50 protein-coding genes (2 of these 50 only partly in view) are annotated in these 56,087 nt (G+C 60.0%); 28 read left to right on the top strand and 22 right to left on the bottom strand.

Translation table 11 applies throughout. The annotated features are described in order from the left end of the window. The 5 genes from GO988_RS04130 to GO988_RS04110 all read left to right on the top strand — a co-directional run. Positions 1–493, top strand: the 3' portion of a protein-coding gene (locus tag GO988_RS04130) for a peroxiredoxin (protein WP_157562238.1). It extends 86 nt beyond the left edge of the window; only the last 493 of its 579 coding nucleotides appear in the window; its start codon lies off the left edge, out of view; its stop codon occupies positions 491–493. 70 nt (positions 494–563) lie between these two features. Then, positions 564–1,808, top strand: a complete 1,245-nt coding sequence (locus tag GO988_RS04125) for a 3-deoxy-D-manno-octulosonic acid transferase (RefSeq protein WP_157562237.1) — start codon at positions 564–566, stop codon at positions 1,806–1,808. A 53-nt stretch (positions 1,809–1,861) separates the two neighbouring features. After that, positions 1,862–2,785 (top strand): ribosome small subunit-dependent GTPase A, encoded by a 924-nt coding sequence (gene rsgA, locus GO988_RS04120; protein ID WP_157562825.1) that lies wholly within the window; start codon positions 1,862–1,864, stop codon positions 2,783–2,785. Positions 2,786–2,969: 184 nt separating this feature from the next. Continuing rightward, positions 2,970–4,487 carry a hypothetical protein gene (locus GO988_RS04115; RefSeq protein ID WP_157562236.1) on the top strand — a complete coding sequence of 506 codons (1,518 nt, stop codon included), beginning with the start codon at positions 2,970–2,972 and terminating at the stop codon, positions 4,485–4,487. Between the two features lie 40 nt (positions 4,488–4,527). After that, a complete protein-coding gene (locus tag GO988_RS04110) occupies positions 4,528–5,412 on the top strand; it encodes an NAD(P)-dependent oxidoreductase (protein ID WP_157562235.1) in 885 nt (294 codons plus the stop codon). A 136-nt stretch (positions 5,413–5,548) separates the two neighbouring features. On the opposite strand, the gene GO988_RS04105 is transcribed toward GO988_RS04110, so the two are convergent. Beyond that, positions 5,549–6,190 (bottom strand): fasciclin domain-containing protein, encoded by a 642-nt coding sequence (locus GO988_RS04105; RefSeq protein ID WP_157562234.1) that lies wholly within the window; start codon positions 6,188–6,190, stop codon positions 5,549–5,551. Between the two features lie 164 nt (positions 6,191–6,354). On the opposite strand from GO988_RS04105, the gene GO988_RS04100 reads away from it, so the two are divergent. Continuing rightward, positions 6,355–6,822, top strand: a complete 468-nt coding sequence (locus GO988_RS04100; protein WP_157562233.1) for a peptidylprolyl isomerase — start codon at positions 6,355–6,357, stop codon at positions 6,820–6,822. 75 nt (positions 6,823–6,897) lie between these two features. Here the strand turns inward: GO988_RS04100 and GO988_RS04095 are convergent, their stop codons facing one another. After that, positions 6,898–8,418 carry a sigma 54-interacting transcriptional regulator gene (locus GO988_RS04095; protein ID WP_157562232.1) on the bottom strand — a complete coding sequence of 507 codons (1,521 nt, stop codon included), beginning with the start codon at positions 8,416–8,418 and terminating at the stop codon, positions 6,898–6,900. 122 nt (positions 8,419–8,540) lie between these two features. Between GO988_RS04095 and GO988_RS04090 the strand changes: the two genes are divergently transcribed. Continuing rightward, positions 8,541–9,515, top strand: coding sequence for a c-type cytochrome (locus tag GO988_RS04090; protein ID WP_157562231.1), 975 nt, complete (start codon positions 8,541–8,543; stop codon positions 9,513–9,515). Between the two features lie 96 nt (positions 9,516–9,611). On the opposite strand, the gene GO988_RS04085 is transcribed toward GO988_RS04090, so the two are convergent. Continuing rightward, complete coding sequence (locus GO988_RS04085) at positions 9,612–10,721, bottom strand: vWA domain-containing protein (protein WP_157562230.1); 1,110 nt, start codon at positions 10,719–10,721, stop codon at positions 9,612–9,614. Between the two features lie 61 nt (positions 10,722–10,782). Between GO988_RS04085 and GO988_RS04080 the strand changes: the two genes are divergently transcribed. Next, positions 10,783–11,064 (top strand): DUF427 domain-containing protein, encoded by a 282-nt coding sequence (locus GO988_RS04080; RefSeq protein ID WP_157562229.1) that lies wholly within the window; start codon positions 10,783–10,785, stop codon positions 11,062–11,064. Positions 11,065–11,144: 80 nt separating this feature from the next. Here the strand turns inward: GO988_RS04080 and GO988_RS04075 are convergent, their stop codons facing one another. Further along, the gene (locus GO988_RS04075) at positions 11,145–12,101 is read right to left on the bottom strand and encodes an NADP-dependent oxidoreductase (RefSeq protein WP_157562228.1); all 957 of its coding nucleotides are present in this window, start codon (positions 12,099–12,101) and stop codon (positions 11,145–11,147) included. 149 nt (positions 12,102–12,250) lie between these two features. Continuing rightward, positions 12,251–13,237, bottom strand: coding sequence for an acyl-ACP desaturase (locus tag GO988_RS04070; RefSeq protein ID WP_157562227.1), 987 nt, complete (start codon positions 13,235–13,237; stop codon positions 12,251–12,253). A gap of 189 nt (positions 13,238–13,426) precedes the next feature. On the opposite strand from GO988_RS04070, the gene GO988_RS04065 reads away from it, so the two are divergent. Further along, the gene (locus tag GO988_RS04065) at positions 13,427–14,992 is read left to right on the top strand and encodes a glycoside hydrolase family 32 protein (protein WP_157562226.1); all 1,566 of its coding nucleotides are present in this window, start codon (positions 13,427–13,429) and stop codon (positions 14,990–14,992) included. A 2-nt stretch (positions 14,993–14,994) separates the two neighbouring features. On the opposite strand, the gene GO988_RS04060 is transcribed toward GO988_RS04065, so the two are convergent. The 3 genes from GO988_RS04060 to GO988_RS04050 all read right to left on the bottom strand — a co-directional run bounded on the left by GO988_RS04060 (position 14,995) and on the right by GO988_RS04050 (position 18,707). Then, entirely contained in the window at positions 14,995–16,065 is a 1,071-nt protein-coding gene (locus tag GO988_RS04060) for a nucleotidyltransferase domain-containing protein (protein WP_157562225.1), read from the bottom strand. A 93-nt stretch (positions 16,066–16,158) separates the two neighbouring features. Then, positions 16,159–16,965 (bottom strand): nucleotidyltransferase domain-containing protein, encoded by an 807-nt coding sequence (locus tag GO988_RS04055; protein ID WP_157562224.1) that lies wholly within the window; start codon positions 16,963–16,965, stop codon positions 16,159–16,161. Further along, positions 16,932–18,707, bottom strand: coding sequence for a hypothetical protein (locus GO988_RS04050; RefSeq protein ID WP_157562223.1), 1,776 nt, complete (start codon positions 18,705–18,707; stop codon positions 16,932–16,934). The genes GO988_RS04055 and GO988_RS04050 overlap by 34 nt, the downstream gene beginning before the upstream one ends. A gap of 118 nt (positions 18,708–18,825) precedes the next feature. Between GO988_RS04050 and GO988_RS04045 the strand changes: the two genes are divergently transcribed. From GO988_RS04045 to GO988_RS04015, 7 genes are all read left to right on the top strand, one after another. Then, complete coding sequence (locus GO988_RS04045) at positions 18,826–20,505, top strand: catalase (protein ID WP_157562222.1); 1,680 nt, start codon at positions 18,826–18,828, stop codon at positions 20,503–20,505. Between the two features lie 255 nt (positions 20,506–20,760). Beyond that, on the top strand, positions 20,761–21,351 hold the full coding sequence (locus tag GO988_RS04040; RefSeq protein WP_157562221.1) for a TMEM175 family protein: 591 nt from the start codon (positions 20,761–20,763) through the stop codon (positions 21,349–21,351). Between the two features lie 333 nt (positions 21,352–21,684). Further along, on the top strand, positions 21,685–22,596 hold the full coding sequence (locus GO988_RS04035; protein WP_157562220.1) for a LysR substrate-binding domain-containing protein: 912 nt from the start codon (positions 21,685–21,687) through the stop codon (positions 22,594–22,596). A 292-nt stretch (positions 22,597–22,888) separates the two neighbouring features. Then, positions 22,889–23,938 (top strand): YeiH family protein, encoded by a 1,050-nt coding sequence (locus tag GO988_RS04030; protein WP_198172494.1) that lies wholly within the window; start codon positions 22,889–22,891, stop codon positions 23,936–23,938. A gap of 195 nt (positions 23,939–24,133) precedes the next feature. After that, complete coding sequence (locus GO988_RS04025; RefSeq protein WP_157562219.1) at positions 24,134–25,864, top strand: M28 family metallopeptidase; 1,731 nt, start codon at positions 24,134–24,136, stop codon at positions 25,862–25,864. Between the two features lie 12 nt (positions 25,865–25,876). Then, entirely contained in the window at positions 25,877–26,431 is a 555-nt protein-coding gene (locus GO988_RS04020; RefSeq protein ID WP_157562218.1) for a GNAT family N-acetyltransferase, read from the top strand. Continuing rightward, positions 26,424–27,863: a glycoside hydrolase 5 family protein gene (locus tag GO988_RS04015; protein WP_232341356.1), complete on the top strand. Its 1,440-nt coding sequence runs from the start codon at positions 26,424–26,426 to the stop codon at positions 27,861–27,863. The genes GO988_RS04020 and GO988_RS04015 overlap by 8 nt, the downstream gene beginning before the upstream one ends. Before the next feature lie 15 nt (positions 27,864–27,878). Here the strand turns inward: GO988_RS04015 and GO988_RS04010 are convergent, their stop codons facing one another. Beyond that, positions 27,879–28,814 (bottom strand): sugar phosphate isomerase/epimerase family protein, encoded by a 936-nt coding sequence (locus GO988_RS04010; protein ID WP_157562217.1) that lies wholly within the window; start codon positions 28,812–28,814, stop codon positions 27,879–27,881. 216 nt (positions 28,815–29,030) lie between these two features. Between GO988_RS04010 and GO988_RS04005 the strand changes: the two genes are divergently transcribed. Beyond that, the gene (locus tag GO988_RS04005; RefSeq protein WP_157562216.1) at positions 29,031–29,486 is read left to right on the top strand and encodes a VOC family protein; all 456 of its coding nucleotides are present in this window, start codon (positions 29,031–29,033) and stop codon (positions 29,484–29,486) included. Positions 29,487–29,502: 16 nt separating this feature from the next. Here the strand turns inward: GO988_RS04005 and GO988_RS04000 are convergent, their stop codons facing one another. The 3 genes from GO988_RS04000 to GO988_RS03990 form a co-directional block, all read right to left on the bottom strand. Beyond that, complete coding sequence (locus GO988_RS04000) at positions 29,503–30,288, bottom strand: NIPSNAP family protein (RefSeq protein WP_157562215.1); 786 nt, start codon at positions 30,286–30,288, stop codon at positions 29,503–29,505. A 168-nt stretch (positions 30,289–30,456) separates the two neighbouring features. Further along, a complete protein-coding gene (locus GO988_RS03995) occupies positions 30,457–31,302 on the bottom strand; it encodes a DUF4249 family protein (protein WP_157562214.1) in 846 nt (281 codons plus the stop codon). Between the two features lie 3 nt (positions 31,303–31,305). Beyond that, positions 31,306–33,654 carry a TonB-dependent receptor gene (locus GO988_RS03990; RefSeq protein ID WP_157562213.1) on the bottom strand — a complete coding sequence of 783 codons (2,349 nt, stop codon included), beginning with the start codon at positions 33,652–33,654 and terminating at the stop codon, positions 31,306–31,308. Between the two features lie 258 nt (positions 33,655–33,912). Between GO988_RS03990 and GO988_RS03985 the strand changes: the two genes are divergently transcribed. Continuing rightward, on the top strand, positions 33,913–34,533 hold the full coding sequence (locus GO988_RS03985) for a hypothetical protein (RefSeq protein WP_157562212.1): 621 nt from the start codon (positions 33,913–33,915) through the stop codon (positions 34,531–34,533). On the opposite strand, the gene GO988_RS03980 is transcribed toward GO988_RS03985, so the two are convergent. The 4 genes from GO988_RS03980 to GO988_RS03965 form a co-directional block, all read right to left on the bottom strand. Continuing rightward, a complete protein-coding gene (locus tag GO988_RS03980; protein WP_157562211.1) occupies positions 34,530–36,005 on the bottom strand; it encodes a GH1 family beta-glucosidase in 1,476 nt (491 codons plus the stop codon). The genes GO988_RS03985 and GO988_RS03980 overlap by 4 nt on opposite strands. Before the next feature lie 141 nt (positions 36,006–36,146). Beyond that, on the bottom strand, positions 36,147–37,187 hold the full coding sequence (locus tag GO988_RS03975; protein ID WP_157562210.1) for a glycosyltransferase family protein: 1,041 nt from the start codon (positions 37,185–37,187) through the stop codon (positions 36,147–36,149). Positions 37,188–37,263: 76 nt separating this feature from the next. After that, on the bottom strand, positions 37,264–38,163 hold the full coding sequence (locus tag GO988_RS03970) for a UDP-2,3-diacylglucosamine diphosphatase (RefSeq protein ID WP_157562209.1): 900 nt from the start codon (positions 38,161–38,163) through the stop codon (positions 37,264–37,266). Continuing rightward, positions 38,160–38,405, bottom strand: a complete 246-nt coding sequence (locus tag GO988_RS03965) for a hypothetical protein (protein WP_157562208.1) — start codon at positions 38,403–38,405, stop codon at positions 38,160–38,162. The genes GO988_RS03970 and GO988_RS03965 overlap by 4 nt, the downstream gene beginning before the upstream one ends. 176 nt (positions 38,406–38,581) lie before the next feature. Between GO988_RS03965 and GO988_RS03960 the strand changes: the two genes are divergently transcribed. Beyond that, the gene (locus tag GO988_RS03960) at positions 38,582–39,163 is read left to right on the top strand and encodes a hypothetical protein (protein WP_157562207.1); all 582 of its coding nucleotides are present in this window, start codon (positions 38,582–38,584) and stop codon (positions 39,161–39,163) included. Positions 39,164–39,316: 153 nt separating this feature from the next. Here GO988_RS03960 and GO988_RS03955 read toward each other — a convergent pair whose 3' ends face one another. After that, positions 39,317–39,841, bottom strand: coding sequence for an NUDIX domain-containing protein (locus GO988_RS03955; protein ID WP_157562206.1), 525 nt, complete (start codon positions 39,839–39,841; stop codon positions 39,317–39,319). Between the two features lie 210 nt (positions 39,842–40,051). Between GO988_RS03955 and GO988_RS03950 the strand changes: the two genes are divergently transcribed. After that, on the top strand, positions 40,052–41,497 hold the full coding sequence (locus tag GO988_RS03950) for a DEAD/DEAH box helicase (protein WP_157562205.1): 1,446 nt from the start codon (positions 40,052–40,054) through the stop codon (positions 41,495–41,497). Positions 41,498–41,742: 245 nt separating this feature from the next. Next, positions 41,743–42,222 carry a hypothetical protein gene (locus tag GO988_RS03945; RefSeq protein WP_157562204.1) on the top strand — a complete coding sequence of 160 codons (480 nt, stop codon included), beginning with the start codon at positions 41,743–41,745 and terminating at the stop codon, positions 42,220–42,222. Positions 42,223–42,343: 121 nt separating this feature from the next. Here GO988_RS03945 and GO988_RS03940 read toward each other — a convergent pair whose 3' ends face one another. The 3 genes from GO988_RS03940 to GO988_RS03930 form a co-directional block, all read right to left on the bottom strand. Then, positions 42,344–42,520 carry a hypothetical protein gene (locus tag GO988_RS03940; protein ID WP_157562203.1) on the bottom strand — a complete coding sequence of 59 codons (177 nt, stop codon included), beginning with the start codon at positions 42,518–42,520 and terminating at the stop codon, positions 42,344–42,346. A gap of 926 nt (positions 42,521–43,446) precedes the next feature. Beyond that, positions 43,447–44,184, bottom strand: a complete 738-nt coding sequence (locus GO988_RS03935) for a helix-turn-helix domain-containing protein (protein WP_157562202.1) — start codon at positions 44,182–44,184, stop codon at positions 43,447–43,449. Positions 44,185–44,492: 308 nt separating this feature from the next. Further along, the gene (locus GO988_RS03930) at positions 44,493–46,253 is read right to left on the bottom strand and encodes a L,D-transpeptidase family protein (RefSeq protein WP_157562201.1); all 1,761 of its coding nucleotides are present in this window, start codon (positions 46,251–46,253) and stop codon (positions 44,493–44,495) included. A 258-nt stretch (positions 46,254–46,511) separates the two neighbouring features. Here GO988_RS03930 and GO988_RS03925 point away from each other — a divergent pair, with 258 nt between their 5' ends. Then, the gene (locus GO988_RS03925; protein ID WP_157562200.1) at positions 46,512–48,338 is read left to right on the top strand and encodes a M1 family metallopeptidase; all 1,827 of its coding nucleotides are present in this window, start codon (positions 46,512–46,514) and stop codon (positions 48,336–48,338) included. A 59-nt stretch (positions 48,339–48,397) separates the two neighbouring features. Next, positions 48,398–49,282 (top strand): cyanophycinase, encoded by an 885-nt coding sequence (locus GO988_RS03920; protein ID WP_157562199.1) that lies wholly within the window; start codon positions 48,398–48,400, stop codon positions 49,280–49,282. 92 nt (positions 49,283–49,374) lie between these two features. Here GO988_RS03920 and GO988_RS03915 read toward each other — a convergent pair whose 3' ends face one another. Continuing rightward, the gene (locus GO988_RS03915; RefSeq protein ID WP_157562198.1) at positions 49,375–50,310 is read right to left on the bottom strand and encodes an isoaspartyl peptidase/L-asparaginase family protein; all 936 of its coding nucleotides are present in this window, start codon (positions 50,308–50,310) and stop codon (positions 49,375–49,377) included. A 276-nt stretch (positions 50,311–50,586) separates the two neighbouring features. Here GO988_RS03915 and GO988_RS03910 point away from each other — a divergent pair, with 276 nt between their 5' ends. Both GO988_RS03910 and GO988_RS03905 read left to right on the top strand, forming a co-directional pair. Further along, positions 50,587–51,012 (top strand): DUF3127 domain-containing protein, encoded by a 426-nt coding sequence (locus GO988_RS03910; protein WP_157562197.1) that lies wholly within the window; start codon positions 50,587–50,589, stop codon positions 51,010–51,012. Between the two features lie 98 nt (positions 51,013–51,110). Next, positions 51,111–51,737, top strand: a complete 627-nt coding sequence (locus tag GO988_RS03905; protein ID WP_157562196.1) for an AlbA family DNA-binding domain-containing protein — start codon at positions 51,111–51,113, stop codon at positions 51,735–51,737. Positions 51,738–52,085: 348 nt separating this feature from the next. Here GO988_RS03905 and GO988_RS24050 read toward each other — a convergent pair whose 3' ends face one another. Further along, positions 52,086–53,648 (bottom strand): alpha/beta hydrolase-fold protein, encoded by a 1,563-nt coding sequence (locus GO988_RS24050; protein ID WP_232341355.1) that lies wholly within the window; start codon positions 53,646–53,648, stop codon positions 52,086–52,088. 161 nt (positions 53,649–53,809) lie between these two features. On the opposite strand from GO988_RS24050, the gene GO988_RS03890 reads away from it, so the two are divergent. The 3 genes from GO988_RS03890 to GO988_RS03880 all read left to right on the top strand — a co-directional run. Beyond that, positions 53,810–54,469: an alpha/beta fold hydrolase gene (locus tag GO988_RS03890; protein WP_198172526.1), complete on the top strand. Its 660-nt coding sequence runs from the start codon at positions 53,810–53,812 to the stop codon at positions 54,467–54,469. A gap of 81 nt (positions 54,470–54,550) precedes the next feature. Next, positions 54,551–55,741: an ATP-grasp domain-containing protein gene (locus tag GO988_RS03885; protein WP_232341354.1), complete on the top strand. Its 1,191-nt coding sequence runs from the start codon at positions 54,551–54,553 to the stop codon at positions 55,739–55,741. Between the two features lie 134 nt (positions 55,742–55,875). Further along, a protein-coding gene (locus GO988_RS03880; RefSeq protein WP_157562194.1) for a carboxylate-amine ligase crosses the window boundary here: on the top strand, positions 55,876–56,087 show its 5' end (the start). It continues 892 nt past the right edge of the window; the window shows 212 of its 1,104 coding nt (coding positions 1–212); its start codon is at positions 55,876–55,878; its stop codon lies beyond the right edge, outside the window.

The raw sequence follows: 56,087 nt of genomic DNA, 5'->3' as shown, positions 1-56,087 counted from the left end.
CCGCTACCTGGGCAAGCGCTACGTGTTGTTTTTCTTTTACCCAGCCGATTTTTCGGGCCTCTGCCCTACCGAGCTGCTGGCTTTTCAGGAGCTGCTGCCCGAGTTTGAGCGCCGCGGCGTGGCCGTAGTGGGCTGTAGCACCGACTCGCACCAGACGCACGCAGCCTGGCTGCGCACCCCGCTCGATGAAGGCGGTATTGGGGGCGTGACTTACCCCCTGGTGGCCGACGCAAGCAAGACTATCTCGGCTAACTACGACGTGCTGGCCGGCCACTACGACTACAGCGAAACTGGTGAAATGGTATTTGTGGGCACGCCCCAGGCATATCGCGGTCTGTTTTTGATTGACCGCGACGGCATTGTGCGCCACCAGCTGGTGAACGACCGGCCGCTGGGCCGCCGCATTTCCGACTCGCTGCGCATGGTGGATGCCCTGCAACACTTTGAGGAACACGGCGAAACCTGCCCCGCCAACTGGGAAGCCGACAAGTAGCAGCTAAGCGCTACGACGGGTTGTAAATTTGCAGCCGCGCCCGGCCTGATGCCGGGCGCGGCTTTGCTGTTTGCGCTTTCTATATTCTTTTGGCCTGACCATCTACGCGCTGCTGCTGCGGCTGGTGGCCCCCTTCAACCCCAAAGCTGCCGCCTGGGTCGCCGGCCGGCAAGGGCTACTGCCCCGCATCGAGCAGGCGCTGGCCGCCGACGCGGCCCCGCGCCTGTGGGTGCACTGCGCCTCGCTGGGCGAGTTTGAGCAGGGTAGGCCCCTCATTGAGGGGCTGCGGCGGCAGTACCCCACCCATAAAATCGTGCTCACGTTCTTCTCGCCCTCGGGCTACGAAGTGCGCCAAAACTGGCCGGGAGCCGACTACGTTTTTTACCTACCCCTCGATGCGGCGGTGAGCGCCCAGCGCTTTGTGGCAGCCGTGCGGCCGCAGCTGGCGGTATTTGTAAAGTACGAATTTTGGTATTTCTTCCTTCGTGAGCTGCGGGCGCACCAGATTCCGGCGGTGGTAGTGGCGGCTAATTTTCGGCCTTCACAAATCTTTTTTAAGCCCTGGGGAGGCTTCTTCCGCCAAATTTTGGGGCAATTAAGCCACCTTTTCACCCAGAACGAGGCCTCGGCCGACTTGCTGCGCGGCATTGGGCTCACCCGCGTAAGCGTGGCGGGCGATACCCGCTTCGATACCGTGGTGGCCACGGCCGCCGCTCCGCCGCGTTCCCTACCCCTGGTAGAAGCCTTCGTGGCCGACGGCGCGCCCGTGCTAGTGGCTGGCAGCATCTGGCCCGAAGACCTGCCCGCGCTAGCCCCGCTGCTGCGCAAGCACGCACGCAGCATGCGCTTTATCGTGGCGCCGCACGAGGTATCGGAGGCGCATTTGCAGGAAGTGGAAGCAGCCATGCCGGGCCTCACGGTGCGCTACTCGCAGGCTACCCCCGCCACCGCGACCGAGGCGCGGCTGCTACTCATCGACAACGTGGGAATGCTGAGCCAGCTCTACCGCTTCGGGCGGTTTGCCTACGTGGGTGGGGCGTTTGGGGCCGGCCTGCACAACACGCTGGAGGCCGCGGCCTTTGGGCTGCCGGTGTTTTTTGGGCCGCGCTACGAGAAATTTCAGGAGGCGGTGGAACTGGTGGAATTGGGATGCGCTTTCTCTATTTCTTCGGCCTACGAGCTGGAATCGGCCTTCGACAAGCGCTACTATAACGAGGAGGCCCGGCTTAAAGTACAGGATATCAGCCTCGACTACATTCACCAGCACGCCGGGGCTACCGAGCGCATTTTGCGGCAATTACAGGGTTTGGCTTAAACCAGCTGTTTCTCTTCGCCATGCCAGTTAGTACCCCCTCGCCTACCCCCTCCATGAACGGCATCATCATAAAATCTACCGGCTCGTGGTATATCGTGCGGGGCCAAACCGGGCTGCTTTACCGCTGCCGGCTGCGGGGCAAATTCAAGAATAAAGGCCTGAAGGTGAGCAACCCGCTGGCCGTGGGCGACGTGGTAGACTTCGACCTGCCTGAGCAGTCGGAGGGTGCGGGCGTGATTCATACCATCGCGCCGCGCCGCAACTACATCATCCGGCGCTCGGTGCACAAGAGCGAGCACGCCCACATTGTGGCCGCCAACCTCGACCAGGCGCTGCTGGTGGTTACATTGGTGTCGCCGGCTACGTCGTTTGGCTTTATCGACCGGTTTTTGGTAACGGCGGAAGCCTACCATATTCCGGCCATGCTCATTTTCAACAAGTCGGACCTGTACGACGAGGATACCCTGGACTACCAGCGCCAGATTGCCGGCATGTACGCCAGCGTGGGCTACCCCAGCGTGCTGTGCGCTGCCGAATCGGGCGACAACGTGGCGGCCGTGGAGGCGCTGCTGCCCGGCAAAACGTCGCTGCTGTCGGGCCATTCGGGCGTGGGCAAAAGCACGCTCATCAATGCCCTAGTGCCCGATTTGGACTTGAAAACGGCCGAAATCAGTTCCTTTTCGGATAAGGGCAAGCACACCACTACTTTCGCCGAAATGCTGGAGGTGGCGCCCGGCACCTACCTCATCGACACGCCTGGCATCAAGGAGCTGGGACTCGTGGATGTGCCCGCGGCCGAGCTGGCCGGCTATTTCCCCGAGATGCGCGCCCTCCTCAACCAGTGCCGCTACCACAACTGCCGCCACGTGCACGAGCCCGGCTGCGCCGTTATCGAAGCAGTTGATAAAGGCAAACTGGCCGTGCCCCGCTACGAGAGCTACCTCAGTATGCTCGCCGACGAGGACAACCGACACTAGCAGCCGGTAGAGCGGATTAAGTGTTCACAAATTAGTCTTTCAGGGTGCGGCTCGCTGGCACAACTTGCTAGGGGTAGGCAACAGGTCTTGAGGCCTGCCCTCCGCTTGTGGCAACACAGCTCGAAGAGTGAACTTTCAGCTGACTTCCGCTTTTATAATCTTTAACGCCTAATTTTTACCTTACATGCTGGTTAGCCTCCTTCCGGTACCCTTCGCGGATGCGGCCCGGCAGCGGCAATACGAGGCAGTGCAGGCCGCGCTATACGCCGACAGCGGGGCGCTCACTACTGTGCTTTTGGGCAACCTGGCCGCGTTTACATCCATTGAGGCGGACGCCCTAATTGTGCAGCCCGCCGGCCTAGCGCTCGTGGTGCTGACGCCCCACCACGGGCACCTGACAATACCAACGCTCGCCTACGGCACCTGGCAGCTCGACGGGCGGCCCTTGCCCGGCCGCGACGGTGCCGATAACCCCTTTGCCCACTACCGCCAGCAGCAGCCGGCCGCGCTGGCTTGGCTGGGCGAGCAGCTGAGCCTAACGCCGGCGGCCCTACCCCCTTGCGCCGGGCTGGCCCTGTTTGAGGCGCCGCTTACGTTTGGGCCCGCCGTGGAAGCGCAGTTGCACCAGCATGCGGCCGCGCACGATTTTCAGCTAGTGGCCACCGCAGAGCAGTTGCCAGCGCGGCTGCACCAGTTAGCCAGCGCCGCCGAAAACGTTCTATCTGAACAATACTTGCTGACTTGGGCCGACCAGCTGACGGCCGAATTGGCGGAGAATGACCTTTCTTCGGAGCCAGCCGACGACTTTGACGAGGCACCACAGAATTTTCTAGAACAAAAGCTGCGGCAGCTGTGGCGCTGGCTTGGGGCCGAAGATATTCCGGCCGACCCGCCCTACGGCGGCCAGCCCCTACCCCCCACCTACCTGCGTGACCAGCAGGAGCAGGCACGCCTCCAGCAACTGCGCCAAGAGCTGCAAGCCGAGCTGCACCAGCAGCGGCGCGAAGCGGCTGCCCGCGAAGCCGCTCGCGAGCAAGACCTCGCCCTGCTGCGGCAGCAGCTGGCCCAGGCCGGGCAGTCGGCCGCCGAGCGCCAGGCCGAGCAGCAAGCCAAAGCCGCGCTGGAGGAATCGCTGCGCACCACGCGTGCCGAGCTAGCCGCCCGCAACCACGAGCTGGACACTCGTATTCGGCAGCTAGGGCAGCTCATCGGGCAATTGCAGCCCGCCGCTGGGCCGCTCGCGCCTACCCCCTCTTTACCCATGCAGGCCCCGCCCGCGGCCCCGGCGGCAGGGCGCAACCCTGCCATTCGGCGGCTGCGGCAGGCCGAGCGCTGGGGGCTGGTGGCCGTTGCTTTGGTGGGGGCTGGGGCAGGCGTGTGGGGGCTGGTGCGCGTCGTGCATCCGCCTACCCCCCGCCCCGTTACTACGGCCCAGCACCGCCTTAAAAACGACCCGGAGCCCACCGAAACGGCAGACGAGCCTGCCGAGGAGCTAGATACCGTTGGGGCGGCCGCCGCCGGCCGGGCGGATACCAGCACTGCGCAACCTACTGAGGCAACTACTTCGCTGCCTGAAACAAAAGTGGACAACCCGCCGCTCTTGAAGCAGCCCCCGGCGGATAGCCTAGCAGCGGCCCCTACCCCGGCCCCGGCAGCCAGCGTGCCCGACTCGGCCGCTCCGGCACCCAGCCCTACCCCCTAATTTTTGCGTACACGCAGCCATTCCCGTTTTTCTACTTTTTATGGCTGATAAAATTGCCTTTTTGGGCCTGGGCAGCATGGGCGCCGCCATGGCTGCCAACCTGCTTCAAGCTGGGTTCCCCCTTACTGTTTATAACCGCACAGCGGCCAAGGCCGAGCACTTGCGCGCGCAAGGCGCCACTGTGGCGGCTACGCCCGCCGAAGCCGTGCGCGAGGCCGATATCGTGTTCACGATGCTGACTGATGACCAGGCGCTCACGGACATCACTACTGGCCCCGATGGTATTTTGAGCACCTTGCGCCCCGGCGCTATTCACGCTTCGTGTAGCACCGTGGCCCCCGATACCAACCGCCGCCTGGCCGAAGCCCACGCCGCCCACGGCTCGGTGCTCGTGGCTTCGCCCGTATTTGGCAAGCCCGATGTGGCCGCCGCGGGCAAGCTGTGGGTCGGCTCGTCGGGCGCGGCCGAAGGCCGCGAGCGCCTCAAGGCCGCCCAAGCCGCCATTGGCCAGGGCACCCACGACTTTGGCGATGACCCCGGCGCAGCAAGCGTGGCCAAGCTCTGCGGCAATTTTCTGCTCGGCACCGTTATCGAGGGCCTGGCCGAAGCCCTGACGTTGGCCGAAAAGTGTGGCCTCGACCGCGTGGGCTTCTACGAGATGCTCACAAGCACGCTCTTTAATAATCCTATTTACAAGAGCTACGGCAAGCTCATTGCCGAGCAGCACTACCAGCCCGTGGGTGCGCCGCCCGCCATCATCCGCAAGGATATGAACCTGGTGGTGCAGGAGGCTTACAAGCAGGCTGTGCCGATGCCATTTGCTAACCTCATCCGCGACCGCCTCACGGCCACTGTGGCCTTGGGTGAGCCCGATGTAGACTGGGCTAGCTTCGCCAAGCGTGTGTCGGAAGACGCGGGACTGTAGAGCCGGCAGACAACAAAAGAACGTCCTGCTGAACAAAGTAAAGCATCTCGCGCACGCCGTTGGACTAGTGACCAATGTAACGCGACCGAGATGCTTCGCTTTGCTCAGCAGGACGTTCTTTTAGCTTGTTCCCAACTTATTTTGCCAATGGCAGCAGCACGCCGTCGATAACGTGGGTAACGCCGTTTTTCGAAATAACGTCGGCAATGGCTACGGCAGCAGGAGCATCTTTACCATTGCTAACCATTACTTTACCATCTTTCACCGAGATGTGCAGCTTTTCGCCGTTCACGGTAGTTAGCTCCTGGCCATCTTTGAGGTCAGCGGCTAGCAGGCGGCCGGCAATCACGTGGTAGGTCAACACGCCTTTCAGTTTAGCGGCGTTGGCGGGGGCCTTGAGGGTAGCGATAGCCGCTTTGGGCAGCTTGTCAAACGCGGCATTGGTAGGGGCAAACACGGTGAAGGGGCCCGCGCCTTTCAACGTTTCTACCAAGCCTGCCTGCTTTACCAACGACACGAGCGTGCTCACGCTTTTGGCGCCCATCGCGTTGTCTACGATGTCTTTATCAGCCGTCATGGCCACGCCATCTACCATCACGCCGCCAGGCTTGGCCATGCGGGCCGAGTCGCCGGCCATTGCCGCTACCGAATCGGCGGGGTTGGTGTTGCTGGCGTCGGTGGTTGTAGTGGTGGTTTCAGCGGTTTTGTCGCTGCCGCAGCTAGCAAGGCCCAACGAAAGGGCAAGGGTAGCCGCGGCGGGGAAGAAAAGCTTCTTCATGGAAAAAAGAAAGAGGAATTACGGTAAATTACTAGCCCTCCTTACGTATAAACTGCTTGCTTCGGTTTACGCAAACCCCGGCCACGGTGGGCTGTTTTACCTTCGTGCCGCTCTTACCCAGTAGCCTGAGTAGTTTCTTACCCCTTACCCCTAGCGTTAGTTAAATGAAAACCGCTGAAATCCACACGCCTAAGGGCGTTATGAAAGTTGAGTTTTACGAGCAAGATGCTCCGAACACCGTTAAGAATTTCACCGACCTGGCCAGCAAAGGCTTCTACGACGGCACCAAGTTTCACCGCGTTATCCCGAATTTCATGATTCAGGGCGGCGACCCCAACACCAAGCCGGGCGCCAAAGGCCAGCCCGGCACCGGCGGCCCCGGCTACAAAATCGACTGCGAAACCAGCGGCGGCCACCAGTACCACGAGCGCGGCGTGCTTAGCATGGCCCACGCCGGCAAAAACACGGGCGGCTCGCAGTTCTTCATCGTTCACGACCGTCAGAATACTGCTCACCTCGACCGGGTGCACACGGTATTCGGCAAAGTTGTCGAGGGCGTAGAAGTGATTGACCAGATTCGCGGCAACGACGAGATTACCAAGATTGTAGTACTCGACGACGAGCAAGCGTAGCCTGACACGATGCACAGAAAAAAGCCCCGTTGCCTACTGAGGCAACGGGGCTTTTTTGTTGGTTAGCTAAGCACCTTAGCGGCGGCGGCGGGGCTTCTCGTCCTCGTCGTCATCGTCGTCATCCCCAAAGCTGGGCATGGTAAACATCGACGACAGCAAGTCCTTGAACTGGGCACCGGCCGTGAGGCGATTGCGCGAAATCAGCGAGTGCTCGGCCAAGCCGTGCAGCAAGAACTCCATCAGGAAATACGTGGTTTCGACGTCCTCCTTGGGGTGCAGTTCCGTCACGATGTCGCGCAGGCCGGGCACTTTGTCGAGGGCAGCGCGGTAGTCGGCGGTGCTGGCATCGTGCAGAATGTCCAGCGTATTGCCAGTGCCAAACCACTCCTGCACCGTTTTGTAAGGAGAGGGGCGGTTCTTGAGTTTCTTCGACTTATCGGGGTCGGGAAAGTAGGTCAGGAACAGGGTACGGATAGCCTTACCCATCAACTTTTCGGCCACAATGCCGGCGCCTTCCTGCTCGCCTTCGTACACCAGTTCTACCTTGCCCGTGATGGCGGGCACGGCCGAAATGAAGTCAGCCACGCGCACGTAGGTGCTGGTTTCGCCGTTAATGAGCGCGCGGCGCTCGGCCCCGGCAATTACCTGCTCGTAGGCCGAGATGGTGAGGCGAGCCGACACGCCCGACTTAGCATCTACAAACTCGGAGCCGCGAGCCTCCACGGCTACTTGCTCCACCAGGTCGTGCATGATTTCGTTGCTGGTTACCAGGCCTTTCTGCTCCTCTTTGATGCGGGCTTCCTGCTTGGTAATGCGCTTGCCGATTTCAATGGTCTTCGGATAGTGCGTGATAATCTGCGCGTCAATCCGGTCTTTGAGCGGCGTCACGATGCTGCCGCGGTTGGTATAGTCCTCGGGGTTGGCCGTGAATACGAACTGAATATCGAGGGGTAGGCGCACCTTAAACCCGCGAATTTGAATGTCGCCTTCCTGCAAAATATTGAACAACGACACTTGAATACGCGCCTGCAAGTCGGGCAATTCGTTAATCACGAAAATGCCGCGGTGCGCCCGCGGAATCAAGCCGAAGTGAATCACGCGCTCGTCGCTATACGGCAGCTTGAGAGTAGCAGCTTTAATGGGGTCGGCATCGCCGATGAGGTCGGCTACCGACACATCGGGGGTAGCTAGTTTTTCGGTGTAGCGGTCGGCGCGGGCCAGCCAGCTCACGGGCGTGTCGTCGCCCTGCTCGGCAATCAGGTTTTTGGCGAAAACTGAGAGCGGCTGCAACGGGTCGTCGTTCAGCTCCGAACCCGCTACCATCGGCACGTACTCATCGAGCAAGTTGATGAGTAGGCGCGCAATGCGCGTTTTAGCCTGGCCACGCAAGCCCAACAGGTTGATGTGGTGCCCAGCCAAAATGGCGCGCTGCAACTCTGGGATAACGGTTTCTTCGTAGCCGAAAATACCCGGAAATACTTCCTCTTTGTTTTTGAGTTTTAGAATGAGATTCTCCCGCAACTCTTGTTTCACAGTGCGGGGCTGGTAACCACTGGCGCGGAGCTGGCCCAGGGTGCGGATAGTTTCGTGCTTCATTAGCCCTTAAACCCACTAACTGGCCCTGAGGTTCAGGCTAATTGCCGGGAGTTTTGGAGGGGGGTAGGCGGCGTGTTAGCTTTTATGCTTATACTTGCCGCAACACCTTACTGCTCACCACTATGAAACAAATTTTCCGCATCCTGGGCGGCTTGCTGACGCTGGCTGTTGTGGTCGTGGTTGTTTTCGCGCTCTACGTGCAGGCGCGCGGCATTCCACGCTATACGGTGCCGCAGGTGGCTGCCGCCGCCGTAGCCCCCGGCGCCCCGGCGCAGCTAGCCCTTGGCGAAAAGCTGGTGCAGGCCAGCTGCGCCGACTGCCACCTCAACCAGCAAACCGGCCGGCTTTCGGGCCACCAACTGCTCGATACGCCCAAAGAATTCGGGGCTGTTTACGCGGCCAATATTACCCAAGACCCTGCCCACGGTATTGGGGCCTGGACGGATGCCGAAATCGTGGCCTTGCTGCGCACCGGCATTGGGCGCGACCAGCGCTACCGCCTCATTATGCCGCACTTCGTGTATATGTCGGACGAAGACGTGCAGGCGGTGCTGGCCTTCCTGCACTCGGGCCACCCCTGGGTGAAGGCAGACCCTACCCCCTCGCACGAGCAGGAGCCTTCCTTCTTGCTGAAAGCCCTGGCCAACACCGTGATGAAGCCCACGCCCTTGGTGCCCGGCCCCCACGTGGCCCCGGCCCCCACCGATACGGTGGCCTACGGCCACTACCTAGTGGTGGGCCGCTACCAGTGCTACGAATGCCATTCCCACGATTTTAAAACTAACAACGCCCTGCACCCCGAGCAGTCGGCGGGCTACCTCGGGGGGGGCAACGCGCTCGTTGATGCCCAAGGCCAGCCCGTTCTCTCGCGCAACATTACCGGCGACCGCGCCACCGGCATCGGCACCTGGACGCCGGCGCAACTAGCTGCCGCCTTGCGCGTTGGCCAGTCGCCGCACGGCCCGCTGCGCGCGCCCATGCCCAAGTACACTACCATGACGGACGCGGAGACCGCCGCCCTCTACGCTTACCTCCAATCGGTGCCGAAGCTAACCAATAATGTTCCGTTGAGCAGCCCCGCTGTAGCCACCCGCTAAGCCAGCCTGGCACAACCTAGTGCCAGCCCACAAAAAAGGGAGGGGTAGGACACTATGCCCTACCCCTCCCTTTTAGCCCAGCCTAAAAAAATTTATTTACAGCGACTTACGCCGGTTCTTTTTGTAGTCTTCAAACACCAGGTGGCCTAGGCCTTTCAGCCCCGAATAGTAAGCTTTGCCCTGGTTCACCTCCGTAAATTCCTCCACGAATTTCTGCAAATACGGGTCGGAGGTAATCATGAACGTGGTAATCGGAATCTTGATACGGCGGGCGGCGGCGGCCAGGTTCAGCGTTTTGTTCACCACCTTGCGGTCGAGGCCAAACGAGTTTTTATAGTAGCCGCCGGGCTCTTTGAGGCAGGTAGGCTTGCCATCCGTAATCATGAAAATCTGCTTGTTAGGCGTTTTGCGCTTGCGCAGCAAGTCCATGGCTAGCTCTAGGCCCGCCACCGTATTGGTGTGGTAGGGGCCAACTTGCAGGTAAGGCAAATCCTTCACCTCAATCTGCCAGGCGTCGTTGCCAAACACAATCACGTCGAGCGTATCCTTGGGGTATTTCTGCTTCACGAGTTCGGCCAAGGCCATGGCCACCTTCTTGGCCGGCGTAATGCGGTCCTCGCCATACAAAATCATCGAGTGCGAGATGTCAATCATCAACACCGTGCTGGTCTGTGATTTGTGCTCGTTTTCGCGCACTTCGAGGTCGCCTTCCGTGAGCATAAAGCTGTCGCCTTCCATGCCGTGGTTAAGCTGCGCATTGCGGATAGATTCGGTCATCTGAATCTGCTCCAGCGAATCGCCGAACCGAAACTCGCGCAGGTCGGTGCTCTGCTCGTCGCCCTGCCCGGTGTGGGGCGTGTGGTGGTTGCCGGTGCTGCCTTTCTTGAGCTTGCCAAAGATTTCTTCGAGCGCCGACTTTCGGATTTTTTGCTCGGTCTTGGGCGTGATTTTCAGCTCGCCCCGCTCCTGCTCATTCTCATCAATGTAACCTTTCTTTTTGAGGTCATCAATGAAGTTGCCCATACCGTAGTCGTTGTCGGTCAGGCCATACTGCTTGTCTAGCTCATTGAGCCACTGTAAGGCCTCGCCCACATCGCCACTGGTAATGGTGATGAGCTGCATAAACAGCTTAAATAGCTGCTCAAACCCCTTATCGCCCGAGTTTTCATCGGGCACAAAATCACGAAAGCGAACACCAATAGCCATAGAATCTACGTAACGGTAGTGCAGCAAAAACAACGCCTGCCGCGTCAATGTTCATTATCCTATGAAAGCCATCTGGAACAACACCGTCGTGGCCGAGAGCGACGACACTATCGTGGTGGAAAACAACCACTACTTCCCCAAGGACTCGCTCAAAAAAGAATTTTTTGAGGACAGCATCGCCCACACTTCCTGCCCCTGGAAGGGCCGCGCCAGCTACTATTCCCTGCGCGTGAACGGCGAGTTGAATAAGGATGCCGCCTGGTTTTACCCCGAAACCAGCCACGCCGCTGCTAATATTAAAGACATGGTCGCCTTCTGGAAAGGCGTAAAAATCGAAAAGTAATTCGCCCTATCTTACCACCACAGTTCCCAGCAAACGTCTTGCTACCAAAGGCAGTAGGACGTTTGCTGGCAGCGTGTTACCTACGGCACAATGACTACTTTACCCGTCGTGTGCTTTGTTTCAATCTGCTCGAAGGCCTTCTGCGCATCGGCCAATGAGAATGTACCGGCGATGGGTACTTGCAGCTGGCCCGCATCAGCCAGCTCGCGCAGGTGGTCGAGGTCGGGCACGCTGGGTTGGGCCATCACGTGGGTGAAGTAAATCCCAGCCGGCAGGTGCAAGCTTTTGCCATCGTTGAGCACCGAAATGAGGCGGCCGTTGGGCTTGAGCGCCGCTAAGCTTTGCGTGAGCGTGTCGCCACTAACGGCATCGAACAGTAAATCAACGCCTTCGGGCGCTACCTTTTTCACCGCTTCGGCCACCGGGCCGGCTTTGTAGTCGATGGTGAAGTCGGCACCCAGCTCTTTCATGTGGTCGGCATTTTGAGCGCTGGCCACGGCAATTACCGTGGCGCCCACGCTTTTAGCCAGCTGAATGGCCGTGCCCCCTACCCCTCCCGAAGCGCCGAGGATAAGCACGGTTTCGCCGCCTCTCAACTTCCCTGCTTTGATAACCGATTGATAGGCCGTGAGACCCGCCAGCGGCAGGCCACCGGCTGCCTCCCACGTCAGCTTTTCGGGCCGCAGGGCCAAGTAGCATTCGGGCACCACCACGTGCTCGGCGAAGGTGCCGTGCTGCACCACGGGGCGGCGCACGTAGCCGTACACTTCGGCGCCTTCGGCAAACCGCGAGGCGCCGTGGCCGCGCTTTTCCACGATGCCGGCCACGTCCCAACCCGGTACGGCCGGGAAGACATTGGACACTACTTGCTGAAAGTGGCCTTCGCGCACCACGTAATCAACGGGGTTGACGCCGGCCGCTTTCACGCGCAGCAGCACGTCGCCTTCGCCCACTTCGGGCAGGTCGAGCAAGCCAATTTTAATTTTATCAATGCCGCCAAACTCGGTGTAGTAGGCGGCCTGCGTTTGCTGAGCCATGGGATAGAGGAGGTTATTGGTGCCCTCTCATACCCCGCCCGCCACCTAATAGTTACGGGATAGTTACTGCCAAGCCTACCCCCCTAAAAAAGCCCCGACCGCTTGGGCAGTCGGGGCTTTTTTAGGGGGGTAGGCTTGGCAGCAGCCTGCTAGCTAATCCACTTAAACTTGTATTCTAGCTTGGGCACTGGCATGCGGTCGCTCACGCGGCGCAGGCGGGCGGGCAGGGCCATTACGTAGTCGCGCGCTTTCTCGGCGGGGCCGGTGAGGCCGGTGCGGTCGGCAATTTTCCACTCGCTGATGAGCGTGTCGAGAATGTCGGTATAGTCGGCGCTGGTGTATACGCCAATGCGCTGGGCGGCATCGGTGAAGTGGCCGAACGTCTTGCCCATTTCCACGCCAAACTCGCGCATGTAGTGGGCCGGCATCACGATTTTCTTGCGCATCATGTCTTCAAAAGCCAGCATCATCTCGCTCGGGTCGAGCTCGAAAATCTTGTCTACGAAGGTTTTGTAGGCGCGGGCGTGGCGATTTTCGTCGCCGGCAATCATGCCGCAAATTTTGGAAAGCTGGTCGTCGCCGGCCTGGCGGGCCAATTGGCCCACGCGGCGGTGCGATACGTTGGTGGCCATTTCCTGGTAGCTCGTGTACACAAACGAGCGGTACGGGTCGTTGGCCGTGCCCAGGTCGAAGCCGTCGTTGATGAGGTGCTGGGTCGAAAACTCAAACTCGCGCATGTTCACGCGGCCGCTGAGGTAGAGGTAGCGGTTGAGCAAGTCGCCGTGGCGGTTTTCCTCGGCCGTCCAGCCCCGAATCCACTGCGCCCAGCCGTTGTCGCGGTCGCGGTTCAGGTTGTCAAGCTCGTGAAACCAGGCCTCGTAATTGGGCAAAGCCTCCTCGGTGATGGTATCGCCGATGAGCACGGCCAGCAGGTCGTAGCTGAGACCGGTAGCTCTTTCGCGCAACTCCTTTACTTCGTCGAAGAAGGTATCGCGGCGCGAATCGGGCAGGTAGTCGGCGGGCTGCCAACTGTCTTCTACCTTCTTCAGAAAGGAGTAAATATTATCTTTCAGATAACCTTCGAGCTGCTGAAGAACTTCGCCGCGCGAAATGAGAAGGTCATTAGAGAGTATCATAACGGAGGTATACCGCCAATGAGCGGCTAGTGAATAAACGTACGAAGGTCCATTTTTAGTTGGGCATAAAGAGTACATTATTAGGGCATTTCCAAACGAGGAAGAGGAGGTAGCCGGGCCCAATTTAGCGGGTGGCTGCTACCTTGCTTTTTGTCAGCCACTAACGCACTTCTTTTCTACCCACCCCGCATGCCAAAAAAGTACTTGGTACTAGCTCTGGCGGCACTGGCAAGCTGCCAGTCATCGCCCTCCCAATCCGACAAAGACACGCAGACGGCTAGCGCCGCACCGCGGCCCTACCACGAAGCATACCGGCCGCAATTCCACTTTTCGCCCAAGGAGAACTGGATGAATGACCCCAACGGCTTGGTGTATGAGAACGGTACCTACCACCTTTTTTTTCAGCAAAACCCTACGGCGCCGGTGGCGGGCAATATCCATTGGGGCCACGCTACCAGCCCCGATTTAGTGCACTGGCAGCAGCAGCCTACGGCCCTCGCGCCGGATAGCCTGGGACTGATTTTTTCGGGTAGCGCCGTGCTCGACGCCCAAAATACCAGCGGCCTGGGCAAGCCCGGCCAGCCGCCGCTCGTGGCATTGTACACCAGCCACAGCGAAAAGCGCGAAAAAGCCGGCCGCCCCGACGTCGAAAATCAGAGCCTGGCCTACAGCCTCGACCACGGTCAAACCTGGCAGAAATACGCCCAGAACCCGGTGGTTAAGAACCAGGGTAGCCGCGATTTTCGCGACCCCAAGGTGAGCTGGTACGCCCCGGGCAACAAGTGGCTGATGGCGCTGTCGGCCCACGACCACGTGGAATTTTATTCGTCGAAAAACCTGCTCGCCTGGACCAAGGAAAGTGACTTTGGCCGCGCGCTGGGCGCGCACGGCGGCGTGTGGGAGTGCCCCGATTTGCTGCAAGTAGCCGACGAGCAGGGCCAGCCGCACTACGTGCTGATTGTGAACATGAACCCCGGCGGCCCCAACAGCGGCTCGGCTACCCAGTACTTTGTGGGCGAGTTCGATGGCCACGCGTTTCGCCCTACCCTGCCCGGCACCCACTGGCTCGACTATGGCCCCGACAACTACGCCGGCGTGACGTGGGTAAACTTACCCACCGGCAGCTCGCCGACCCTCATTGGCTGGATGAGCAACTGGAACTACGGCCAGCAGGTGCCCACCAGCCCCTGGCGCAGCGCCATGACGGTGCCACGCACCCTGCACCTGCGTTCGGCGCAGGGCCAGCTGTTGCTGGCGTCGCAGCCCATTGCGGGGCTAAGCAAACTGACTGATAACCCCATAACCCTCAACAACGTGGCCGTAGATGGCCGCTACGACCTGGGCAAGCACCTCACCAATCCTACTGGCCGCTTCCAGCTAAAACTCACCGTGCCGGAGGCCAAAACGTGGGCCCTTGTGCTGCAAAATAAGGCCGGCGACGAAGTGACCATCGGCTACAACCAGGAGCGCAAGGCTTATTATTTCGACCGCAGCAAATCGGGCAATGTGGGGTTTGCGCCGGCTGAAAAAGGCTTTGCGCAAGTGGCGTATGCGCCGCGCCTGAGCACTGGCTCGACCCAAGAAGTTACGCTGCTGGTGGATGCGGCCTCCGCCGAGCTATTTGCCGACGGCGGGCTGACGTGCATGACGGGCATTTTCTTTCCTAGCCAGCCGCTTACCCAGCTTACGCTGCAGGCCAGCCGCCTCACCCTACCCCGCGTGGAGTTGGCCGGGGTGCGCACTATTTGGAAGTAGCCCTACTCCTGGTAAAAGGCCCGGCGCACCCGCCGCAACGTGTCTTCGGCGTTGGTTTTATCGGGGGCGGCGGGCAAGGTAGCAGCGGCAAAAGCGGCTTCTACGTGCGCCACTAGCCGCTCGGCTTCGGCAACTAGCTCGGCGTAGTCGAACTCGCCGCGCCGGATTTGCAGCAGGAATTCGCGGTTGGGGCGGCGCACCTGGATTTCGCCAGTCAGGGCAATTTCCTCGGCCATTTGCAGCAGCCGAAAAACGTGCAGCATGTTTTTGGCGTCGTAGTTTTTGCCGTGCTGCACGGTGTTTTCGTAGCGCTCGGTGTTGCGCTTGGCTACCCACTCCCAGTACTCGCGAAACACGCGGCAGTAGGTGCTGTAGCCGTTGCGGTTGAACGATAAGTATGCCACCGGCGCCTCGCCTTTGGGCACAGCCGAGAGCAGCACATCTTGCGACGTTTCGGGGTCGCGGACAAGGCCGCGGTAGCCAAGGTGGCGCTCGGGCGTGTGGTCTACAAAAAGGGCGTATAAGTCGCTTAGGTGCGGCACCTTGGCTAGGCCGCACTGGTCGGCGCGGAGGCCCTGGCGGGTCAGCCAAGTGTCGGCTGGCTGGGCGCCCGCGCCCACCGTAACGTAGCAAAAATCCAGCACCGACTTGCGGGCCGGCGGCTCGGGATGGTTGATTTTCTTATTCAACCCCTTGGCCTTGCGAATCTGGGCCACGGCGTAGTCGGCGAAGCTTTGGTGGCAAAGCTTGGAAAGAAAATCGCGGGCCTTAAACTGCTCGAACAGCGGGTGTTGGTACACTACGCAGTCGGCGGGTGTGCCGAGCAGCTCAAGCACGGTTGGGTTATTTTTCAGCAGCAGTTCCACGAAGCGGCGCAGCTCGTAAAACACCTCGTCGTTGGTTTCATTGGCCACTTGCGGAATGTAATCGAGGCCTAAAAACTGGCTTTCGGGCAGCACAAACACGCCTTTCAAATCCGTGTCTGAATGCGGCAAATTGGTGCCGTAGGCGCGGCTACCGCTGATGGCTTCGAACAGAATGAGGTGCTGCTGGCGCAGGTCGACAATAGTCATATCAGGGGGGTAGGGCCGCGAAGGCGCCACAAGGCTTCTGCTAATCAGATTATAAACAGACGCTTACGAGGTTATACGAGAACAATTTTCTCCTTATAGAACTGGCAGCAGTAGTTGCTGAAATAGCGCATCCAGCGCTTCGTGCAGGCTTGCTTTTCGCGCCATAGCTAGCCCGCCGTCGCGCGCGGCTTGCCCAGCCGCAAACTCCGCCGTTAAAAAGGTCACCAACGCGGCGGGCCGAGGCACTACCGTTTTCTCGTTCGACGCAGCTTTCTGAGCTAGCAAATCATTGGCTACATCTTGTAAGTCAGCGGGTAATAATTCGCGCAGCGGGGCAAATTCCATCGGTGGCAGAGTTTGCCGCTCGCGTATCCAGCGGGCGACCAGGGCCGAGCGTAGGGCATAGAAGAGGCGTTTGAGGCGCACTTCCTCGCCCAGCAATTCTTCCTCCACGCCCCGCCGCAGCTGGCCCAGGTAGTGGTGCAGGCCGGCCTTGAGGTTGAAAGCGGGGGGTAGCAGCGGCGCCAACTGTGCCCGAACCCCCGGCGCCTCGTGGTAAACGATGGGCGATTGTAGCCACTCAAACAGCGCCGCGTTGGAGCTACGCAGCAGGCGCAGAGTTTTACGCAGCTCCCAGCCAGCGAGGTCCAGCTCGTCGTCTACGGGGAAGTTGAGAGTGTCGGGGCCCTCATCGAGGCGCAGGTACCAGGCAGTCGGGTGGCAGTAAATAAAGCGCACGTCGTAGTCCGAATCGGGCGACGGAAAGCCCCAGGCGCGGCTACCCGACTCGCAGGCGTAAAGAATGCGGATGCCTTGTTCGGCTTCGAGGGCCAGCAGCGCCGCCGCAATGCGGGCCGGCATGGGAGCTACGGGGCGGGGGGTAGGGCGGGTAATTTCCACACGTAAATGTAGGCATCGGTGTAGGCGGGCGCTTGCGCCGCCAAGGCAGGCGGGGGCACCGTGCCACGGCCGCGGCAAAACACGGCGTATTCGTTCGCACCAGCCTGGGTAGCGTGGGTGGGCAACGTTTTGGCTACTACCAGCGGCATGGGCACTTGCTGCACCACACCTAGGTGGTACCAATAGATGCCCTGGTAAGGCCGGCTCAACGAGTCGAGCCACACGCGGGCGGGGCCCTGCGCCCGCAGCCACCCCAGCTGCTGGCGCAAGTGCGCGTGCTGCGTGGCAATGGCTCGCATACCCACGGCTTCGTGGCTAAGGCGGTAAATACCGTAGCCACTGATAGTTACTAGTAGCAGCCCCAGGGTACCCGCTTGCCAATACCGCGGCCAGCGGGCGCGCAGCCGCGCGGCCAACGGGCCAAGCATTTCTTGCCCCAGCAGCGCTAGCAAAACGAAGGAAAACAATACGCTGGGCAGCAGGGCGCGCGCTGGCACATACACGCGCTGCGCCGCCAGCAGCAGCAGCGGCAAAAACACCAGCGCGTAGCTCAGCCAACCCAGGTGGCGAGCGGGGCCGCGCCAGCGGCTCAGGGCCAGGGCCCCTACCCCCGCCAATACTGCCAAGCCCAGCAGGCTGGCGCGCCCCTGCCCCCACAGTTGGCTGGCCATGCCTAGCAGGTATGGGTCGTAGAGCCCCCGCCCAAATGCTGCCCAGCTCAGCGACTGCACATAGGGATTGTGCAGCAAAGCCGGCCAGCCCAAAACGGCCCCCACTGGGGCGTAGAGCACGGCCGTAGTCGTGCCAATGGCAAAAGTGGCGAGTCCCAATTGCCCGATATTCAGCTGGCGCTGCCGGCCGGCTTGCCGCCCAAATCCCACCAGCAGCGCCAGCCCCAGCGCCACTAGGGCATAGAGGTGCGTGGGCACGGCGTAGAGCCCCACCACGCCGCTTACCACAAATACCACCCACGGCTCGCGCCGCCTACCTCCCGCTAGCAGGGCCAGCGTTGCAAAGAAACCAGCTACCACGGCCGCCAGTTGCAAGCCGTAGCCACGCCCGGCAATGCTGTAAAAGGCCGCCATCGGCGTAAAGGTGAATAAGCCCAGCGCCAGCGTAGCGGCCCCAAACCGCAAGTAGCGCAGCAATAACAAGTAGCTGATTGGCAACAACATAACGCCAATCAGTACGGCCGGCAGCCGCTGCTGCCAGTCGGGGGGTAGGGCGCCTGTCGGCAGGCTACCCACCAGCAGGTTATACAGGATGTGGTTGTTGGGCAGCGAATAGTTGCTGGCCGTCACGGCCCCGCCCAACCGCACGTAGTAGTCGAACGAGGTGAGTTCGTCGGTCGTGATGGGTTGCTGCACGAGCAGCCAAGCGCGGACGCCCAACGCGGCCAAGCCCAGGCCCGCAACCAGCACGCGTTGGGGTGTGGCAAGCTCCTGCCAAGACTGTCCTATTTTATTTTGAGGGCGCCGGCGGGCCCGCCGCCCTACCCCCCTTTTTAAGCGCAGCACTAGCAGGCCAGCTGCCCCTACCCCCGCCACCAGCTGCAGGCCCAGCTGCAACGCCTCATAGCGGGCGGGCGTGAGCACGGGCAAACGGCCTTCATATTCAGCCGCATAATTGGGCTGGGCCAGGGCTGCTACTAATTCATTATAGGAAGTAGCGTGCAGTAGCAAGCTGAGCCCCAACCCAGCTACAAGCCATAAAATAAACGTTAAAACGAGTAGCTGGCGCATCGGGCAAAGGTAGGAGCACTGCCTTACTACCCCTTTTTTCGTGCACTTTGCCCAATGTCTCCAAACAAATCTTACTACTTTTGGTATCACTTTCAATTAACCTTAACCTTTCAACTTTATGGCCACCCCAGAAAATTCTTCGGGTCAGAACGGGCACGACTCGTCCGCTAATGGCACCGGCACCGCCGTCAACGGTGTGGGCTCGTCGCAAGACCAGCGCACCACCAGCGGCGAAAATGCTCAAACCCTGACTACCCGCCAGGGCCACCCCGTTTCGAACAACCAGAACTTGCGCACCGTGGGCAGCCGCGGGCCGGCCACGCTGGAGAACTACCAGTTCATCGAAAAAATCAGCCACTTCGACCGCGAGCGCATCCCGGAGCGCGTGGTGCACGCCCGCGGTGCCGGCGCCCACGGTATTTTTGAAGCGTACGGCACCGTAGGCGGCGAGCCGATTGAGAAATACACCCGCGCTAAGCTGTTCAATACCAAGGGCAAAGAAACCCCGACGTTTGTTCGCTTCTCGACGGTAGGCCACGGCGGCCACTCGCCCGAAACCCTGCGCGACCCGCGTGGCTTCGCGGTAAAATTCTATACTGAAGATGGCAACTGGGACTTGGTAGGTAATAACCTGAAGGTGTTCTTTATCCGCGACGCCATCAAGTTTCCCGACCTGATTCACTCGCAGAAGCCTGACCCGGTTTTCAACCGCCAGACTGGCCAGCGCATCTTCGACTTTATCGCTAACACGCCGGAAGCCATGCACATGGTGAGCTTCCTGTTCTCACCCTGGGGCATTCCGGCCAACTACCGCCAGATGCAGGGCTCGGGCGTGAACACCTACAAGTGGGTGAACGCGCAGGGTGAAGCCGTACTGGTGAAATACCACTGGGAGCCGCAGCAGGGCATTAAAAACCTGACCGCGGGCGAAGCTGAAGCCATTCAGGCCAAAAACTTCAACCACGCTACCCAGGACCTGTTCGACAACATCAAGAAGGGCAACTTCCCGAAATGGGAGCTGTGCGTGCAGATTATGTCGGACGATGAGCACCCGGAGTTGGACTTCGACCCGCTCGACGACACCAAAATCTGGCCCGAAGACAAGTTCCCCTTCCTGCCCGTGGGCATGATGACGCTGAACCGCAATCCCGAGAACTACTTCGCCGAGGTAGAGCAAGTGGCGTTTGGCACGGGCGTACTCGTGGACGGCCTCGATTTCTCGGACGACAAGATGCTGCAAGGCCGTACCTTCTCGTACTCCGATACCCAGCGCTACCGCGTGGGCCCCAACTACTTGCAGCTGCCCATCAACGCGCCCAAGAAGCACGTGGCTACCAACCAGCGCGACGGCCAGATGACGTTCCACGTAGACGCGGCCCCCGGCCAGAACCTGCACGTCAACTACGAGCCCAGCAGCCTGAACGGCTTGAAAGAGTCGCCCTCGCAGGGCCCTGACCACACGCCGAGCTACAACGCCCGCTTGGTGCGCCAGACCATCGACCGCACCAACAACTTTGGGCAGGCCGGCGACCGCTACCGCCAGCACGAAGATTGGGAGCGCGACGACCTCGTGAATAACATGATTGGCGCGCTGGCCGATGCCGAGAAAGTGATTCAGGACAAGATGATTGAACTGTGCACTAACTGCGACGCGGACTGGGGTAAGCGCCTGGCCGACGGCATCAAGGCTGCCAACGCCACTGCGGATGCCGAAGGCGGCAACCAGTACAACGAGCGCCAGGCTACCGCAGCCGTGGGGCAAGCCGAGGAAATGGCGCACGACGCCAAGCCTTACTAAGCACCCACAGCGCCAGTAATGGCGGCACCTGTTCTAAAAACGCTATCCTGGCAACGGGATAGCGTTTTTTTTGTGCGCTGGGCTTAGCTTAGCGCCGCCAGGAGCGTGGCAATCGTGCCCAGCTATTGGGCACGAGGTAGGGCTGCGCCGGTTATTTAGCCGCTGCCCGCGCTGTTTTAGCCGCACTTGCTCCACCCAGCGCACCCGTGGCCGCTCCGCTCCAGGTGGCACCCTCATTAGCACTTCCCTACCCCCATGCAAAAAGGCCGCCTCGAAGCGTTTAGCGATGGTGTACTCGCCATCATCCTCACGATTATGGTGCTAGAGCTCAAGGTGCCCCACGGCAGCAACTTCGCCGCAATGCGGCCGCTGCTGCCAATATTTCTGAGCTACGTGCTGAGTTTTATATACGTGGGTATTTACTGGAATAATCACCACCATTTGCTCAGCAGCTCCCGCCAGGTTAATGGCGGCGTGCTATGGGCCAATTTGCACTTGTTGTTCTGGCTCTCGCTCACCCCTTTTGCTACCGGCTGGATGGGCGAAAATCACTTTGCACCGGCCACGCTGGCCGTGTACGGTGGCGTACTGCTGGGCTCAGCCGTGGCCTACTTCCTCCTGCAAAATCGCCTGATAGCCGTCAATGGTGGCCCCGACTCGCCATTGGCCCACGCGGTGGGGCACGACTGGAAGGGTAAGCTTTCGCCGGTACTTTACCTAGTGGGCATTGTCAGCAGCTTTTGGCTACCCTGGCTGGCGGGCACGACCTACGTAGCGGTGGCCCTTATATGGCTGGTGCCCGACCCGCGCATCGAGCGCACGCTGCATGCTTCGCCGAAGCAGTAGGCATAGCGGCTATCTATGTGCTGAAGCCGGGCCGGCATTACCGAGCAGTGGTCCAACTTATTGATTATGAAATGATAACATATGTAGTGGGCCAGGAATAGAAGCAGCAGGCAGCCTTTTTGCGCCAAGGCACGGGCTTGGTAGCAGGCGATGGCCACCCGGTGGCGCGTGGAGATAAAATGCTATTTCAGCCGCCGCACACTTTGCCGACACTTTGCCGTTAAACTCGAAAAACGTGCTGGTGCCCGTGGCTTGCCCGCAGCGGGGCCGCTAGTAAGTAACACCTCCAAAGCGAGCGACTGGTGCGCAAAGCAACCCGTACTTTGCGGGCCTATGTCCGATTTTCGCCTGCGTGTATTTGCTGCCGTGGCCCGGCACCTGAGCTTTACCAAGGCCGGGCAAGAACTATTTATCAGCCAGCCGGCCGTTACCAAGCACATTCGGGAGCTTGAGGCGCAGTACAACCAGCGCCTGCTGGCGCGGCGCGGCAACCGCGTAGCGCTTACCGAAGCCGGCCGCTTGCTGCTCGGCCATGCCGAAGCCGTCGCGGCATCGGCTCAACTGCTCGACGACCAGCTCGCCGGCCTGCGCGACCCCGAAGAAGCCGCCGGCCGCCTGCGCTTGGGAGCCAGCACCACCCTCAGCCAATACGTGTTGCCGGCTTGGCTGCCCGGCTTTCAGGCCCGCTACCCGCAGGTGCAGCTAACGCTGCTCAACGTGAATACCGAGCGCATTGGCGAAGCGCTATTGCGCGGCGAGCTCGACCTGGGCTTTGTGGAAGGCCGCACCAAAAGCCGCGACCTGCACTACGAGTTGCTGCTGCCCGACGAGCTAGTGGCTGTGCGCCGGGCCACACCGGCTGGCCCACCCCCTACCCCCCTTCCACTGGCCGAGGCCCTAGCCCGCTCCCTCGTGCTGCGCGAGCGCGGCTCGGGCACGCTCGAAGTACTAGAAATGGCGCTGCGTGAGGTTAAAATCAAGCTCAGCGACCTGCATGTGGCTGTTTACTTAGATAATACCGAAGCTATTAAGGGCTACCTGGCAGCGGCACCGACGGCGCTGGGCTTCGTTTCGCGCCGGGCGCTAACCCGCGAACTGGCGGCCGGAGTGCTTGAGATTGTTCCCCTGAAGGGCCTGCGTCTGCTTCGCCAATTTGAAGCTGTGTGGGTGCAGGGGCAACCGCTACTGCGCCCAGCGCAACGGTTTTTGAGCTTTGCGCAAGGGCAGGTACAAATCAGCGCTTAACCCCAAACGCGTTTACCCACGCAAGCCTGGGTAGGGAAGTAGCAGTCCGCTTATTCGTCTTAAATAGGTTCATATGCACATTGCTCGTGCTAAGGCTGTGTACGGCCACCCCTACCCCCCGTAGCGGTAGCTACTGCTAGCTAAGAAGCGCATAGGGCAGCAATATTCTCAGTTGTTTCTATACTAAAAAGCAAAGCTTTCATAACTTCAGGTTATAGTGGATAACTATTTCTGATAACTCATCGAGCGTATAAGCGGGTAATTTTGCTTTCCAAATACCCTCCTACGTCTCATGCTAGTTGCCCACTCTACCCTACCCCCACCCGCTGCAGAACCCCTTTTAGCTGAGAAAATACAGCCGATTAAAAACACGGGCTTTCTGCGGCTTATGCAGGTGCCGCACGCGTTGGTTGGGCAGGTTTTTACCTGGCAGCAGGTGGTATTTGGGCTGTTTTTCGTGTTTTGTCTCACGCCATGGGCCTCGCCTCCCATTGCCCTAGCGCTGGGGTTGGTACTGGCTCAAACAGTAGGCAACCCGTTTCCTACCCACACCAAGCAACTCACCCATAAGCTGTTGCAATTCTCGGTCATCGGGCTGGGGTTTGGCATGAACGCCCACGCTGCCGTGCAGGCCGGAAAGCAAGGAATAGCGTTCACGGTGGTTTCCATCTTTGGCACGTTAGGGCTGGGCTTTTTGGTGGGTAAGTGGCTAGGGCTAGGCCGCCGCGTAGTGCACCTTATTTCGTGCGGCACCGCTATTTGCGGGGGTAGTGCTATTGCGGCCATCGGCCCGGTGCTGGGCGCCAAAGACGAAGAAATATCGGTGGGCCTGGGCACCGTTTTTGTGCTAAACGCGCTGGCCCTTTTCGCGTTTCCGCCCATCGGCCACGCGCTGCACCTGAGCCAAAACCAGTTTGGGCTGTGGTGCGCCATTGCTATCCACGATACCTCGTCGGTGGTAGGCGCCGCCGCTACCTACGGCAACCAGGCGCTGGAAGTAGCCACCACGGTCAAGCTAGCCCGTGCCCTCTGGATTATTCCGGTGGCTATTGGTACGGCCCTGGCCTTCAAGCAGCCGGGCGCTAAAATCAAGATTCCTTATTTCATTTTTGGCTTCGTTGGGGCAATGCTCCTCAACACTTTTGTGCCCGCCGCTAAGCCGCTGGGGCCGCCGCTGGTTGGGCTAGCCAAAATTGGCCTCACGGTTACGCTGTTTTTTATTGGCGCCGGGTTATCGGCAAAGGTGGTGCTAGGGGCTGGCATAAAGCCTTATATACTAGGCATTTTGCTGTGGCTGGTGATTTCGACTGGCTCGCTCCTCGTTATTTTGCACACTGCTTAGCGGGTCTGCCACCCGCATAGCTAGCAGTTGCCCGTAGCGGCTGGTAGCGCGTGCTAATGGCTCGGCCTAGCACGCGGCCATTACCTAAACTGCTTACTCGGCGCCCACACAAACCGAGCTTGGTTATGTGCTTAGCGAGTACCTTGAGCCAGTAAATGGTTACGAATGGGGTTCTTTCCCGCTAGCTCAATGCGTATGTCTTCCGGTTCTTTTTTACCTGCTGTTGCTGCTTGGCGGTTGCCAGTAGGGTTGTTGGCACTGGCTTTCGCCAGCTGCCAATCGACTAAACCAACGGCTACTACGGCGGCCGCCGTTGCAGCCACGGCACCCACCGCGGCCCCTACCCCCGCCGCGCCGCCCGACGCCATTACGGCGGCCGACATTAGCGGCTACCTACAGGCCGTATCGTCGGATGAGATGCTGGGCCGCAAGCCATTTACGGCGGGTGAGGAGCGCATTACGACGTATTTGGCTACGCAGTTTAAAGCGTTGGGCTTGCAGCCGGTGGGGGCCGATGGCAGCTACTTTCAACCGGTGCCAATGGTTGAAATCAGCGTAGCGCCCGCCCCTACCCTCCAGATTACGGGCAAAGGCCAAAAGCTGAGCTTGCAGTACAAAACTGACTACGTGGTGTTTAGCCAGCGCGAGCAGCCTACGGTGACCGTCGCCAACTCGGCGCTGGTATTTGCAGGCTACGGCGTGGTAGCGCCCGAGTACGGCTGGGACGATTACGCTGGCCTCGACGTGAAAGGCAAAACCGTGGTGGTGCTCGTGAACGACCCCGGCAATGCGGGCCTGGACTCGACCCTCTTTAAGGGCCGAGCCATGACGTACTACGGCCGCTGGACCTATAAATACGAGGAGGCCGCCCGCCACGGCGCCGCGGGCCTGCTCATCGTGCACGACACGCAGCCCGCCGCCTACCCCTGGTCGGTGGTGCTGAGCGGGGCGCTCGGCCCCAAGCTGCGCCCCCAAACCCCCGACCACGGCGCCAGCAAGTGCGCCCTCGAAGGCTGGCTAACGCTCGACGCGGCCAAACGCCTCTTCACTGCCGCCGGCCAGAACTACGACGCGCTGTACACCGCCACCAATAAGCCCGGTTTCCGCGCCCGCCCGCTGGGCCTCACGCTCAGTACCAGCCTCCAAAACAAGCTGCGCCGCCAGACTTCTAAAAACGTGCTGGCCGTGTTGCCCGGCACGACCAACGCTGGCGAATACGTGATTTACTCGGCGCATTGGGACCACTTTGGCGTGGGTAAAGCTATTGCCGGCGATTCCATCTACAACGGCGCCGTGGACGATGGCACGGGCTTGGCCGCCCTGCTGAGCATCGCTAAAGCCTTTAAAAATGCGCCCACCAAGCCCGCCCGCAGCATCGTATTCCTGGCCGTGACGGGCGAGGAGCAGGGCCTGCTGGGCTCGGCTTACTATGCGCAGCACCCGGCTTTCCCGCTGGCCAAAACCGTGGCCGACCTCAACATGGATATGCTTTGGCCCTACGGCCGCATGAAGGACCTGACCGTTATCGGCTCGGGGCAGTCGGAACTGGAGGACTACGCCCGCATCGCCGCCAAAGAGCAAGACCGCTACCTGCTGCCCGACCAGACGCCCGAAACGGGCATGTTCTACCGCTCCGACCACTTTAGCTTTGCGCACGTGGGTGTGCCTTCGCTCTACGCCAGCGGCGGGTTTGAGAGCCGCACGCAGGGCAAGGCCTACATCGCCCAGAAGCGCCAGGAGTACACCACCAGCATGTACCACAAGCCCGCCGACCAGGTTGACCCGGCCTGGGACCTCAGCGGCGTGGCCCAAGATGCCGAGCTTTATTTCCACGTCGGCCAGCGGCTGGCCCGCGAAACCACGTTTCCGCAGTGGCGCGCGGGCTCGGAGTTTAAGAACGCGCGGAAGCAGGGGGTAGGGCAGTAACCTGATTTTTTTATGCCCGACTTTGCGCTGCGAGTGGCCCAGGCCGCCGATGCCCCCGCGTTGGCCGACTTAGCCAACCAGTATACTTACCAGCAATTGAGCGAAACCGAGCGGCAAGGCGGCTTTTTGACGGGCTCGTTCGCCGCGCCCGCCCTGCAAGCCATGCTGGCGTCGGTGCCGGGCCAGGTAGCATATAATGGCCAAGAGTTGGTGGGCTTCCTTATTAACTCTAAGCTGCCCGCCGAGCGCTACCCGCCCTTGGTGCAGGAAATCAGCCAGTTACTACCCCGGCTATTTTACCGGGAGCGGCCGCTAGCGCAGTATCGGTGGTTTTTCTATGGGCCGGTAGTCGTGAAGCAGGAATACCGAGGGCAAGGATTGCTTCAGCAATTGTTTCAGGCCAGTAAGCGGGAGTTGGCTGGCCGTTTCGATTTAGGCATTGCCTTTATCGCCGAGGAAAACACCGCCTCGTTGCGCCTGCATACCCAAAAGCTCGGGCTGGAAGTAGTAGGCAAGTTGACTTTTGAGGGCACCGCATACGTCCTCCTCGTGTTTTCCGTTGGCTGATTCTCCGCTATTCCCTACCCCTGCTTCGCCGGCCTACCCCTGGATTGAGCTGGCCCCTGCGGCGCCGTACTTCGTCACCGAAACCGGGCAGAATTGGACGCCCATCGGGCAGAACGACGCCCTTACCTGGCCCGACCTAGCGGGGCTGTTTTGCCGCCGCAACGTGGCGGCCGTAGAAGGGCATTTGGCTTGGCTGGCTGCGCACGGCGTTACGTGCCTGCGCCTGATGCTGGAATATTGCCAAACCGAGCACCGCTACTTGGAGCGGCCCGTCGGCCGGTTTCAGCCGAATATGGTGCGCTTCTGGGACGACCTGTTTGCCTTGTGCGCGCGCTACGGCTTGCGGGTGCTCCTTACCCCCTACGATACGTTTTGGATGGCGCGCCGCTGGCGCTACCACCCCTACAGCCGGGCCCAGGGTGGGCCCGGCACCCGCCGGTCGCAGTGGCTGAGCTGCCCCCGCATGCGGCAGGCCATCAAAGACCGGCTGAGCTTTGCGGCCGAGCGCTGGGGCAGCAGCGGGGCGCTGTTTGCCTGGGACTTATGGAATGAAATCGACCCCGCCCACGCCGGCAAGCGCCCCGAGGCGTTAACCGAATTTATCAGCGACCTCAGCGCGCACGTGCGGGCCGTGGAGCTGCGCTGCTTTGGCCGCACCCACCTGCAAACGGTGTCGGTTTTCGGGCCGGTGCTGGGGCACTACCCCACCGTGGCGGAGGTCGTCTTCCAGCACCCGCAGCTGGATTTTGCCACGACGCATTTTTACGAGGCCGCTACCATCAACAATCCGAAGGACACGCTGGGCCCGGCGCGGGCCACCGGGGCGCTGGTGCGCGAAGCCTTGGCGCAGTTGCCGGCGGCCCGGCCGTTTTTCGACAGTGAGCACGGGCCTATTTACACGTTTAATAACCGGCACCGCACGCTGCCCGAAGCGTTTGACGACGAATATTTTCGCCACATGCAGTGGGCCCACCTCGCCTCGGGCGGAGCGGGCGGCGGGCTGCGCTGGCCCTATCGCCAGCCGCACGTCCTTACCCACGGCATGCGCGCCGCGCAGCGCAGCCTGGCAGCTTTTACTGAACTGCTTGACTGGAAGCATTTTCAGCGCCGCAATCTTAGCCACGAAGTGGCAATTTCTTCCCCGGCTTTCGCCGCGTTTGCCTGCGGCGATACCCGGCAGGCCGTCGTGTGGCTTCTGCGGCAGGACCGCCCCACGACGCGCAATAGTACCCGGCGCCGCGCCCTACCCCCCCGAGCCATCCAGCTCACGCTGCCGGGGCTGGCCCCCGGCGCCTACCGCGTGCACCTCTGGAACACGGTGGCGGGCACTGCGGGTGGGCACTTACTGGTGCAAGCCGGGGCCGAGCCGTTGCGCATCGACTTGCCAGCCGTGGGGGCCGACCTGGCGCTGGCGATTGTGGCCGAGGGGTAGGGAACGGCCTAGGCTTTACCCGCGCGCCACCTTCTCCAGCAGGGCTTTGGTTTTGCGGATGCCGTCTTCTTCGCTCAGCTTTTCGCCCTCGTACTCGATGCCGACGAAGCCCTTGAAGCCCGAAGCCTTGATGATGGCGAACATCCGGGGGTAGTCGGTTTCGACGCAGTTGCCGGCCGCGTCGAAGTCGAACGTTTTAGCGCTCACGCCCTTGGCTACGGGCATCCACTCTTTGACGGCCACGTACTTATCGTATTCTTCGAGGCACTTGCCTTGGTAAAGTTCGCCGGTATCGCGGCGGACGCAGAAGTTGCCAAAATCGGGCAGAATCCCCACGTTGGGCCGGGCCACCTGCCGAATGGTGCCCAGCAGCCACTTGCCATCGGAAGTATAGCTGCCGTGGTTTTCGACTATCACGTTGAGGTTAGCTTTTTGGGCATATTCGCTGAGCCGGCTTAGGCCCTCGGCGGCCGCTTTTTGCACCTCCTGGGCCGTGCCTTTGCCAAAGGCATTGACCCGGATAGTGGTGCAGCCCAGGTAGTGCGCGGCATCGACCCATTTGTAGTGGTTTTCGATGGCTTTTTGCCGGTCGGCAGCGTCGGGCGTGCCGAGGTCGCCTTCCCCATCAACCATGATGAGGTGGTTGCGCACGCCGTTGTCGTGGCAGCGCAACAGCAGCTCATTTAGGTATTTTTTATCTTCTGCTTTGTCCTTAAAGAACTGGTTGACATACTCTACCACACTGATACCAAATTCTTTCTTTGCCCGAACCGGGAAATCCAGGTTGGTCATTTTATTCCCGAATAAGGCTTTGTGCAGCGACCATTCGGCCAGGGAAATTTCGAAGAACGGCTTTTCGGCCAAGGCCTGCGCCACCAGTTGTGGCGCCAGGGCGGCGGTAGCGGCCAAGGCAGCCGTATTCTTCAGGAAAAGGCGACGCGAAACTGACATGTGGGTGGGAATAAAGGGCAGGTAAGTTATTGCCACTCACCATGAATGGCGCGCCGAAAGTAGCACCGCCCGCCGCAGATTTTTTGGGCGGCGCCTCCGGCAGGCCTAGGTGCAGGAGCACGAAAGCAGCTTAGGAGCACTACCAGCCGTTGGGCGCACGGAGATTACGCTTAGCTTTGGGCCACCTAATTCCCACCTTTTCCTACCCCTCGCTTTATGCGCAAGCTTCTCTCCTGCTGCCTGCTAGCAATTTTATTAGCGTTGATACCTGCCAGGCAGGCTTTGGCGCAAGGCCCCACGGCCCTCAACCACATTGCTTTGTATGTAGTTGACTTGCAAAAGAGTAGCGATTTCTACAAAAATGTGCTGCTGCTGGCCGAGGTTCCGGAGCCTTTCCACGATGGCCGGCACGTGTGGCTGCGCATTGGGCCACACAGCCAACTACATATCATTCAGGGCAATAAGGCGCAGGAGCACGACATCAACACCCACATAGCCTTCAGCGTGCCGGACCTGGCCAAGTTCATGGCGCACCTCGACAAGCTCAACGTGCGCTACGGCAACTGGATAAGTGAGGCGCGGAAGACCACTCCCCGCCCCGACGGGGTGAAGCAGATTTACTTGCAGGACCCGGATGGCTTCTGGCTTGAAGTCAACGACGACAAGTTTTAAGGGCTGGCCCTACCCCCTACAGGTCGGAGTAGGGGGTAGGGCACAGGAAGGTGATGTCGATATGCGACACGTTGTGCTGGTGTTCGGGCCGGGCCGACAGGGCCTTCCACTCGGGGTCGCTGCCGAACGTTTTCCAGTGGGCATCGCGCGCCACCATGTTCTCGAACGACGTCATATACATCAGGTTAGGCGTTTTGGAGCCGAACAAGACCTCGCCGTAGAAAATACCGTTGAACCCAAGGCGGTCGAACAGTTTGATTTCGCCGCCAGCGTTGAACATCTGCACCTTGTTGCGAAATATTTTCTCGCTGGCGCCTTCGTAGCTGCGCAGTTCATACACCCGTTCGCTTTTGGGGGTCGTCAGCTTGGGGGCGGCCAGCCCAGTCATCGCCTCAAACGCCTTGAGAAAAATGGCCTCCTTGCGGCCGTAGGCGGGGGTAGTGTAGGCAGCATCTACGTACGCGCCGCCGCTGGCCAGCAGCTTGGTCGTGGTTTCTTTTTCCACCTTTTCCCATTGCTTGAGGGACGTGAAGGGGACAAAGACGTAGACTCGGCGGTCGGCCGTGGTGTCGTTGCCAAGCGGCTTGAAAACGCCGATGGTAGGCAGGCCCGCGGCGTGCAGCGCCGGCAGGTATTGCCGCTGCAAGAAGCTGTCGATGAGGGCTTCCTGCCGAGCCGTTTTCAGGTGGTACACCTTTAGCTCAAAATACGTGGGCCGCTCGGCGGCCGGGCTGGCGGCGCGCCCGCTGAGGAAGCCGAAGCCCAAGGAGGTTACGAGCAGCAGAATAAGAAGTTTTTTCATAGGGAGGTGGGAAAAGAGTAACCAGCCAACGGTAAAAATTGCCGGGCCGCTAGCTGCTATAGGAGCTAGCCAGCGCTAAAAGTAAGCGCGGTTGGCCGTGCCGCCACTGGTAGCCATTCGCCCGGCTGGCCGCCGCCGCGAGCCTGACTTTCCGCCTGCCCTACCCCCCTACGGCACCTTTATGGTGCGCACGCGGCGCGAGTGGGCGTTGAAATAGCCCAGCGCCCCGCCCGAAAAATTCGATTTGGGGTTAGCGGGCGTGGTGCTGGGGGCCGCGTTGGTAGTTAAAATCAGGCTCAGGGTGCGGAAATATTCGTAGGCGCCGGGGTCCACGTTCTGCATCTCCACCCGCAGGCTGTCGCCCGATACGAGCTTGTTCAGGTCGTTGGGGTCGTCGCTACCCCCACCGCGGGTGCGCAGGGTTAGGCTGACGTGGTTACCGTCGGTGAACTGGTCGTTTTGCGGAAAAATGGTGTTGTTGAGGCGGCCGTTGCGGTACTGCCGAAACACGTAGCTATTGCCCAGCCCGGCCGGGTCAGTGTAGTCTACCACCGCCTGAATATTTTTGGTGCCCAGCACGCTAAGCTGGGTGCTCAGTTTCTCGAAGGGCACCACGGGGGCGGGCAGCGTCGAAACGGCTACGTAGGCCGTGCCGCCGGTTTCGACCCGCAGCGTGTAGGCATGGCCCGATACGCCCCTGATAGTGGCTCCTACGTACTGGCCGGGGGTAGCCGTTTCGCGCAGCGTTTCGAGGCCGCCCGCGTTGTCGGCAAGGGTGATAACGGCGCCACTTACGGGCGCAAACGCATTGGTATCGGTGTAGTTAGTCGACATGCTCAGGCTCACCTGGCAGGGTAGGCCATCGTCCACCAAGTTGGCTTCGATGACGAGCTGCGCGGTGGAAGTCTTGAGGTCGAGGTTGACTACTTTTTCGCAGCCGGTGCCGGCTAGCAGCAGGGCCACGGCAGCCGGAGCCAGCAGCTTGGTAGAGAGCTTATGGAGTAATTGCCGCATGGCTTAAAAGCTGAAATTATAAGTAGCCGACGGAATGGTGCGGAACAGCGCCGTTTGCACCGCCTGGGTACGCGTCGCGTCGTTGGGGTCGGCCTGGAAGCGGATGCTATAAGGGTTTTCGCGGCCCAGCGCGTTGTAGACCGAAAACGACCAGCTGCTGTGGAAGCGGTGGCCCTCCTGGTGGGGCTTCTCGTAGGTGGCGCCCAAGTCGAGGCGGCGGTAGCCGGGTAGGCGGTCGGCGTTGCGCTGGCCGTAGAGGCTAACCACCTGGCCCGCTACCATATACTTACCCACCGGGTACGTCACGGCGTTGCCAGTACTTGCCAGGAAAGTGCCCGAGAAGCTCCACTTTGAGTTGAGCTGGTAAATAGCCACAATGGAAAGGTCGTTGGGCCGGTCCTGGCGGGCATTAAACCAGGTTCCGCCGTTAATCTCGGCAAACTGCCGCTCCGATTTGCTCAGCGTGTAGCCCAGCCAACCCGTAAAGCGGCCCACGTCTTTGCGCACCAAAAACTCGATGCCGTAGGCCCGGCCGATGCCGTAGAGCAGGCTAGCTTCCACGTCGAAATTGCCGCGCAGCTGGGTACCGTCGCGGTAGTCAATCTGGTTGTTCAGCGCCTTGTAATAGGTTTCGACTGTCAGCGAGTACGTCTTGTCCTGGCCCAGCGTGCGGTAGTAGCCCGCCGACACCTGGTCGGAGGTTTCGGGCTTCACGTTGAACGTAGTGGGCACGTAGAGGTCGGTGGGCAGCGAGGTGCTGCTGTTGCTGAGCAGGTGCAGGTTTTGCACATTGCGGGCGTAGCCGGCCTTGAGCGAACTGGCCTCGTTGAGCTGGAAGCTGGCAGCGAAGCGCGGCTCCAGGCGCACGTAGGTTTTCAAAAATTCGCCCTTGCCGTAGGTGGTGCCGGCCAGCACGGTGCCATCGGTGGCGTAGGTAGAGTAAGTGCCGGGGCCCAGCAAGCTAAAGCCCGATAGCCGCAAACCAGTAGTGAAGTTGAGGCGCGGCGCGGCCTGCCACTCGTGCGAAACGTAGGCCGCCGTTTCGAGCGAATAATTGGTTTTATCGGCCGTGCCATTCACCGACGAGCCGGCGTCGGCCGTGACGTAGCCCGGCGTGATGGTGTGGTAAATGGCCTGCGCCCCAAAGCGCAGCGTCTGGGTAGCGCTGGGTGTAAACTCAAAATCCTGCTTCAGGTTCAGGTCCTGAATTTTAGACTTGATAACGAAGTTTTGGGCGTTCGACGTGATGTCAATCTCGTAATCGTACTTGCTGAAAATGAGCGAAGTATTCGAAAACACCCGGTCGCTGAACAAGTGGTTGAGGCGCAACGTGGCCGTTTTGTTGCCGTAGTACTGGCCGAAGGTATTGGCCAGCCCCAGGGCATCGCGCCCCAAGTAGGCACTGAAATAGAGCCGGTTGCGGTCGCTCAGCACGTAGTTGGCCTTGGCGTTTACGTCGTAGAAATACAGGCTGGAATTCTTGGTCGTTTCGTTTTTGGACAGCTTGAGAAACAAGTCGGCGTAGGTGCGCCGGGCCGTCACCAGAAACGAGCCTTTGTCCTTGGTAATGGGGCCTTCCAGGGCCAGGCGCGAGGCAATGAGGCCGATGCCGCCGCTGCCGTGCAGCTGCTGGTTGTTGCCGTCTTTCATCTTAATATCGACCACCGACGACAGCCGGCCGCCGTACTGCGCCGGCATGCCGCCCTTAAACACGGTCAGGTCCTTGATGGCGTCGGAGTTGAAAGTCGAGAAAAAACCCAGCAAGTGCGAGGCGTTGTATACGGGCGCCTCATCGAGCAAAATCAGGTTCTGGTCTACGGCCCCGCCGCGCACCGAAAAGCCGCTGCTACCCTCCCCCGCCGACTTGATGCCCGGCAGCAAGGTCAGCGTTTTTATCACGTCTTTTTCGCCGAAAAGCACCGGCACTTTGGCTATTTGCCGCAGGTCCAGGGTCTCGACGCCCATCTGGGCTTTGCTGAGGGTGGCGTCGGTGCTGCGGCCCGTCACCACCACTTCGTTCAGCTCGCTACCCCCCGGTTTTAGCCGGAAGTCGAGGCGCTGGCTGGCGCTCGCCGTCAGCGCCCGCGTTTGGGTGGCGTAGCCTACAAAGCTGGCTTCCAGCGTGTAAGTACCGGCCGGCACTGTAAGCGTGTAGAAGCCGTAGGCATTGGCGCCCGTGCCCACGCCGGGCAGCTCGCGCACCCGCACGGTAGCGCCAGTAAGGTTTTCGCCCGAGGTCGCGTCTTGCACGGTGCCACTGAGCGTGATGCGCGTTTGGGCGAGCGCCGGCTGCTGGGCTAGCCAGAGCAGCACCAGCAGCCAGAGCCCAAACGGGTACACGTGTTTTTGCATAATAAGGTCAACGAAATACGATAGGGTAGTACTTGGGAAGGCTAAAGGTACTGCCGGCCCTCCCCGCCCGCCGAGCTTTTCGCCCGTGGCCTTCTGTGCACGGCTTGCCCTTGGGTTAGCTGCGCTGGGCAAAAAGCGCGTTCTACCCAGTCTGGATTAGCGCGGGTTAGGCTAATTTTTTGGGTGCGCGCAGGGCGCGGGCAGCGGAGCGCGGAGTTTTGCCGAAATTTGCGCAGTCATTTTGCTTCGTGCCTGCTCATGCTCACCCCTTCCGCGCCTTCGCTGGCCGATTTTGCCAGCTTCTACCTCTACGGCCTCACCAACAACCCCTACCAGCAATCGACGGACCTCAAAAAATTTGGGCAGCTCTATAACCTCGTGGTGGGCGAGCACGGCGGCGTGGGTCTCAGCAGCTCGTTTCATCCCTACCAGCTCGTCAATCAAGCAGGCATCACGGTGTGGTACACGGCCTATGCGCAGCTGTATGCGCAGCCCAACCGCGCGGCCTTATTTGAGGCGATGACCGACGAACAGGCGCGGTTCGTGGTGGCGCCGCCGGCCTCGTTCAGCGAGTTTCACGTGTGGCCCGACACGCGCCTGACCAGCGTAGAAAACCCGGTTTTCAGCCACTACATCCCGTTTGTGCTGCCCTTTTTGGTGCGCAAAGGCCCGGCCGCCCTGCGCTGGGACGCCGAGTTTGCGGTGGCCGACGGCGACCCGGCTCGCCTCCAGCCCTACCTTGAAGCCGTGACCGAGGCCATCCGATTTGTGCAGCCCGCGCCGGCCTTTGTGCTAGGCTTTGGAGAGTTTGACGAGCAAAAACCCGAGCACCTCATCGAGCAGTTTATGCGCGTGCGGCCCACGCTGCTGACCCACTAACTGCCTTGGGCAGGGGTAGCACTCGCCACCCGCTGCGCCGCGGCCTCTACCACCGCGCCGCCCAAAAACTCGCCGTACCAGCGGCCCGAGTCCTTGATAATGCGCTCCTGGGTTTCGTAATTGACGTGCACTAGGCCAAAGCGCGGCCGGTAGCCCTCGGCCCACTCAAAGTTGTCGGTGAAGCTCCAGGGGAAGTAGCCACTCACGGGCACGCCGGCGCGGCGGGCGCGCAGCACCTGGCCAATGGCGGCCTGGTAGTAGGCGCGGCGCGCCACATCGGGCACGCGGCCGCCCTGCGGGTAGTCGGCAAAGGCCGCGCCCGACTCCGTGATGACTAACTCGGGCGCGCCGGGGTAGGCGGCGTACTGCGTCAGCATTTCATAAATGGATTCGGGGTAAACTTCCCAGCCCATTTCGGTAGTGGGCACACCGCGCTTGGCGGCCGGCACCAGCGCCGCGCCCAGCAGCGGCAGCCACGGGGCGCGGCGCACCACCTCGCGGGTGTAGTTCTGCACGCCCCAAAAGTCAAAGTCAAACCGCATCCGCTCCTGGTCGCCGGCCTGCTGGTAGCGCCGCAGCAGCCAGCCCAGCGTGGGCAGTTCGGCGGTGGGGTAGCCCAGCCCGAGCGTAGGCTCCACAAAAAAGCGGTTGAGCAGCGCGTCGGCGCGGCGCGTGGCCGCCTCGCTGGGGCCGTGGCCGGGCCGGGCGGGCGTGAGGTGCGAGCACGAAAACGTGGTGCCGATGCGCGCCGTGCCCGGCAGCGCCGCCCGCAGGGCCCTACCCCCCTCGGCCTGGGCCAGGGTAGCGTGGTGCGCCGCCGCCAAAAATCCCGGCAAGCTGCGCCGCCCCGGCGCGTGAATGCCCAATGCGTGCCCCGCCCCCACAAACACCATGGGCTCGTTGAGGACCATCCAGTGCTGCACGCGGTCGCCGAGGTGGCGGGCCAGCACTTGGGCGTAGTCGGCCAGCCAGCCCACCACGGCGCGGTTGGCCCAGCCGCCGCGCTGCTGCAGGGCCAGCGGCAAATCCCAGTGGTACACCGTGAGCCAGGGGCGCAAGTCGCGCTCTAGGCAGGCATCCACTAGGCGGTCGTAAAAGTCGAGGCCGCGGCGGTTTAAGGCGCCCGTGCCTTCGGGCAGCACCCGCGACCACGCCACCGAGAAGCGAAAATCGGTTAGCCCCAGGCTTTGGGCCAGGTCTAAATCTTGCTCGTAGCGCAGGTAAAAGTCGGTGCTCACCCGTGCGTGCTCGCCCCGTTTGATGGCCCCCGGCCGGCGCGTGAATTCATCCCAAATACTCGGGCCCTTGCCCTGCTGCTGCCAGGCGCCCTCTACCTGGTACGCCGCGCAGGCCGCACCCCAATGAAAATCGGGTCCAAAATCGGCGCGCGAAAACGAAGCGGGCGTGCTGGCCGGGAAAAAAGCTGCCGGCAGCGATGTTGGGTGCAGTACTAAACTAGAGTCGTCGGGCATCAAAACGGCGCCGGCTGGGGCCGGATAATCGAAGGTAAAACAAGCGGGGCGGCGGCCCGCGGGCGGGTCTGCAGCCCAGGCCGGCGCGCTCGTTGGTGGGGCGCGCCGGCCTGGGCCAGCGGGAAGCACAGGATAGAGCCGCTACAAAAGTTGCGCCACGGCGCGCGGCTTTCCTACCCCCAGTTGCTCGGCCAGCAGTTGGTCGAGCACCGCGCCCGTGCGGTCGGGGTAGTGCATAGGCACTGGCTGGCCGTGGTGCAGCCACTCATCCAGGCGGGGCAGGTGCTTGTCTTTGAGGCTGCGCACCACGGGCACGCCCATAGCGGCCAGGGCGGCGGCGTTGCACTGCTGCTCGTATTGCTGCTTCATGGGCACCACCAGTAGCTTCTTGCCCAAGAATAAAGCTTCGGCGGGCGTCTCGAAGCCAGCGCCGCACAGCACGCCGTGAGCGCTCGCCAGGCTGCGCAGAAAATCGCCGCCGCTGACGGGCCAGATGCGCACATTGCCGCGCTCGGCGGGCTGCGTACTGTGCTTCGAAAACACCTCCCAGCGCACCGTCCGGCTGAGGTAGCGTAGGCGCTCGACCAGCGTAGCCTCATCGAACGCCGGCAGGTATACCGTGTAGTGCCCGGCGTTGGTGGGCGCTAGCTCGCGCACTTGCCGCCGAATAACGGGGGTAGCAATACCGGGCGCATATGCCTGAAAATGAAAGCCGTACTGCACGGTGCTCGGCGCGTAGTGGCGCAGCACGGCCCGGCCGGCGTGGTCTTCCTCCGCGGGCCGGGGCGCGGCGGGGTGCAGCACGGCGCTTTGGTGGCTCAGGGCCACGCAGGGGCGGTGGCGCAGCCGGCAGGCCCAGGCCGATACCGGCTCGAAATCGTTGATTACTAAATCGTAGCGCTCGACGGGCAGGCGCCGAATGTCGTGCACAAAACCGGCCGAGTTAAACTGCCGAAAGGTCTTCACGAAGTTGATGCCGCCTTTTTTGCCAAATAAAAACCCCATGCCCCCTACCCGGTAGCGCACGGCAAAGGGCAGCGGCAAGTCGCCGGGCGGGCCGCTCACTAGCACGTCGAGCTGGCCGCCCAGCGCCGCCACGCGGCGTTGCAGCAGCGGCACCACATCGAGCGCCCGCATCAAATGGCCATTGCCAGTTCCCTGAATGGCATAAAGGATATTCATTTTCAATGCAGTAGATAAAGGAGGCGCGCCACGCAGCCGCATAAAACCAAGGCGTGCCATCCACTAGGAGGCAAACTTATTTCAGCTTAAACTCAGCCAATAGGCCTTCGAGCAGCGCGGCCGGACCAGCGTCGGCCGCGAGGTCGTCTACTTCTGGCGCTTCGGGTGCGGCGCCGGGCTGCGGCTGCACGTGCGGGTCGGTGGCGTAGCGGTAGAGCGTCCAGCCGGTTGCGGCGGTGTACTCTAGAGCGGTGAGGTTCTCCACCCAATCGCCCGAATTCAAATACGTTACCTCGCCGTGCGTAGTGGCCAGGGGCTTCATTTCGGGCTGGTGAATGTGGCCGCAGGCTACGTAGCGGTAGCCCTGGTCGGCAGCAATAGTGGCGGCCGTGTGCTCGAAGTCGCTCACGAGGCTCACGGCGCTTTTCACCCGGTTTTTTACAGCTTTAGACAAAGCGACTTTAGGCCTACCCAGCTTCTGCAATAGAAAGTTAACCAACCGGTTAAACAGAATTAGCAAGTCGTAGCCCTGGCCCCCGAGCTTAGCTAGCCAGCGCGAGTGCCGCATGGTCACATCAAACACGTCGCCGTGAAACAGCCAGGTGCGGCCGTGCGGGAGGTCGAGCACCAGCTTGTTATCGAGCTGAAAATGCCCCAGCTTGAGCCCCGCAAATTTGCGCAGCAGTTCGTCGTGGTTGCCAGTAAGGTAATGAATACTAGTGCCTTTGGTAGCCAGCCCCGCCAGGTAGCGCACCACTCGCATATGCGAGGCAGGCCAATAGTTTTTCGAGAACTGCCAGATATCAACAATGTCGCCGTTGAGCACCAGCACCTTAGGCCGAATACTTTTGAGGTAGCGCAGCAATTCTTCGGCGTGGCAACCGTAGGTGCCCAGGTGCACATCGCTCACTACGGCCACGGCCAGGCGGCGTTTTTTGGGCCTCGGGGCAACTGCGGGGGGTAGGGCGCTGCTCATGCGGCCGCCGAATAGGGCTGTCGGGGCAGTTCGCGGCGGGGCTGGCCTTTAGGCCGACGCGGCTTGATGGGGGGACCCGATGGGTACTCGCTGGCCCCTTCGCTGCCCAAGGCCGAGCGCAAGCCGCGGCGAAGCAGCCCTCCCAGCACCAGCCACCAAGCCAGCGCCAATACCCAGCGCAGCCCCACCCCGGTGGGCTGCCAGTCCAATAAAAAGCGCTTGGCTTCTGCGAGTTTTAGCATAGCTCAAAGCTCGTAGGCAGGTATTACGCAGGCATTACGGTAGGCTTACGTTTTCGTCAACTATAGGCCGTAGCATAACGAATTTGGCAATATTGGCGGCGCATTCGGCACCGGTTGCCGTTCTTTGCAGCAGTAGAATACTCTTTCCACCTAAGCTACTTTATAATCTAGGTAAAATGCACTTTTATACTACCCTGCGGGCGGGCTTGCTGCTCGCCCTCGTGGCTGGGGCCACCGCGGCCCACGCGCAGGCGCCTAACGGCCCGGCACGGAAGCGCTACTTATTTGCCCAAAAAAACCCGGAGTGCCCAGTGGTGGCCAACATCACCAAGAATACCGACGAGGACGCCGACGTGACGGGCAGCTACACGCACGTGTGCTACCGCTCGCCGGCCGAAATGCTTTCCGATATCAACGAGCTGCGCAAGCTGCACGACTGGGCCGACTCTACCTACCAGCGCCGGCTGGCCGCCCTACCCCCCGGGGGGGCGCTTCTGCTCAACATTCGCCGCCAGGGCCCGAAAAACGCCGACCCGTCGCTGCTCACGCTCTCGGCCCGCACCAAGGATGGCAAGGAGGTTTTTACGGCTACGCCCAAGCCAGGCACGGGCCGCTTCTACGGCCGCGACCTGTACCAGAATCAGCAGAATATTCCGTTCATCAAGCTCGACCCCGCTGCGGGGCCGCTTACACTTATTATTACGGATACGCGCTTGCGCCAGCAATTCGAGTACCAGTTGACGCCACCAGCGCAGTAAATGAGGACTTGGGCAGTAGGTATCTTAATTAATAAAGAACGTCCTGCTGACCCAGGAAGCATCTCTACCACACTGCATAGGGTAGTACTCCTAGTGGCGCGGTAGAGATGCTTCCCTGCGTTCAGCAGGACGTTTTTTATTATTTCTAAACAGCTAGGCGCCTAATTTATGGAGTTGCACCCACTGCACAGCCAACATCGTTTTGGCATCCTGAAAAACTTGGGCTAACAACTCTTCCTGGCTAAAAGTCAGCATTTCGAGGTGTTCGTCCTCGTCGGCTAGGCCACCACCAGTGCCCGTTTGGCGGCTCACCTCGGCGTAATACACGGTGATGGTTTCGGCGCTGGTGCCGGGCGAGGGCCACATTTGCACGATGCGGGTAAGCTCATCTATTTCGTAGCCCAGCTCTTCGTGAATTTCGCGGTGCACGGCCGTTTCGGGGCTTTCGGCCTGGTCAATCATGCCCGCCGCAATTTCAGGCAGTTCCTGCTCGGCGCCCACTCGGAACTGCTTGGTTAGCACATACTGTTGCTTGGTGGTATCGAAAACCAGCGCCGCTACGGCGTGGCCGGGCGCGAATTGTTCGCGCGGCACTTCTTTGCCATTGGCTTGCTTAACAGTGAGCTTATCTACCTTGAAATGACCATCGAAGACGCGCTGGCGTTGAGTTATCTGCATAGCTTGAGTTTTTAAGCGGTACCTTTGCCGCAAAGGGCAGCCCGGCAATCGGACCGGCTGCTGGCCAATTATACGGCCACTGAGTCCGCCGCGTCGTGATTTGTGCGTGAGGCGCGGGCTTATTTCCCTCCAAATTTACCGTACTCGCGAGGGCAGCCGATGGCCCCCGCCCCGCCGCTGCCCCTACTGGGCGGGCGGCTCCCCTTTTTTATGACGTTTAACGACCTCAATTTGATTGAGCCCATCCTGCGCGCCCTGGGCGAGGAAGGCTACACTACCCCCACGCCCATTCAGCAGCAAGCGATTCCGCAGGTGCTCGAAGGCCACGACCTGCTCGGCGTTGCCCAAACGGGTACTGGCAAAACGGCCGCCTTCTCGGTGCCGATTCTCCAGATTTTGCACCAAACCGCGCTTACCCAGAAGGCTGGTCAGGGTCCCAAAGGCCGCATCCGCTGCTTGGTGCTCACGCCCACCCGCGAGCTGGCTATCCAGATTGGCGAAAGCTTTAAGGCCTACGGCCGCCACTTGCCGCAACTGCGCTCGACGGTTATCTTCGGAGGGGTAGGCCAAAACCCGCAGGTGCAAGCGTTGCAGCGCGGCGTCGAAATCCTCGTTGCCACGCCCGGCCGCTTGCTCGATTTGATGAACCAAGGCTACGTGCACTTGCAGCACCTCGAAGTGTTTGTGCTCGATGAAGCTGACCGCATGCTCGACATGGGCTTCATCCACGACATCAAGCGCATCTTGCCCAAGCTGCCGGCCGGCCGCCAAAGCTTGTTCTTTTCGGCTACTATGCCGAATGTGATTAAGGAGCTTTCGGCTACCATCCTGCGCCCCAACCCGGTGCAGGTAGCCGTTACGCCCGTATCGAGTACCGCCGATACCGTGACCCAATCGGTATTCTTAGTAGAGAAGAACGACAAGCCTGCCTTGCTCCGCCACATTCTGAAAGACCCCGCCATCAAGCGCGTGTTGGTATTTACCCGCACCAAGCACGGCGCCAATAAGGTGACCGAGACGCTCGAGAAAGCGCAGATTACCGCCGAGGCCATTCACGGCAACAAAAGCCAGAACCACCGCCAGCGGGCCCTCAGCAACTTCAAAGCGGGTACCACCCGCGTGCTGGTTGCCACCGACATCGCCGCCCGCGGCATTGACGTAGACGAGTTGACCCACGTCATCAACTACGAAGTGCCCAACGAACCCGAAACTTATGTGCACCGCATCGGCCGCACCGGCCGCGCCGGGGCGTTTGGCACGGCGTTTACATTTGTAGAAGATGAAGAGCGCGCTTATTTACAAGATATTCAAAAGCTTATTCGCCGGCAGATTGATGTTGACAAAGAACATCCTTACACCACCAATAGCGTAGCGCCAGTTTCGCTTACTGGCAACGAGCGCATCATTCGGCCCAAAGGCCCGGCTGGCCGCCCACCCCGCGAAGGTGGCGGGCGCTCGGGTGGGGGAAGCAGCCAAGGCCGTAGTGGTTCGCCACGTTCTACTGGCGCGGGTGGTGGCCGCAGCGAGCAGCGTGGCAGCGGCCGGCCCCAAGCAGGCGGCAACGAGCGTTCGGCTTCGGGCGGGGGTGGGCAGCGCTCCAGTCGGCCTTTCCAGGCGGGCCGTGGTGGCACCGAAGGGGGCGGTCGTCGCTCTTAGAAAAGTAACGCCGGGCATTTTACAATGCCTGGCCTTTTAAAAAGGTTTGAAGGCGGGAATGCTAAGCGAAAGAAGTTACTCGGCGATGCTAGGTGCTTTTCTTGGCTCAGCATTCCAGCCTTTTTTTGCGAATTTTATAGCTATTGCGCCTGTCAACCCGATTTTAAGGCCGCAAGGAAACAAAAAACTGTTGGTTTCGCTTCTTTTGGTGGCTCTTCGCCATCACCCTACCCCCCATTCTGGCCATGACTTCCCGGGTTTCTCTGCCGTTGATTCAGGCGCTACGCGACACCGCCCGCCGCCTTGCTTCCGAAGCGCCCTACCAGTGGGGCCACATGGGTAGCTGCAACTGCGGCCATCTTGCTCAAACTATCACTCACCTTACCAAAGCCGAAATCCATACCCGCGCCTTGCAGCGGTACGGCGACTGGGAGCGCCAGCTCGTGGATTATTGCCCCACCAGCGGCCTACCCTTCGACCAAACCATTGACGAGATGCTAGACCTGGGCTTCTCGCGCGAGGACCTGACGCACCTCGAAAAGCTGGGCGACCCGACCGTGCGGGCCGCCATCCCCTTTGAGCGCCGCAATGCCCTCCGTCATAACCAGCGTAACGATGTGGTACTCTACATCCATACCTGGGCTGACTTACTAGAGCAGCGGCTGCTGGCGGCTATTCCGCTGCCCACGTTCGAGCCAGTACCTACGGCGGTGGCGCTAGCTTAGTAGCGTTCGGCTAGCTTGCTCTTTTAAATAAAAAGCCCCGACTACTGGATGTAGCCGGGGCTTCTTTATGGTTTAGCAGGTTGGCCCTAGAACAGCGCCAAACCTCAGTGGGCAAATACTACTAGTAGTTGACGTTGCTGCGCTGCGCCTCGCGGTAGCCTTCCGTACGGTGTTCGCGCTTGTAGGCTGCGTCGGCGCTGGGGTCTTTCTCCGCATCGGGAGCGGTAGTGCAGGCAGCGGTCAGGAATAGGGCCGCGCTGGCGGCCAGCAGCAGGGAGTAGGTGCGCAGACTTTTCATACCACGAAGGTAGGGACGGCAGCGCATTGACGAAAGCAGTTGCTCCCGAATTCATGACTGGGCCTGGGCTTCTACTTCCGACTTTCAACTTCAAATTCTGACTGACAACTGCCTACCCCCTTCCAAACGGAGTAGGAGTCTTCTTAGCCCTTCACAAATAAAAGCCGCATTTTATTAGCTAATAGCAGTAGCTACTGCTCAAAGCAGTCGGGTTATTAAAATAACTTGCGGCTGCCAGCGCCTGGCATATTACTAAGCGCTAATCGAGTGCTTACCGGTGAGTACAAAATGAACTAGCCTCCTTTCTAACCAATCAACTGCAAAATTAATTGGCTAAATATTATTGCACTCTACCAATACAGGGACAAAGCAAATTCATTAGCAATGCCCCTGTGAATTAGCGGGTCTACTTTCGGCTACATTACCCTAGCGACAATTGCATTAATAAAATAAATGATGCATCAATACAGAGGTCATATTTTTCTTACACTTTTGGTTCATTATAATTTATTTTTTATTCTGAATAACAACCACTTATAAATCAAAATTAATCTTTTATTACAAGTCATAATTTCGCCATATTAAACTGCATTACTACCATTTGCTTTTCGTCTGGCATGAACTACTAAGTTAAGTCATAGCACCCTGCTATAAAGCGAATGAAGCATTGCCCCCCTTAGCAAGTTTAGTAGCACTTATAACAGACAACAGCTAGACAAGCTTTTTAGCGCTGTTACGTTAGCCGCCAAAGCCACTTCTAATAGCCCGAAACAGCTACTACCTCCGACTCAGCAAATTTTGGTGAGTACCAGCTACCCGGTTGCTAACTACCACTTTTAGTAGCGCACTTAGTTAGTACTAGCCAGGCTGGTAGTTTAAGAAAGCTTCAAAACGCTATTTCTAACCGAGGCCACGCCTCCAGTATTTCAGGCTTCGGGCTGATAATCGGCAAACGAACCATCGCGATAGAAGATGACAATGCGCCGAATAGCCTTGCCTGGTTCGCCCAGAAAAGCAGCCATAGAAGCCGCATCATTAGTTACCTGGGGCGTCGTAGCCACACCCGTTGTGGGGAGCTGTATGGCGGCTACAGGCGCCTCCACAGCAGGGAAACTAGCACTTGCTTGAGTAGCAGCAGGCGATGCGGTTACCGCAACCGGGGCGGCTTCTACCGGAGCAGGAGTGGCGGAAGGGGCCGGCTGCTCAGCAGGCCCAGACGCCACGAAGGGTGCAGCTTCTGCTAGTGGCGCTTGTTTGGCTACAAACCTAGCAGGAGTGGGCAGTACAGTGTTGCTGCGGCGGAAAGCAGCGGCGGGCTGAGAAGCAGGGGCCAGCCTGGCTGGCTGAATAGGTGAAGTGTCCTGCTGCTCAAGTAAGCGGGCATTATCCGCCAGGGTGGGCCCTTTAGGGGCTGGGTTAGCAGCTACGGAGCTGCTTGGAGTGCCGGTACTGGCTTCTGCCAGCATCTCGCCAGTGCCAGTAAGCAGCCAAGGCAACGAAATCGCTGGGAATGCAGCAATAATGCGCTGCACTACTTCTAAACTGGGCTTATTACGCTCACTCAAAATATGGCTCACTACGGGCCGGCCTACTCCAATGAGGTCGGCAAACTGAGTAGGACTTATCTGCTGCCAATCGAGCAGTTGGCGAATACGCGTGACCATACCTGAATAATTATTTTACAAATGTGCGACATAAAACATAAAAAGGCCTCGCCTCTGTCCTTTGCCTGTTTGTTCACATAAGTGAACATTAAGTTAATTTCTGCTAAATACATATGTAATCATTATGTTTTTTCCCTTCTTGCTACAGATGTTTTATCATTAACACTTGTATTTTCAATGAAATAAGTTACAATTGTTACAAGCAGATAGACTACCCATTCCTTAGTGAGCTCTACGCAAAACGGCCCAGCTACTTGATGTAGCTGGGCCGTTATTTGACCAGTCGAGGTAGGGTAGCTTAGCAGTAATTACTCAAAGTATTCTTTGGCGAGGGCCTTGTCATGGCCGTAGATGTCGTCACGGAAGTGCGCGTGCCCATTAGCGTCGGCCCATGCGGTGAGATACACCAGGTACACGGGCAACTTTTCTTTGAGCGTAATATACTTCTCGCGGCGCTGCGAAATGGTATCTTCAATGACGGGCTGGCTCCAATTAGGGTTGTTGCGCAATAGGTAGGTCGCCAATTTCACCGGCTCTTCTACGCGCACACAGCCGTGGCTAAAGTTGCGCTTAGTTTGCGAAAACAACTCGTTGTGGGGCGTGTCGTGCAGGTAAATATCGTTGGAGTTTGGGAAGATAAACTTCACCTCTCCTAAGTCATTTTTGGGGCCCGGCCGGCGGCGCAGGGTGTACTTAAAAGTGGCCTGGGTTACGTTGGCCCAGTCAACGGTAGTAGGGTCGATAACGGTAGCCTTGCGGCCATAACCCTTCACTACTTCCATGTCGAGGCGGTCGAGGGTGCCCTGGGCATCTGCCACCAGTTTTGGGCGCAGTTCCTTGTCGATAATGCTGAAAGGCACGTTCCAGTAAGGTGATAAAACTACATATTCCATTTTATCAGAGAATACCGGCGTTGCATTCAACGTCTTGCCCACAATGACGCGCATGGTCAGGGCTTCCTTGCCTTGCTCGTACACCCGCAGTCGGTATTCCGGGATGTTCACGATGAGGTAGTCTGGCTCAAACTTTTTGGGGAGCCAGCGCCAGCGCTCCATGTTTAGAATAACCTGATTGATGCGGGCTTGAATCGGGATATTTAGCTGGCGCAAGGTTTCACCGTTCACCAAGCCCGTGGGGGGTAGGCCCAGGTCCCGCTGAAAATTTTTAACCGCCGTCACCAGCGCGGGATCGTAAGCGCTCGCCGCAGGGGTCGTATTATTTACCGGAATGACAGTAGCCGCAGCAACCACGGTAGCCGGCGTTTGGCCGGTGGCCTCGCCGCCCAGCAGGCGCTGGCGCAGCAGGCTCACTACGGGGAGCACGTCGCCAGGCTTGAGGTGCGTGGTAGCCGGTAGTACCGGCCAGCCACCGGTCGCTTGCCGAGCTCGCAGCAAAGCCAGGGCTTTCTTCAGGTGGTCGTATTCGGGGTGCAGCGGCGCAAAGTCGTAGTAGGGATAAGTGCTTTCGCGCTCGCGCAAAATGGTAAGAAGTGCCCGGTCGAGCTTAATCTTATTGCGCTTCACTTTCCAGGCGTCGTTCTTGGTATCGCGCGGGTTGGCTACCCCCCGATAGTAGTCTGAAGCCCAAGCGAAATAGGTACCCGAAAGGGTCACATCAGCTTCACGCTCCAGCTGGTTACGGCGCAGCGTATCCGAGCCGACCGTTTTGAGGTCGGATAGTAGTTTGTTTATCTTACTGAGCGAGTAGCGCTTAGGGTCTAACCCATCATCCTTCGCTTTACCGATAACCGTAAGCAGGGTGGCTGCCTGTGGCACCACTTGGTGGTGGCGAAACCAACCAAGGCGGAATTGTCGCTCCCGGTAGAACTTGCGGGCCCAGCGCTCTTGTGCCTTGAAGCGAGGCTCGGCGACCATTGCCCGAATCACGTAGGCACTGTCGACACGCGGCTCAAGGCCATTGCCGTTGGTAGCAGCCGACGTAGCTGGGCTGCCTACCCCACTAGAGTCCTGGCTGGCTTGGCCGTTGCACGAGGTAAGCAGAGCGGGTAAGCTCAGCAAGCCTAGCAGCAGCGCAGCCGATAAAAAATAAAGACGAAGCTTGAGAAACATGGAGAAGAAAAATGGCGAGACTCCCCCAGCCAGAACCCACCTCATTAGGAGGCCAGTTGCTGGCTAAGGCGCCCGCCTGGGCTAGAAATAGCTCGTTGTACTGAGCAGGTGGGAGGCAGGTTACCCCAGCCTAGCCTATGCCTGTACAAATTACGGTCCCAAAGCCATACCAATGGCTGGCTTTCGCCCCCCCAACCACGTACTTTTTACAAAAAACTTTTGACGGCCTTTCCCCTCTCCCATGCCTACCCCCCTCCCATGCCTACCCCCCTCCCTGCCGCAGCACTAGCCGACCTTGCCCACGACCCACATAGCTACGCCGCCACCGGCCCGCTGCGCGTGCAGCACCTCCGCCTGGTGCTGGCGGTTGACTTTGCCCAGCGCTCGCTTACGGGCACTGCCACTTGGCTCTTAGCTGAGCCCCCAACGCGGGCCGCTGAGCTTGTACTCGACACCCGCGACCTGGCTATAGAAGGTGCGTGGCTAGGCGAGTCGGCGGCCGGCCCAGCGGCGGATTACACCCTCGCTCCGGCCGATGCGGTGTTGGGGCAAGCCCTGCGCATTGCGGTGCCGGCGGGTGCGCGGGCCGTGTGCCTGGCCTACCGCACCTCGCCCGCCGCCGCGGCAGTGCAGTGGCTGGCACCAGCCCAAACAGCGGGCACCCACCCGTTCCTGTTCACGCAGTCGCAGGTAATTTTGGCGCGCACTTGGCTGCCGTGTCAGGACTCGCCAGGCATCCGCTTTACCTATGAGGCGATGGTAGAAATAGTGGGCGACGAGCGCGGCCAACTACTGGCTTTGATGAGCGCCGAGAACCCGCAGGCTACCGCCCCCGATGGCCGCTACCACTTCCGCATGGCGCAGCCCATCCCCGCCTACCTGATGGCGCTCGCGGTGGGCCGGCTCGACTTCATTCCGCTCGGCGAGCGCACGGGCATTTACGCTGAGCCGGCTACGCTGCCTAAAGCCGCCTATGAATTTGCCGACCTCGACCAGATGGTAGCAGCGGCCGAAAGTTTGTATGGACCTTACCGCTGGGAACGCTACGACTTGCTAGTGCTACCAGCCAGCTTTCCATTTGGCGGCATGGAAAATCCGAGATTAACATTTGTAACGCCCACAATTCTAGCGGGCGACCGCAGCCTCACCAGTTTGGTGGCGCATGAGCTCGCACACTCCTGGAGTGGCAACCTGGTTACAAATGCAACATGGGATGACTTCTGGCTTAATGAAGGCTTTACGGTGTATTTCGAACGCCGCATTATGGAACAATTGTATGGCGCCGACTATGCGGCCATGCTACAAGTACTGGGCGAGGCTGACCTCCAGCATACGCTAGCTGAATTGGGTACCGATAGCCCCGCTACCCACCTGCACCTACACTTAGCCGGCCGCGACCCCGACGACGGCCTCAACGACATCGCCTACGAGAAGGGTTGCCTGCTGCTGCTAACGCTAGAGAAACTAGTGGGCCGCCCGCGCCTCGATGCTTTTATTAAGGAGTACTTCACTCGCTTCAGTTTTCAGAGCATGGACACGGCACACTTTGTAGCTTACCTGCGTCAAGCGCTGCTAACCCCGGCCCTTGAAGCGCAGCTCGACCTGCCGGCTTGGATAGACGGCCCCGGCCTGCCGGCCAATGCGCCCGTGGCCCGGTCGGCCCGCTTTGCCGCGGTGGATGCGGCGCTGGCCCAGTTGGCAGCCGGCACCGCGCCCGCCCACTTGCTACCCCCCACCGCGGCTTGGAGCAGCCAAGAGTGGGAGCACTTCCTGCGGGGCCTACCCCCCACCCTGCCGGCCGAGGCACTGGCGGCGCTCGATGCCGCGTTTGGGTTCACGGCGTCGGGCAATGCGGAGATTCTAGCGGCGTGGTTTCCGCTAGCGTTGCGGGCGGGCTACGCGCCGGCCGATGCCGCACTGGCCGATTTTTTGCACCACGTGGGGCGGCGCAAGTTTTTGGTGCCGCTCTACCGGGCGCTGCTGGCGGCGCCGGGCGGCCAGGCGCGGGCCCAAAAAATTTATCGCCAAGCCCGGCCCAACTACCACTCGGTAGCCACCAGCACCCTCGATGCGCTGGTGCCGTAGCCTCGGCCCTGGCGTTGGTTCGTACTTTTGCCTTCTTACAACTATACTAGCAGTTACCGTTGAAAAATATAATTCCCCGCGGCAAGCTCATCGCTATTGGTGGCAACGAGGATAAGGGCACTTACCCTACCACGCGGAGCAAGCGCAAGTACTACCTCAATTTTTTTGAGCTCGGCATTCTCAAGCGCGTGGTGTCGGAGTCGGGTAAGACCGACCCACGCATTGAAGTGGTGACGACGGCCTCGATGATTCCGCAGGAAGTAGCTCCTATATATACAGCCTCGTTTGCCATGCTCAATTGCCACAATGTGGGCATCATGGACATTCGCACGCCCGCCGACGCCCGGCAGCCCGACTACCTCGAGCGCCTGCTGGCCGCTGATGTGGTGATGTTTTCGGGCGGCAACCAGTCGCGCCTGCGCGATATGTTCGGCGAGTCTGATTTTCTCGACATCCTTACCCGGCGTTACTACGCCGAGACCGACTTCGTGATTGCCGGCACCAGCGCCGGCGCCATGGCCATGTCGCAGCACATGATACGCGGCGGCTCGGTGCCCGATGCCCTGCTGAAAGGCGCCGTGAAGATGGGTACCGGCCTGAACCTGCTGCCCGCCGCCGTCATCGATTCGCACTTCGTAAAGCGCGGCCGCTTCGGCCGCCTCATCGAAGCCGTGGCGCTTCACCCCAAGCTCATCGGCATCGGCCTGGGCGAGGATACGGGCGTGCTCATCACCGATGGCCACTTGGTCGAAACTATCGGCTCGAACTTGGTCATCATTCTCGATGGCTTCGACATTGCGCACAACAACACTGCCGCCGCTAAGAAGGGCACTACCCTATCCATCGAAAACATCAAGATGCACGTGCTAGCCAAAGGCAACGTGTACTGCATGACGGAACGCCGGTTCTACGTGAGCAAGGAGGCTGCCGTACCAGCCGTGTAAGGGCCGTCAGCAGTCAATAAAAGAACGTCCTGCTGAGCTGCTTTGACCAGCTCAGCAGGACGTTCTTTTATTGGTATCCAGTAAGTAAAAAGCTAGTAAATCGCAATCTCTTCTTCCCCCGCTGCATTATGGCTGGCGCGGTACATGCCTTCCGAATTGAAGGGTAGGGCAATGTTGCCCGCCGCATCTACCGCAATCAGGCCGCCCTCGCCGCCCACTGGGGCCAGCTTATCGTGCACCACCACGCGGCAAGCCTCGGCCAATGACAAGCCCTTGTATTCCATCAGGCACGCCACGTCGTAGCCCACCACGGCCCGGATAAAATACTCGCCGTGCCCCGTGCAGCTGATGGCGCAGCGCGTATCGGCCCAAGTGCCCGCCCCGATGAGTGGGGTATCGCCGATGCGCGAGTAGCGCTTATTGGTCATGCCGCCGGTGCTGGTAGCGGCGGCGAGGTGGCCGCGCTGGTCGCGGGCCACGGCGCCTACGGTGCCGCGCTTCCAATTGGGGTCGGCGGGGGGGGTAGGGCTGGCGGCGTGGTCAAGCTGCATGCGGCCCGCCGCGATGGCTTCCTGCAACTGGTCGTAGCGCTGCTGGGTAAAAAAGTAGGCGGGCGGCTGCATCGGCAGGCCGTGCTCGCGGGCTAGCTCGTCGGCGCCGGGGTAGGCCAGCAGCACGTGCTCGGTCGCTTCCATCACGAGGCGCGCAGCGCGGATGGGGTTTTGCACCTCGCGCACGCCCGCCACGGCCCCGGCGCGGCGGGTAGCGCCGTCCATCAGGGCAGCGTCCATCTCGTGGTGGCCGTCGTGGGTGAACACTGCCCCGCGCCCCGCATTAAAGAGGGGGTAGTCTTCGAGCGAACGCACAGTAGCTTCCACCGCATCGAGGGCGGGTGCCCCCTGGGCCAGCAACTCGGTGCCTACCCGCAGGGCCGCGCGCAGGGCCGCCCGGTAGTTTTCTTCGAGCGCGGGCGTGAGCGAGGCGCGGGCAATGGTGCCGGCACCGCCGTGCAGGGCAAGAGTGAACATATTTTTAGTATTTAAAGACGTATTTGGGTTTGGGGCCGCAAGAACGGCAACCCGGCGCAATGCCTCCCGCGGGTGGTTACTTTTAACAAATCCTACCCGGCACAACGGGCACCATTCGCAGCGGGTATCTGTTATTTAGTCAACCCCTTAAGACTGCTAAACCGGCGTTTTTTGGCTGCTTGAGTAGCTTAGCTAGCCCTGGCAAACCTAGCTGCCTTCGGTTTTTTTTCGTAGGTTTGACCTTTAGATTTCCATTTCCCCCAAATTTCTTTTCCGATGGCATACGACGTAACCGGCCGCCTGCACGAAATATTTGACGAACAGCAGGTTAGCGAGAAATTTCGCAAGCGCGAGTTCGTCCTCGAAGTACAAGAAGGCCAATATCCTGAGCAAATTAAGTTTCAGCTGGTACAGGACAAAACTGCCCTCATCGACCCCTTCAAAATGGGCGACGAAGTGAAGGTAACGTTCAACCTGCGTGGCCGTGGCTTCAACAAAAACGGCCAAATGCTGTACTTCACCAACCTCGAAGCTTGGCGCATTGAGCCGGCTACCGGCGGTGGTGCTCCGGCCGGTGGTGGCTCGGCCTACCAGCCCCAGGCGGCTCCTCGCCCCGCAGCCCAAAACCAGAACCCCAACCTGCGGGCCCAGCCCACGGCGCAACCCATCGCGGGCGACGACGACAACGACCTGCCTTTCTAAGCAGTTGCTAGCCATTGGCTATTAGCTTTTAGTGTTTGAAATGTGCCGCTTCCATCCCAGGAGCGGCACATTTGCGTTTCGGCCCACGTTAAAGCTCCATGAACTTACGCGCACTCATCAGCCAGGGCGAAGGCGAACGACTCGAATTTAAAAAGAAAACTACCCACCCCACCCGCATCTCGCGCACCCTGGCTTCGCTGGCCAATACCCACGGGGGCCAGGTGCTGGTAGGCGTCGATGATGATGGCCGCGTAGTGGGTGTGCGCGATGCGGAGGAGGAAATGTATGTGCTGCGTGAGGCGGCTGCGCACTACGTTGACCCGCCCTTAGCACTGGATTTCCGAGAAATAGAAACCGAAGACGACCACATTGTACTGGTAGTCAAGGTTCTCGAAAGCCAAAACAAGCCTCACCGCGCCCAAATAGCGCCCGGTGAGTGGCGCAGCTACGTGCGCGTGCGCGACGAGAGCGTGCAAACCAGCAACCTTACCGAGAAGCTGCTGGAGCGCCAGCAGCCCGCCGCCCGCCTCGAAAAGCTTCCGCTTAGCAAAGACGAGTTGCGCGTGCTCGATTACCTGCGTACTACCCCCCGCATCACGGTGGGGCAGTATACCAAGCTCATCAACGTGAGCCGCCGGCGCGCCTACCGTACGCTCATCAAGCTCGTGCTGCACGGCTACCTGCGCTACCACGACAAAGAGAAAGAACCGTACTATACCCTCTAGACCACAGATTTTGTGGACGGCACTTAACTGCTCTACCAGCGAGAGTAACAAGTAGATAGCTGGCTGGCAAATGAGGGTGAAACCACTTATTGACACCACGAAAAAGGCCACCCAAATGGGTAGCCTTTTTGGCGTCTACAAAATCTGTGTAATCCGCTAAAGTCCTTATTAATCCGTGGTCTAGTCTTGCTTGCGGGCGCGGGCAACTTTTTTTTCCTCTTTTTCGGCCTTTTTTTCTTTAGTGGTTTTAGTAGGCTCTTTCTTTTTTTCTTTGCGAGCGTCTTGGGCTTTGGCCATGAGTGAAAAATGGTTGGGTGATGGGGAAAATCAGAACAGGAAAGTGACTGCTTAACGCACGGCTGCCGGCTGATGTTGTGCGCTCGGCGTCGCGGCGGGGGGTAGGAGCGGCCAGTAGCGTTCGCGCAGAATACGCAGGTGGTGCTGCTCGTGGCCCGCCACGATGTAGAGCAAGGCGCGTACCGTCACGGCGCCACCGTTGGCGCGGCCAGCGCGGTCGAGTTGCTCAGCATTTAGCCCGCCAAAGAAGGCCACCGTGGCGGCCCGCACCGCGTGGTATTCAGTTAGTAACTCGCTCATTGAGCGGTCGTTGGCTTCGCTATTGGCCGCAAATTCGTTTTCATCAAAGCCAGGTAGCTCTTGGGCATCGGCGCGCGCAAAACGCAAGGCGCGGTACCCAAAAATTCGCTCGGCATCTAAGATGTGCACCAGCACTTCCTTGGGCGTCCACTTGCCGGGAGCATAACGCAGCAGGGCCTGGGCTTCGGTAAGGTCGGCTAGCTCGCGGTGCATCTCGGCGGCCTGCTGGCGCAGTTGCACAAGCGGGTCAGCCTCGGCAGGCACAAGGTCGATGTAGGCCTGCGTGTAAGGCAAATACGTGCCCGGCGCCGGGCGCATCGTGCGAGCAGAGGGAGTAGGCGGCATAGCGGCAAAGGTAGCCGCCCGCCGCAGATACTGAAAATGCAGCCGGACAGCGCCGCGTGGGCGCCGGAGCAGCGGCCGCCCACCCAGCCGTTGGCGGCTGGTTAGCCTTTCGCCAGCGGCTTTTTCAGGAAGCGCCAATGCCTTGGCTGCGAAGGCCCAGCGCAAAAAATCGGGCAAAATAGCCGCCCAGGTATCGGGGTGGTGGCGGCCGCCCGGCACCTCCACGTAGCGCACCGCGGCGGGGGGTAGGCCTTGCCGTTCGAGCACGGCAATGAGGTCGAGGGTATCTTCAATGGCGTCGATGATACCGTTGTTATTGCGGTCGCTCGTTTCGTCGTCGGTGCCGGTTTGCAGCCAATATTGCTGGCCGGGCTGCGGCGCACGGGCGCGCACTAAGCTGTGCATGAGGCGGTCGGCATCGGTGTAGCCCTCGTTTAGCCCGCGCCCACGCCACCAAAACGAGCCGCTGAAGGCCCCCGCTTTCCGGAAGGCTTCGGGGTGGTGCCAGGCTAGGTCGAATGCCATTAGGCCACCCAGCGACATGCCCGCCACAGCCGCCAGCGCGGGGTCGGCGCTAGCGTGGTAGTGCGCCTGCACATAGGGCAGCAACTCGTTGAGCATGAAATCGGTGTAGCGCCCAGCGCGGCTGCCGCGGCCCAAGTAGTCGGGGCGGGCAGCTACGCCGTATTCCTGCAAGCGGTCGGCGGCGTGAATGGCTACCAGCACAAACGGCGGCACCTCGCCTGCCCGAAACAGCCGGTTGAGCGTGGCCGGTAAGTGCAAGCGCTTTAAGTCTTGGCCGTCTTGCAGATACAATACGGGGTAGGGCTTGGCGGCGCGTGCCGAATAGCCAGGCGGTAGCACCACGTCGAGGCGCACGACGCGGCCCAGCGCCACCGAAAACAACGACTCGTCGTGGCGTACCGCCACGGTGGCCCCGCGGGGGGACTGAAATCGAAAAACTGCCATTGGCTCGCAAATAAACACGTGGCATCAGGTTTTGCCGCAGTTGGGCGTTCAAATTTTCTGCTTAGTTTGCGGCCGGTTCTGGCACGTGTTCCTCCCCTGCCGGGCCTGCTCTCTTGCACGAAGAACATCGCCGCTTCTATTCCCAGCACATGGGCCTCGATATGGAAATGCTGGTCGTGGGCGACTATGGCTACCCCGTCCTCATCTTTCCAACCTCCAACGGCCGCTACTACGAGGCCCGCGATTTTCACCTCACCGACTCGGTGCGCTGGTTTGTAGAGAACCGTCTCATCAAGCTTTTCTGCATCGACAGCGGCGATAAATGGAGTTGGTACGCCAAGCACCTGCACCCTGGCACCCGCGTGCACAACCACGGCCTCTACGACCGCATGATTAGCGAAGAGCTAGTCCCGCGCATTCAGCACGAGTGCCAGGTCGACAAGGTGGGGGTAGCGGGCTGCTCGCTTGGTGGCTACCAAGCGCTGAACTACGCTTTCCGGCATCCCGACCAGGTAGCGCATCTCTTCTCGATGGGCGCAGCCTTCGATATTAAGATGTTTTTGGATGGGCACTACGACGAACAGGCGTACTTTCACAACCCACCCGATTACATGCCTAATGCCCAGAATGATAACTTCTATAAGATGAACATCATCCTGGGCACGGCCGAACACGATTTCTGCAAGGGCAGCAACTACCAGATGTCAGAAATTTTGTCGCGCAAAGGCATTCCGCATCGCCTCGACGTGCGCCCCCACGGTACCCACGATTGGCCGGTGTGGCGCGACATGTTTCCTGAATATGTATCTTCTATCTTTTAGTAGATTTATTCGTAGAAGTTGACTACTTCGACGGTTCCCCTACCCCCTCCCAACTCCTTAGCACTCACCCTCCTCTTTCTCATGAAAAAAATCGGCATTTTATTCGGCCAGGAAAACACGTTCCCCCAAGCCTTCGTGGACCGTGTTAATCAGAAAGCCGTCGACGGCATCACCGCTGAGTTTGTTAGAATCGAGGAAGTCGAGCAGGCCGTAGCCACCGACTACGCCGTTATCATCGACCGCATTTCGCAAGATGTGCCCTTTTACCGGGCCTACCTCAAAAACGCCGCCCTCACGGGTACCGCCGTCATCAACAATCCATTTTGGTGGAGCGCCGACGAAAAATTTTTTAACAATGCCCTGGCAGTGCAGCTAGGCGTACCGGTGCCCAAAACGTTGCTACTGCCCAGCAAGGCCCGCCCCGACGACACCAGCGAAAACTCGTTTCGCAACCTAGCCATGTTCGACTGGCACAAAGCCTTTGAGAAAATCGGCTTTCCAGCCTTCATGAAGCCCCACGCGGGTGGCGGCTGGAAAAGCGTGTACAAAGTTGATAACCCCGACGAAGCGTGGCGCGCCTACGACGAAACCGGCCAGCTCGTGATGCTGTACCAGGAAGCCGTCGATTTCACAGACTACTTCCGCTGCTACTGCCTCGGTGGCAAAGATGTGCTCATCATGCCCTACGAGCCGCGCAACGCCCCGCACCAGCGCTACCAAACCGAGATGAAAACGCAGGGCGAAGAAGGCGAAAAGCTGCTGGCTACCATCAAGGATTACGTACTACGCTTGTGCCAAGGCCTGGGTTATGACTTTAATACGGTGGAGTTTGCTGTGCGCGACGGTATTCCAATCGCCATCGATTTTGGCAACCCCGCCCCCGATGCCGACATCAACTCGGTAGGCCCCGAAAATTTTGAGTGGGTAGTCGAGCACGCCGCCAACTTGGCCATCGAGCGCGCCCAGGCGCAGCAGCCCGGCCGCGACAACCTCACCTGGGGCACTTTCGTGCAGAAGTCGGCTGGCCAAACTGCCATTGCCTCGTCTGATGGCGCAGTAGAAGTGGGCACGCCCGTGCACGAAACCAACGACTTGGGCGCCAACCCGCCTGCACCAGCCAAAAAGGCCGCTGCCCCTAAAAAATCAGCGGCCCCTACCCCCGTTGCCCCCGAGGGGGAAACGCCCAAACCAGCAGCCAAAGCCAAGGTTACCAAAGCCGCTCCGGCTGCCGATGCACCGGCCAAGCCAAAAAAGCCAGCAGCTAAAAAATAGCGCCTACCGGCGCTATCAGTAACGTTAAAAAGGTAGGGCTGCCATCGCTACATGGTGGTGGCCCTATTTTTTAGCAACCTTCTACCTTTCAATCTCCAAGGGTCCTTTCCCTCACTTTTAGCCGCTTCCTAGCTATGCCCCGGCCAGTTTTCACCCTCGGAATCGAAGAAGAATTTCAAACCATCGACCCCGTCACGCGTGACTTGCGCTCGCACATGTCGAAAATTGTGGAAGATGGCAAAATAACGTTGCACGAGCAGGTGAAAGCCGAAATGCACGAGTCGGTAGTAGAGGTAGGCACCATCATCTGCAAAAATATTGACGAGGCCCGTACCGAAGTGGTGCA

The sequence above is a fragment of the Hymenobacter ginkgonis genome, assembly GCF_009755225.1.
Lineage (GTDB): Bacteria > Bacteroidota > Bacteroidia > Cytophagales > Hymenobacteraceae > Hymenobacter > Hymenobacter ginkgonis.
The sequence above is the reverse complement of the archived record's forward strand: the minus strand, read 5'-3'. Positions and strand labels throughout refer to the sequence as shown.

What these genes read in the sequence shown, in the direction of transcription:
- GO988_RS03885 (WP_232341354.1), top strand. Translation starts at nt 54,551, where the DNA reads ATGAAAAAAATCGGCATTTTATTCGGCCAGGAAAACACGTTCCCCCAA.
- GO988_RS03995 (WP_157562214.1), bottom strand. Translation starts at nt 31,302, where the DNA reads ATGCGGCAATTACTCCATAAGCTCTCTACCAAGCTGCTGGCTCCGGCT.
- GO988_RS03950 (WP_157562205.1), top strand. Translation starts at nt 40,052, where the DNA reads ATGACGTTTAACGACCTCAATTTGATTGAGCCCATCCTGCGCGCCCTG.
- GO988_RS04010 (WP_157562217.1), bottom strand. Translation starts at nt 28,814, where the DNA reads ATGTCAGTTTCGCGTCGCCTTTTCCTGAAGAATACGGCTGCCTTGGCC.
- GO988_RS04030 (WP_198172494.1), top strand. Translation starts at nt 22,889, where the DNA reads ATGCTAGTTGCCCACTCTACCCTACCCCCACCCGCTGCAGAACCCCTT.
- GO988_RS03945 (WP_157562204.1), top strand. Translation starts at nt 41,743, where the DNA reads ATGACTTCCCGGGTTTCTCTGCCGTTGATTCAGGCGCTACGCGACACC.
- GO988_RS03905 (WP_157562196.1), top strand. Translation starts at nt 51,111, where the DNA reads ATGAACTTACGCGCACTCATCAGCCAGGGCGAAGGCGAACGACTCGAA.
- GO988_RS04040 (WP_157562221.1), top strand. Translation starts at nt 20,761, where the DNA reads ATGCAAAAAGGCCGCCTCGAAGCGTTTAGCGATGGTGTACTCGCCATC.
- GO988_RS04020 (WP_157562218.1), top strand. Translation starts at nt 25,877, where the DNA reads ATGCCCGACTTTGCGCTGCGAGTGGCCCAGGCCGCCGATGCCCCCGCG.
- GO988_RS04105 (WP_157562234.1), bottom strand. Translation starts at nt 6,190, where the DNA reads ATGAAGAAGCTTTTCTTCCCCGCCGCGGCTACCCTTGCCCTTTCGTTG.
- GO988_RS04080 (WP_157562229.1), top strand. Translation starts at nt 10,783, where the DNA reads ATGAAAGCCATCTGGAACAACACCGTCGTGGCCGAGAGCGACGACACT.
- GO988_RS03975 (WP_157562210.1), bottom strand. Translation starts at nt 37,187, where the DNA reads ATGAATATCCTTTATGCCATTCAGGGAACTGGCAATGGCCATTTGATG.
- GO988_RS03925 (WP_157562200.1), top strand. Translation starts at nt 46,512, where the DNA reads ATGCCTACCCCCCTCCCTGCCGCAGCACTAGCCGACCTTGCCCACGAC.
- GO988_RS04100 (WP_157562233.1), top strand. Translation starts at nt 6,355, where the DNA reads ATGAAAACCGCTGAAATCCACACGCCTAAGGGCGTTATGAAAGTTGAG.
- GO988_RS03985 (WP_157562212.1), top strand. Translation starts at nt 33,913, where the DNA reads ATGCTCACCCCTTCCGCGCCTTCGCTGGCCGATTTTGCCAGCTTCTAC.
- GO988_RS04045 (WP_157562222.1), top strand. Translation starts at nt 18,826, where the DNA reads ATGGCCACCCCAGAAAATTCTTCGGGTCAGAACGGGCACGACTCGTCC.
- GO988_RS04025 (WP_157562219.1), top strand. Translation starts at nt 24,134, where the DNA reads ATGTCTTCCGGTTCTTTTTTACCTGCTGTTGCTGCTTGGCGGTTGCCA.
- GO988_RS04000 (WP_157562215.1), bottom strand. Translation starts at nt 30,288, where the DNA reads ATGAAAAAACTTCTTATTCTGCTGCTCGTAACCTCCTTGGGCTTCGGC.
- GO988_RS24050 (WP_232341355.1), bottom strand. Translation starts at nt 53,648, where the DNA reads ATGGCAGTTTTTCGATTTCAGTCCCCCCGCGGGGCCACCGTGGCGGTA.
- GO988_RS03965 (WP_157562208.1), bottom strand. Translation starts at nt 38,405, where the DNA reads ATGCTAAAACTCGCAGAAGCCAAGCGCTTTTTATTGGACTGGCAGCCC.
- GO988_RS04050 (WP_157562223.1), bottom strand. Translation starts at nt 18,707, where the DNA reads ATGCGCCAGCTACTCGTTTTAACGTTTATTTTATGGCTTGTAGCTGGG.
- GO988_RS04085 (WP_157562230.1), bottom strand. Translation starts at nt 10,721, where the DNA reads ATGGCTATTGGTGTTCGCTTTCGTGATTTTGTGCCCGATGAAAACTCG.
- GO988_RS03955 (WP_157562206.1), bottom strand. Translation starts at nt 39,841, where the DNA reads ATGCAGATAACTCAACGCCAGCGCGTCTTCGATGGTCATTTCAAGGTA.
- GO988_RS04065 (WP_157562226.1), top strand. Translation starts at nt 13,427, where the DNA reads ATGCCAAAAAAGTACTTGGTACTAGCTCTGGCGGCACTGGCAAGCTGC.
- GO988_RS03940 (WP_157562203.1), bottom strand. Translation starts at nt 42,520, where the DNA reads ATGAAAAGTCTGCGCACCTACTCCCTGCTGCTGGCCGCCAGCGCGGCC.
- GO988_RS03915 (WP_157562198.1), bottom strand. Translation starts at nt 50,310, where the DNA reads ATGTTCACTCTTGCCCTGCACGGCGGTGCCGGCACCATTGCCCGCGCC.
- GO988_RS04075 (WP_157562228.1), bottom strand. Translation starts at nt 12,101, where the DNA reads ATGGCTCAGCAAACGCAGGCCGCCTACTACACCGAGTTTGGCGGCATT.
- GO988_RS04115 (WP_157562236.1), top strand. Translation starts at nt 2,970, where the DNA reads ATGCTGGTTAGCCTCCTTCCGGTACCCTTCGCGGATGCGGCCCGGCAG.
- GO988_RS03930 (WP_157562201.1), bottom strand. Translation starts at nt 46,253, where the DNA reads ATGTTTCTCAAGCTTCGTCTTTATTTTTTATCGGCTGCGCTGCTGCTA.
- GO988_RS04005 (WP_157562216.1), top strand. Translation starts at nt 29,031, where the DNA reads ATGCGCAAGCTTCTCTCCTGCTGCCTGCTAGCAATTTTATTAGCGTTG.
- GO988_RS03910 (WP_157562197.1), top strand. Translation starts at nt 50,587, where the DNA reads ATGGCATACGACGTAACCGGCCGCCTGCACGAAATATTTGACGAACAG.
- GO988_RS04095 (WP_157562232.1), bottom strand. Translation starts at nt 8,418, where the DNA reads ATGAAGCACGAAACTATCCGCACCCTGGGCCAGCTCCGCGCCAGTGGT.
- GO988_RS04070 (WP_157562227.1), bottom strand. Translation starts at nt 13,237, where the DNA reads ATGATACTCTCTAATGACCTTCTCATTTCGCGCGGCGAAGTTCTTCAG.
- GO988_RS04035 (WP_157562220.1), top strand. Translation starts at nt 21,685, where the DNA reads ATGTCCGATTTTCGCCTGCGTGTATTTGCTGCCGTGGCCCGGCACCTG.
- GO988_RS04060 (WP_157562225.1), bottom strand. Translation starts at nt 16,065, where the DNA reads ATGACTATTGTCGACCTGCGCCAGCAGCACCTCATTCTGTTCGAAGCC.
- GO988_RS03935 (WP_157562202.1), bottom strand. Translation starts at nt 44,184, where the DNA reads ATGGTCACGCGTATTCGCCAACTGCTCGATTGGCAGCAGATAAGTCCT.
- GO988_RS03960 (WP_157562207.1), top strand. Translation starts at nt 38,582, where the DNA reads ATGCACTTTTATACTACCCTGCGGGCGGGCTTGCTGCTCGCCCTCGTG.
- GO988_RS04090 (WP_157562231.1), top strand. Translation starts at nt 8,541, where the DNA reads ATGAAACAAATTTTCCGCATCCTGGGCGGCTTGCTGACGCTGGCTGTT.
- rsgA (WP_157562825.1), top strand. Translation starts at nt 1,862, where the DNA reads ATGAACGGCATCATCATAAAATCTACCGGCTCGTGGTATATCGTGCGG.
- GO988_RS03980 (WP_157562211.1), bottom strand. Translation starts at nt 36,005, where the DNA reads ATGCCCGACGACTCTAGTTTAGTACTGCACCCAACATCGCTGCCGGCA.
- GO988_RS03970 (WP_157562209.1), bottom strand. Translation starts at nt 38,163, where the DNA reads ATGAGCAGCGCCCTACCCCCCGCAGTTGCCCCGAGGCCCAAAAAACGC.
- GO988_RS03890 (WP_198172526.1), top strand. Translation starts at nt 53,810, where the DNA reads ATGGAAATGCTGGTCGTGGGCGACTATGGCTACCCCGTCCTCATCTTT.
- GO988_RS03990 (WP_157562213.1), bottom strand. Translation starts at nt 33,654, where the DNA reads ATGCAAAAACACGTGTACCCGTTTGGGCTCTGGCTGCTGGTGCTGCTC.
- GO988_RS04110 (WP_157562235.1), top strand. Translation starts at nt 4,528, where the DNA reads ATGGCTGATAAAATTGCCTTTTTGGGCCTGGGCAGCATGGGCGCCGCC.